The 57,671-nt window shown below is 39.3% G+C and carries 51 protein-coding genes and 1 riboswitch (2 of these 52 cut by a window edge); of the genes, 47 read left to right on the forward strand and 4 right to left on the reverse strand.

Annotated elements, in window-relative coordinates; all coding sequences use genetic code 11:
* From ACYSNO_RS09610 to ACYSNO_RS09675, 14 genes are all read left to right on the forward strand, one after another.
* Nucleotides 1-1,219: the 3' portion of a ribonuclease J gene (locus tag ACYSNO_RS09610; RefSeq protein ID WP_461730866.1), read on the forward strand. It extends 461 nt beyond the left edge of the window; the window shows 1,219 of its 1,680 coding nt (coding positions 462-1,680); its start codon lies beyond the left edge, outside the window; the stop codon is at nt 1,217-1,219.
* Between the two features lie 74 nt (nt 1,220-1,293).
* Complete coding sequence (locus tag ACYSNO_RS09615; protein ID WP_461730867.1) at nt 1,294-1,998, forward strand: glucosamine-6-phosphate deaminase; 705 nt, start codon at nt 1,294-1,296, stop codon at nt 1,996-1,998.
* A 207-nt stretch (nt 1,999-2,205) separates the two neighbouring features.
* Nucleotides 2,206-3,240, forward strand: coding sequence for a 3-deoxy-7-phosphoheptulonate synthase (locus tag ACYSNO_RS09620; protein ID WP_461730868.1), 1,035 nt, complete (start codon nt 2,206-2,208; stop codon nt 3,238-3,240).
* A gap of 291 nt (nt 3,241-3,531) precedes the next feature.
* Nucleotides 3,532-4,794 (forward strand): Abi family protein, encoded by a 1,263-nt coding sequence (locus ACYSNO_RS09625; protein WP_461730869.1) that lies wholly within the window; start codon nt 3,532-3,534, stop codon nt 4,792-4,794.
* Nucleotides 4,795-5,133: 339 nt separating this feature from the next.
* Nucleotides 5,134-5,994: a PRD domain-containing protein gene (locus ACYSNO_RS09630; protein ID WP_461730870.1), complete on the forward strand. Its 861-nt coding sequence runs from the start codon at nt 5,134-5,136 to the stop codon at nt 5,992-5,994.
* Nucleotides 5,991-7,958: an N-acetylglucosamine-specific PTS transporter subunit IIBC gene (nagE, locus tag ACYSNO_RS09635; protein ID WP_461730871.1), complete on the forward strand. Its 1,968-nt coding sequence runs from the start codon at nt 5,991-5,993 to the stop codon at nt 7,956-7,958. The genes ACYSNO_RS09630 and nagE overlap by 4 nt, the downstream gene beginning before the upstream one ends.
* A gap of 241 nt (nt 7,959-8,199) precedes the next feature.
* Complete coding sequence (locus ACYSNO_RS09640; protein WP_461730872.1) at nt 8,200-9,531, forward strand: DRTGG domain-containing protein; 1,332 nt, start codon at nt 8,200-8,202, stop codon at nt 9,529-9,531.
* 20 nt (nt 9,532-9,551) lie between these two features.
* Nucleotides 9,552-10,505: a DHH family phosphoesterase gene (locus tag ACYSNO_RS09645; protein WP_461730873.1), complete on the forward strand. Its 954-nt coding sequence runs from the start codon at nt 9,552-9,554 to the stop codon at nt 10,503-10,505.
* A gap of 142 nt (nt 10,506-10,647) precedes the next feature.
* The gene (locus ACYSNO_RS09650) at nt 10,648-10,794 is read left to right on the forward strand and encodes a hypothetical protein (protein WP_461730874.1); all 147 of its coding nucleotides are present in this window, start codon (nt 10,648-10,650) and stop codon (nt 10,792-10,794) included.
* Nucleotides 10,795-11,123: 329 nt separating this feature from the next.
* Nucleotides 11,124-12,488, forward strand: a complete 1,365-nt coding sequence (locus ACYSNO_RS09655) for a DUF438 domain-containing protein (protein WP_461730875.1) — start codon at nt 11,124-11,126, stop codon at nt 12,486-12,488.
* 207 nt (nt 12,489-12,695) lie between these two features.
* On the forward strand, nt 12,696-12,923 hold the full coding sequence (locus tag ACYSNO_RS09660) for a DUF1858 domain-containing protein (protein WP_461730876.1): 228 nt from the start codon (nt 12,696-12,698) through the stop codon (nt 12,921-12,923).
* 3 nt (nt 12,924-12,926) lie between these two features.
* Entirely contained in the window at nt 12,927-14,258 is a 1,332-nt protein-coding gene (locus tag ACYSNO_RS09665) for a DUF438 domain-containing protein (RefSeq protein ID WP_461730877.1), read from the forward strand.
* A gap of 190 nt (nt 14,259-14,448) precedes the next feature.
* Complete coding sequence (locus tag ACYSNO_RS09670; RefSeq protein ID WP_461730878.1) at nt 14,449-15,171, forward strand: metal ABC transporter ATP-binding protein; 723 nt, start codon at nt 14,449-14,451, stop codon at nt 15,169-15,171.
* Between the two features lie 4 nt (nt 15,172-15,175).
* Nucleotides 15,176-16,933 (forward strand): metal ABC transporter permease subunit, encoded by a 1,758-nt coding sequence (locus ACYSNO_RS09675; RefSeq protein WP_461730879.1) that lies wholly within the window; start codon nt 15,176-15,178, stop codon nt 16,931-16,933.
* A 40-nt stretch (nt 16,934-16,973) separates the two neighbouring features.
* Here the strand turns inward: ACYSNO_RS09675 and ACYSNO_RS09680 are convergent, their stop codons facing one another.
* Nucleotides 16,974-17,819 carry a metallophosphoesterase gene (locus ACYSNO_RS09680; RefSeq protein ID WP_461730880.1) on the reverse strand — a complete coding sequence of 282 codons (846 nt, stop codon included), beginning with the start codon at nt 17,817-17,819 and terminating at the stop codon, nt 16,974-16,976.
* 184 nt (nt 17,820-18,003) lie between these two features.
* Between ACYSNO_RS09680 and ACYSNO_RS09685 the strand changes: the two genes are divergently transcribed.
* The 4 genes from ACYSNO_RS09685 to ACYSNO_RS09700 all read left to right on the forward strand — a co-directional run bounded on the left by ACYSNO_RS09685 (nt 18,004) and on the right by ACYSNO_RS09700 (nt 21,084).
* Nucleotides 18,004-18,771, forward strand: coding sequence for a TatD family hydrolase (locus ACYSNO_RS09685; RefSeq protein ID WP_461730881.1), 768 nt, complete (start codon nt 18,004-18,006; stop codon nt 18,769-18,771).
* Nucleotides 18,771-19,337 carry a ribonuclease M5 gene (gene rnmV, locus ACYSNO_RS09690; protein WP_461730882.1) on the forward strand — a complete coding sequence of 189 codons (567 nt, stop codon included), beginning with the start codon at nt 18,771-18,773 and terminating at the stop codon, nt 19,335-19,337. Before ACYSNO_RS09685 ends, rnmV begins: the two co-directional genes overlap by 1 nt.
* Nucleotides 19,337-20,218: a 16S rRNA (adenine(1518)-N(6)/adenine(1519)-N(6))-dimethyltransferase RsmA gene (rsmA, locus tag ACYSNO_RS09695; RefSeq protein WP_461730883.1), complete on the forward strand. Its 882-nt coding sequence runs from the start codon at nt 19,337-19,339 to the stop codon at nt 20,216-20,218. The genes rnmV and rsmA overlap by 1 nt, the downstream gene beginning before the upstream one ends.
* 299 nt (nt 20,219-20,517) lie before the next feature.
* Complete coding sequence (locus tag ACYSNO_RS09700; RefSeq protein WP_461730884.1) at nt 20,518-21,084, forward strand: hypothetical protein; 567 nt, start codon at nt 20,518-20,520, stop codon at nt 21,082-21,084.
* A gap of 251 nt (nt 21,085-21,335) precedes the next feature.
* On the opposite strand, the gene ACYSNO_RS09705 is transcribed toward ACYSNO_RS09700, so the two are convergent.
* Complete coding sequence (locus ACYSNO_RS09705; protein WP_461730885.1) at nt 21,336-21,728, reverse strand: helix-turn-helix domain-containing protein; 393 nt, start codon at nt 21,726-21,728, stop codon at nt 21,336-21,338.
* A gap of 394 nt (nt 21,729-22,122) precedes the next feature.
* Here ACYSNO_RS09705 and ACYSNO_RS09710 point away from each other — a divergent pair, with 394 nt between their 5' ends.
* The 3 genes from ACYSNO_RS09710 to ACYSNO_RS09720 all read left to right on the forward strand — a co-directional run bounded on the left by ACYSNO_RS09710 (nt 22,123) and on the right by ACYSNO_RS09720 (nt 25,597).
* Nucleotides 22,123-23,529: a helix-turn-helix domain-containing protein gene (locus ACYSNO_RS09710; protein ID WP_461730886.1), complete on the forward strand. Its 1,407-nt coding sequence runs from the start codon at nt 22,123-22,125 to the stop codon at nt 23,527-23,529.
* A 104-nt stretch (nt 23,530-23,633) separates the two neighbouring features.
* Nucleotides 23,634-23,729, forward strand: a riboswitch (THF riboswitch).
* Between the two features lie 39 nt (nt 23,730-23,768).
* The gene (locus ACYSNO_RS09715) at nt 23,769-24,299 is read left to right on the forward strand and encodes a folate family ECF transporter S component (protein ID WP_461730887.1); all 531 of its coding nucleotides are present in this window, start codon (nt 23,769-23,771) and stop codon (nt 24,297-24,299) included.
* Between the two features lie 71 nt (nt 24,300-24,370).
* Nucleotides 24,371-25,597 (forward strand): glycoside hydrolase family 3 protein, encoded by a 1,227-nt coding sequence (locus ACYSNO_RS09720; protein WP_461730888.1) that lies wholly within the window; start codon nt 24,371-24,373, stop codon nt 25,595-25,597.
* Between the two features lie 57 nt (nt 25,598-25,654).
* On the opposite strand, the gene ACYSNO_RS09725 is transcribed toward ACYSNO_RS09720, so the two are convergent.
* Both ACYSNO_RS09725 and ACYSNO_RS09730 read right to left on the reverse strand, forming a co-directional pair.
* On the reverse strand, nt 25,655-27,403 hold the full coding sequence (locus tag ACYSNO_RS09725; protein WP_461730889.1) for an ABC transporter ATP-binding protein: 1,749 nt from the start codon (nt 27,401-27,403) through the stop codon (nt 25,655-25,657).
* Nucleotides 27,404-29,116, reverse strand: coding sequence for an ABC transporter ATP-binding protein (locus tag ACYSNO_RS09730; protein WP_461730890.1), 1,713 nt, complete (start codon nt 29,114-29,116; stop codon nt 27,404-27,406).
* A gap of 286 nt (nt 29,117-29,402) precedes the next feature.
* On the opposite strand from ACYSNO_RS09730, the gene ACYSNO_RS09735 reads away from it, so the two are divergent.
* From ACYSNO_RS09735 to ACYSNO_RS09860, 26 genes are all read left to right on the forward strand, one after another.
* A complete protein-coding gene (locus tag ACYSNO_RS09735; RefSeq protein WP_461730891.1) occupies nt 29,403-30,548 on the forward strand; it encodes a 3D domain-containing protein in 1,146 nt (381 codons plus the stop codon).
* Between the two features lie 387 nt (nt 30,549-30,935).
* Nucleotides 30,936-31,766 (forward strand): hypothetical protein, encoded by an 831-nt coding sequence (locus ACYSNO_RS09740; protein ID WP_461730892.1) that lies wholly within the window; start codon nt 30,936-30,938, stop codon nt 31,764-31,766.
* Between the two features lie 72 nt (nt 31,767-31,838).
* Complete coding sequence (locus tag ACYSNO_RS09745) at nt 31,839-32,621, forward strand: YveK family protein (protein ID WP_461730893.1); 783 nt, start codon at nt 31,839-31,841, stop codon at nt 32,619-32,621.
* 12 nt (nt 32,622-32,633) lie between these two features.
* Nucleotides 32,634-33,326 carry a CpsD/CapB family tyrosine-protein kinase gene (locus tag ACYSNO_RS09750; RefSeq protein WP_461730894.1) on the forward strand — a complete coding sequence of 231 codons (693 nt, stop codon included), beginning with the start codon at nt 32,634-32,636 and terminating at the stop codon, nt 33,324-33,326.
* Nucleotides 33,327-33,665: 339 nt separating this feature from the next.
* The gene (locus ACYSNO_RS09755; protein WP_461730895.1) at nt 33,666-34,460 is read left to right on the forward strand and encodes a YveK family protein; all 795 of its coding nucleotides are present in this window, start codon (nt 33,666-33,668) and stop codon (nt 34,458-34,460) included.
* Nucleotides 34,461-34,472: 12 nt separating this feature from the next.
* Entirely contained in the window at nt 34,473-35,162 is a 690-nt protein-coding gene (locus ACYSNO_RS09760; protein ID WP_461730896.1) for a CpsD/CapB family tyrosine-protein kinase, read from the forward strand.
* A gap of 34 nt (nt 35,163-35,196) precedes the next feature.
* Nucleotides 35,197-35,961, forward strand: coding sequence for a tyrosine-protein phosphatase (locus tag ACYSNO_RS09765; RefSeq protein WP_461730897.1), 765 nt, complete (start codon nt 35,197-35,199; stop codon nt 35,959-35,961).
* A gap of 11 nt (nt 35,962-35,972) precedes the next feature.
* A complete protein-coding gene (locus ACYSNO_RS09770) occupies nt 35,973-37,802 on the forward strand; it encodes a polysaccharide biosynthesis protein (RefSeq protein WP_461730898.1) in 1,830 nt (609 codons plus the stop codon).
* Nucleotides 37,799-38,413: a sugar transferase gene (locus tag ACYSNO_RS09775; RefSeq protein WP_461730899.1), complete on the forward strand. Its 615-nt coding sequence runs from the start codon at nt 37,799-37,801 to the stop codon at nt 38,411-38,413. The genes ACYSNO_RS09770 and ACYSNO_RS09775 overlap by 4 nt, the downstream gene beginning before the upstream one ends.
* A 2-nt stretch (nt 38,414-38,415) precedes the next feature.
* Nucleotides 38,416-39,276, forward strand: coding sequence for an NAD-dependent epimerase/dehydratase family protein (locus ACYSNO_RS09780; protein WP_461730900.1), 861 nt, complete (start codon nt 38,416-38,418; stop codon nt 39,274-39,276).
* Between the two features lie 3 nt (nt 39,277-39,279).
* Nucleotides 39,280-40,380, forward strand: a complete 1,101-nt coding sequence (locus tag ACYSNO_RS09785; protein WP_461730901.1) for a glycosyltransferase family 4 protein — start codon at nt 39,280-39,282, stop codon at nt 40,378-40,380.
* A 3-nt stretch (nt 40,381-40,383) separates the two neighbouring features.
* On the forward strand, nt 40,384-41,703 hold the full coding sequence (locus ACYSNO_RS09790) for a nucleotide sugar dehydrogenase (RefSeq protein WP_461730902.1): 1,320 nt from the start codon (nt 40,384-40,386) through the stop codon (nt 41,701-41,703).
* Between the two features lie 15 nt (nt 41,704-41,718).
* Entirely contained in the window at nt 41,719-42,693 is a 975-nt protein-coding gene (locus ACYSNO_RS09795) for an SDR family oxidoreductase (protein WP_461730903.1), read from the forward strand.
* A gap of 1 nt (nt 42,694) precedes the next feature.
* Entirely contained in the window at nt 42,695-43,819 is a 1,125-nt protein-coding gene (locus tag ACYSNO_RS09800; RefSeq protein WP_461730904.1) for a glycosyltransferase family 1 protein, read from the forward strand.
* A gap of 396 nt (nt 43,820-44,215) precedes the next feature.
* Nucleotides 44,216-45,067, forward strand: a complete 852-nt coding sequence (locus tag ACYSNO_RS09805; protein ID WP_461730905.1) for a glycosyltransferase family 2 protein — start codon at nt 44,216-44,218, stop codon at nt 45,065-45,067.
* A gap of 1,220 nt (nt 45,068-46,287) precedes the next feature.
* Nucleotides 46,288-47,400, forward strand: coding sequence for a glycosyltransferase (locus ACYSNO_RS09810; RefSeq protein WP_461730906.1), 1,113 nt, complete (start codon nt 46,288-46,290; stop codon nt 47,398-47,400).
* Between the two features lie 11 nt (nt 47,401-47,411).
* A complete protein-coding gene (locus ACYSNO_RS09815; protein ID WP_461730907.1) occupies nt 47,412-47,975 on the forward strand; it encodes an acyltransferase in 564 nt (187 codons plus the stop codon).
* A 237-nt stretch (nt 47,976-48,212) separates the two neighbouring features.
* Nucleotides 48,213-49,586 carry a lipopolysaccharide biosynthesis protein gene (locus ACYSNO_RS09820; protein WP_461730908.1) on the forward strand — a complete coding sequence of 458 codons (1,374 nt, stop codon included), beginning with the start codon at nt 48,213-48,215 and terminating at the stop codon, nt 49,584-49,586.
* 91 nt (nt 49,587-49,677) lie between these two features.
* Nucleotides 49,678-50,715, forward strand: coding sequence for an SDR family NAD(P)-dependent oxidoreductase (locus ACYSNO_RS09825; protein ID WP_461730909.1), 1,038 nt, complete (start codon nt 49,678-49,680; stop codon nt 50,713-50,715).
* Nucleotides 50,716-50,727: 12 nt separating this feature from the next.
* Nucleotides 50,728-51,894, forward strand: a complete 1,167-nt coding sequence (locus tag ACYSNO_RS09830) for a nucleotide sugar dehydrogenase (RefSeq protein ID WP_461730910.1) — start codon at nt 50,728-50,730, stop codon at nt 51,892-51,894.
* 21 nt (nt 51,895-51,915) lie between these two features.
* Complete coding sequence (gene galU / locus ACYSNO_RS09835) at nt 51,916-52,788, forward strand: UTP--glucose-1-phosphate uridylyltransferase GalU (protein ID WP_461730911.1); 873 nt, start codon at nt 51,916-51,918, stop codon at nt 52,786-52,788.
* A 163-nt stretch (nt 52,789-52,951) separates the two neighbouring features.
* Complete coding sequence (locus ACYSNO_RS09840; protein ID WP_461730912.1) at nt 52,952-55,030, forward strand: BglG family transcription antiterminator; 2,079 nt, start codon at nt 52,952-52,954, stop codon at nt 55,028-55,030.
* Nucleotides 55,031-55,056: 26 nt separating this feature from the next.
* Nucleotides 55,057-55,359 (forward strand): PTS sugar transporter subunit IIB, encoded by a 303-nt coding sequence (locus tag ACYSNO_RS09845; RefSeq protein ID WP_461730913.1) that lies wholly within the window; start codon nt 55,057-55,059, stop codon nt 55,357-55,359.
* Nucleotides 55,360-55,389: 30 nt separating this feature from the next.
* Complete coding sequence (locus tag ACYSNO_RS09850) at nt 55,390-56,679, forward strand: PTS sugar transporter subunit IIC (protein WP_461730914.1); 1,290 nt, start codon at nt 55,390-55,392, stop codon at nt 56,677-56,679.
* A 19-nt stretch (nt 56,680-56,698) separates the two neighbouring features.
* Nucleotides 56,699-57,085, forward strand: coding sequence for a tetratricopeptide repeat protein (locus ACYSNO_RS09855; protein WP_461730915.1), 387 nt, complete (start codon nt 56,699-56,701; stop codon nt 57,083-57,085).
* Between the two features lie 28 nt (nt 57,086-57,113).
* A protein-coding gene (locus ACYSNO_RS09860; protein ID WP_461730916.1) for a class II fructose-bisphosphate aldolase crosses the window boundary here: on the forward strand, nt 57,114-57,671 show its 5' portion. The gene runs 306 nt beyond the window's last position; 558 of the gene's 864 nt are visible here — the first part of the coding sequence; its start codon is at nt 57,114-57,116; the stop codon falls past the right edge of the window.

Genomic DNA, 57,671 nt, shown 5'->3' on the forward strand with positions numbered 1-57,671 from the left:
TATCGTGTATACGGGTGATTTTAAGTTTGACCAAACAGCGATTCCGATGTATCAAACCGACTTTGCGCGTTTAGCAGAGATTGGCTCAGCCGGTGTGTTAGCCTTGTTAAGCACGTCAAGCAATGCCGAAAATCCGATGACCGTGGCTTCAGAATTACAAATCGCAGATGAAGTCTATGACAATATTCGCTACTGGGAAGGACGGATTATCGTTGCCTGTGTAGCAAGCAACTTACAACGTCTGCAGCAAGTCTTAAATGCCGCACATCGTTCAGGCCGTAAAGTCGTTTTAACCGGTCAAGATTTTGGTCGGATCATTAAAACAGCTATGAAATTAGGCAAATTGACTTTACCAGATGAAAACTTACTGGTGACCTTAAAAGAAATGAAAAAATATGCGGATGAAGAAATTTTAATTTTAGAAACAGGGCACATGGGAGAACCGATTAAATCCTTACAAAAAATGGCCAATGGCTCGCATCGGACGATTCGTGTGAAAGCAGGAGACCTGGCTTACATTGCGACCACGCCAACCTTAGCGATGGAGACGGTTGTGGCAAAAACAGAAGACATCATTTATCGCGCAGGTGGCACGGTGAAAACCATTTCGGATAACTACCGGGTATCAGGCCATGCCAATCCAGCTGACTTACAGTTAATGATGAATTTCTTAAAACCAAAATACATTTTTCCAATTCAAGGGGAATACCGCTTACTGGCCGCCCATGCGAAACTAGCAAAAGAAGTCGGGATACCAAAAGAAAAGATTTTAATTGCTGCTCGCGGCGATATTTATGAATACTTAAATGGGGAATTTAAATTGTCCAGCGCTGTTCCAGCCGATAACGTCATGGTCGATGGTATTGGAGTGGGGGACATTGGAAACATTGTCTTAAAAGACCGAAAAGTCTTATCAGAAGATGGGATTTTTGTGGCCGTCGTGACGATTAGTCGCCGAGAAAAACGAATCATTTCCAAACCGCAAATTACAACGCGCGGCTTTGTCTATGTGAAAGCTAACCGGGATTTGTTACGAGAAGGCAGCGACATGGTGGAAGAAATCGTTGAAAAGCATTTACAAGACCCCGAATTTGAATGGGCAAAATTAAAACAAGACATTCGCGATCAATTAAGTCGTTTCCTATTTGAACAAACGAAACGTCGCCCAGTCATTTTACCGGTCATTATGGAAGGCAGTCAACGTCATCGTCGCCGTTAATGCGAAGAAGGATTGAAGAAGTAAAGGTTCAATGCTACAATGAGTTCGATAAAAAATCAAAGGAGTGTTTGAAAATGGTAAACATTATTCGTGTAAAAAACGCTGAAGAAGGCGGAAAAAAAGCTTTTGAATTAATCAAAGAAGGCATGACTCACGGAGCGAAAGTCTTTGGACTGGCGACAGGTAGCACACCTGAAACGCTATATCAAGAAATGGTGAAAAGCGACCTAGACTTTACGGACTGCATTTCAGTGAATTTGGATGAATACATTGGCCTAAGTGGCGATAACGATCAAAGTTACCGTTACTTCATGAACGCCCATTTGTTTAACCAAAAACCATTTAAAGCAACGTATGTACCTGATGGCAAAGCGAGCGATTTAGCAGAAGAATGCCGCAAATACGATGAAATTGTAGACCAAAATCCGATTGATATTCAAATTTTAGGAATTGGTGAAAATGCGCATATTGGGTTTAACGAGCCAGGAACGCCTTTTGACGCACCGACGCAAGTAGTTAAATTAACGGAATCAACGATTAACGCGAACAAACGCAACTTTGAAAAAGTAGAAGACGTGCCAACAACTGCGATTTCAATGGGAATTGGTTCTATCATGAAAGGGAAGAAAATTATCTTGATGGCTTACGGTGAAGCAAAAGCAGAAGCGATTGCCAACACAGTTAACGGCCCAATCACGGTGGATGTTCCAGCAAGTGTGTTACAAAACCATGCGGATGTAACAATTATTGTTGACGAGGCGGCAGCAAGTAAATTATAAGCAATGAAAAAAGCAAGGGACCGGTGTGAAAGCATCGTTCGCTTGTTTTTTTGTGAGGTTCTTCTTCTTTTTGGGAGAGGGCGACCCAATCAGCGAATGCTTCTGAGGAGTTTTGGATAATTATGAGTATTGCCGAAAGAAATCATGTTAATTTAGTGAAAATATGGTAAGATGGGTGAAAGATATTTTCATGGGAGGATTAGGGGAATGAGTTTTAAGGAATTAAGTAAGAAAATTAATGTGGAGAGCGTGAAATCCATTTCAAGATTAACCGATGAAGAGGCCGCAATCAAAGCCGCTCGTGATAGGGAACTAAAAGCGATTATTGAAGGGAAAGATGAGCGTTTTCTCTTAGTCATTGGCCCGTGTTCGGCAGACAACGAAGCAGCTGTTTTAGAGTATGCGAAACGTTTAGCGAAGTTGCAAGAAGAAGTCAAAGAAACCGTCTTTATTGTTCAACGAGTGTATACGAACAAACCGCGGACAAATGGCGATGGCTATAAAGGCATGATGCATCAACAAGACACGTCACCGGAAGGCGAAATTAATTTAGTCCGTGGGATGGTTGCCGTGCGAAAAATGCACAAACGCGTCTTAATTGAAACGGGATTGACCACCGCCGATGAAATGCTATACCCAGATAACTTACAATTTGTCGATGATTTGGTGAGTTACCATGCAGTCGGAGCACGTTCGGTGGAAAACCAGCAGCACCGTTTTGTGGCGAGTGGCATTGATCACCCGACTGGTTTGAAAAATCCAACCAGCGGCAATCTTCAAGTGATGTTCAACGGAATTTATGCCGCACAACAAAAACAAGAGTTAATGTATAACGGCGTCGAAGTTGAAACGAGCGGCAATCCTCTGGCTCACGTGATTTTACGAGGGGGCTTAAGAGAGTCGGGCGAAGTCGTGCCCAATTACCACTATGAAGACTTAGTCAAAGTGGTGGACATGTATCAAAAGAGCCACTTAAAAAATCCATTTATTATGGTCGATACCAACCATGACAACTCCGGGAAAAAATGCAAGGATCAAGTTCGGATTGTTCAAGAAGTCCTAACCAATCGCTCATGGAATGCCGAGTTAAAACAATGTGTTCGTGGGTTTATGATTGAAAGCTATTTAGAAGACGGCCGTCAAGAACCAGGTGGCGAAGTCTTTGGACAATCAATTACCGACCCTTGTCTAGGTTGGACGCAAACTGAAGAATTGGTCCGTTACATTGCCAGAAATGTGTAAAACGAGGCAGCGACTTTTGACGAAAAGGGCCGTATTCTTCGAGTGTCTTTCCGATACTGCGAAGGTACCTTTTGAAAGACTCTAGTTTCTACGGGTGAGATGGTGGCTCGTTGTCAATAAGGACGGATGATTAAAATTTGAAAGATATCTGTTAGAGTCGAACGACTGCTAACAGGTATCTTTTTTGTTGTTTGATTTTTATGAGTCCTTTTTCTTCAAAGTAGAATTGCCTTTTAGGTCTAATATGATTATGATGAACAGTAAGAATAATGAGATGGACGGGTGTAAAATATGGCTAGAGAAAAAGAATTCTCTACTTTAGATCGTCAAGTGGAGATACAACAAGCAAGAAATTTGAAGATTTCTGATGTAAAAAAAACAAAGAAAAATTTTGCTACCAAGAATTATTTTAACATGATTAACGGTTTTGAAACGCTCATTTTGGAAGATCAGAATCTGAATAAAATGTATTCAAATGGGAAAAATATCAAAGATTTTTATAGAGCTTACCAATTAGATAAAAAGATTTCTGAACAATTGTTTCTTCAAATCGCCAATGTTGAGACTGAGTTGAAAACAAGAATTGCTTATTTTTTCTGTACAAAATATTGTCAAAATGGTGTGAGTGATAATTTAAAATACGAGGATATTGGTTGCTACACAATTCCTAGTTCTTCAAACGGGAAACCAAAGTATACATCTTATTTCTATAATACAAGAACAAATCGTACAACAAGACGTATAGAAATAGATTCAAAAAAGACGCATAAACTTTTTTCGAAGCATGGAATCAGTATTCATACACATCAACTTCGTTTTGTAGGGGACGTTAGTCAAGACAATAGCAAACCAAATATGTATTATTTAAAAGGGGTCTTTTATGGTACTATTAAGGGACTAAAGACTAATGAATTCAAAGGGACTTTGTCGATTGATCTGAATCAGAACAGAGGGCTTAGTTTGACACCAGGAACCAATTTAACAGTCAACCTCTCCAATGTAAGCGGAAGATTTTTAAGTCTGTCTTATAGCGATTTTTGTAAAATTAAATACCCATATATTTCTAGTTACAAAAAACCACCATTTTGGGTGATTATTCATACGCTAATGTTGAATGATTTGATTGTTCTGTTTCATGGTTTAGATAATGATATTCAAAAGAACATTGTGACTAAAATGGGAAATTTTGATATAAATAATGCTGGGAAAGAGGAGTTTATATGTGCTTTGGAAATATTGATAGATCTGCGTAACTTAACCGCTCACTATGGTTTGGTTACGAGATACCGTACTCCTAGCAATTTGAGTATTGTCAATACGCTCTTACAAAGGCTTAGCTTAAAACCTAAATCAAATGATAAGGTTATTCGTTTTTACGACGTTATCAAAACGCTATCATTATTTCATTCTTTTTCTAATTTAAAAATTCGGAAAAAAATGATATATTATATTAATTTTAATCGGTTACTACTTAAAAATGATATTAATACTCGTTTTTATAAAAGAATTGGGGCACAACGAGTATTACCTTGGTTACAAATGAAAGATAGTTGATTAATTCAAATTTAAGTGGTATTATAGACATACAATAAAACGAGAGCCACGACGGCGTGTGTACTTTTAATAGAGGTGCACTAAAGTCAGGAAAGGAAGAGATGCAAATCTCTTCCTTTTTTTTATTTGTATCGCTTGACAAGTTAAGAAAATCTGCTAGAATTACCAATTGTTAACATCTTTTATTTCATGTGACTAGATCATACTAGGCATGGAAAACTTAAAACGAGGGGATACTCTACCCATTTTTAAGTTTTCCATGCCTAGTTTTTTTGTTGGCCGCAAAAAAAAGAAATCAGTTGAATGAAGAAAATTTTCTCGAGAAAAGGACTTAAGCAAATGAAAATCAAAAAAATCTTAAATCAAAACGCCGTGCTAGTTGATGATGCGGGTGAAGAAAAGGTGGCGATTGGAAAGGGAATCGGTTTTAATAAAAAACGCAATGACCGTCTTTTTCCAAGGGAAATCGAACGACTTTTTGTGTTAGAACCTGAAGGGCAAATGAAACTACAGTCCTTACTCAATCAGATTGACAGCAAGTATTTATTTGCAGCAGAAAAAATCATTGATCAAGCAGAAACTTTGTTGATGGAAAAATTGAGTGAACACTTGCTCATCGCTTTGACGGACCACCTCGCTTTTGCTGCCGAGAACCTCAAAAACGGCATTATTATTCGCAACAAATTACTCCCTGAAATTGAGGTCTTATATCCCGAAGAGTTTCGTGTCGCGCAGTGGGCGGTTGAGTATCTAACCCAAACGCTCCAAGTCCCTTACACCTATGATGAAGCCGGCTATATCGCGATACACCTCCATAGTGCGCGGGCGGGTGAACGCAACAAGCATCAAAGCATTCGCGAAGTGACAATTGTTTCAGAAATTGTCCAGTTGATTGAAAAAGATTTAGCGACAGATTTGCATACCAAAGAAATGCTCTTAAATTACACGCGTGTCGTAAATCACTTGCGTTTATTGTTGCAAAGATTCCACAAACAACAATATGCAACCTTGGATGTGGAAATCGTTCAAATGGTGAAGGAGAAATATCCCGCAAGTTTTGAAACGGCGAAAAAAATTCGCGTCTTACTATTAAAAAATTACCAATTATCAACCACATCAGAAGAATTAGGCTATTTAGCGATTCATATTGAGCGCTTACGTTTAGCCAAAAATGAAAAGCAAGAGGAGAAGAAAGAATGAAAGCATATATGCAACGCATGGGCCGTTCGCTCATGTTACCCGTCGCAACCTTACCCGTGGCGGCCTTATTTATGGGGCTGGGATACTGGATTGATCCAACCGGTTGGGGAGCCAATAACGTTGTCGCCGCTTTTTTAATTGAAGCGGGCCGTGTCGTTTTAGATAATTTAGGTTTACTATTTGCGGTTGGTTTAGCTCTGGGGATGTCAAAAGACAAAGACGGTTCTGCTGCCATGGCAGGAGTCATCGCCTTTTTAACCCCGATTACGTTAGTGAGTACCAAAGCCGTTCAATTATTTACTGGACAAGCGGAAGTCAATATCGCCTTTGAAGCGATTAACAATAAAAACGTCTTTGTTGGGATTTTAGCAGGACTGATTGCCGCAGCCATGTACAATCGTTTTTCAAATGTGAAGCTACCGATGGCCTTAGCCTTCTTTAGTGGCAAGCGTGCCGTTCCCATTATCACTTCGGCGGTAATGGCCGCAGTCTCAGCGATTTTAATTTTTGCCTGGCCACCTGTCTACACGACTTTAGTGAGTTTTGGAGAGTTGATTTCTGGCTTAGGTCCGATTGGTGCAGGTCTTTATGGGTTAACAAACCGTTTGTTAATTCCAACAGGCTTACACCACGCCTTAAACAACGTTTTTTGGTTTAACTTAGCCGGAATTGATGATATCGGAAAATTCTGGGCAAGCGAAGGCGTAAAAGGGGTAACAGGCATGTATCAAGCCGGTTTCTTCCCTGTGATGATGTTTGGGTTACCTGCCGGTGCCTTTGCAATGTATCGTTGCGCCCGTCCGGAACGGAAAAAAGAAATTGCGTCGTTAATGTTAGCGGCAGGTTTTGCCTCTTTCTTTACTGGCGTAACGGAACCACTTGAATTTGCCTTCATGTTTGTTGCCTGGCCGCTTTATGTCGTACATGCCTTCTTAACGGGTATTTCGATGTTTGTTGCAGCGACCTTCCACTGGACCGCGGGCTTTAACTTTAGCGCCGGACTCGTCGACTTTGTTTTAAGCTTACGCGTGCCAATTGCCAATCAACCTTACATGCTCTTAGTCTTAGGTCTGATCATGGCTGTTGTTTATTACTTTACTTTCATGTTTGTCATCCAAAAATTCAATTTAATGACACCCGGTCGAGAAGAATTAGTGGAAGAAGTAGACAGCGAGGTTGCAACGGGTGCGGATAAGTTTGTAGTCATGGCCAGCAAAATTTATGATGGCCTAGGTGGCATGGACAACGTGCTTGCGATTGATAATTGTACGACTCGTCTGCGTTTACAAGTCAAAGACACCGCAGCAGTCAATCAAGCGAAAATCAAAGCAACCGGTGTTCCTGGCTTGAATGTCATCGATCAAAAGAACATCCAGGTCATTGTCGGAACGGAAGTCCAATTTGTCGCGGATGAAATGAACAAATTACATGGCAATCCAGTCGCAAAACACGAGCAAACAGCAAGCGTAGAAACAGCAAATCCCTCCCCTGTAGCAGAAAAAGAACAAGACATCTATGCGGTGGCAACGGGGGAATTAATCCCGATTCATGAAGTCGCTGATGAAGTCTTTTCACAAAAAATGATGGGTGACGGTTTTGCCGTTCTTCCAACTGAAGAGCAAGTCTATGCACCAATCGCTGGAAAAATTTTAAATATTTTTCCAACGAAACATGCACTAGGCATTCAAACCGCTTCAGGCGTGGAAGTCTTGTTGCACATGGGGATTGATACCGTGAGCCTCAAAGGCGAGCCCTTCACCTTGTACGTCGAAGAAGGTCAAGAAATTCGTCGTGGACAATTAATTGCCGACGTTGACTTGGCTCTCTTAGCTGAAAAAGAACGCAAGAGTGATCTCATCGTGGTCTTTACCAACCCTGATAAAGTCGAGCAATTAACCGTGACACCAGGTGAAGTCAAAGCCAATGCCATTCGTGGAACAGTCAAAAGCCATTCAGACGAATAATTTAAAACAGCAGAAACGCAGCGAAAGGCAGCGTCTCTGCTGTTTTTTTTCTTTGTGGAAAAACCTTCTATTTGTATCTGTGAAGGATTCTGTTACAATATAGTTGTTCGACTGTACTTGTTTGCAGTCATAGAAAGTTAGACAAAGCTTGGTGTGGCAGAAACATCGAATGAAACAGATTTTTTAAAGCTGTCACTATCTTGTTGAAAAAAAGGAAAATAAAAAGTAAGGTGGGGAAAGAATGGCGACAAAACATGATTTAATTTTGGCACATATTGAAAGCTTACCCGTAGGAGAACGGATTTCTGTTCGAGGGATAGCAAAAGAGTTAGATGTCAGTGAGGGAACGGCCTACCGTGCCATTAAAGATGCGGAAACCAACGGCCTTGTTTCAACCATTCAACGTGTTGGAACCATTCGAATTGAACGGAAATTAAAGAAACATATTGAAAAATTAACCTTTGCGGAAGTTTCGAAAATTGTCGAAGGGGAAGTATTAGGCGGTTCTGCCGGACTCGAAAAAGATTTAAATAAATTCGTTATCGGGGCCATGCAAGTCGAGGCCATGGGACGCTACATTACACCCGGTTCGTTGATGATTGTTGGAAATCGAACCAACGTGCAAAAACTTGCTTTAAAAGAAGGCGCCGCTGTGCTTATTACCGGTGGTTTTGAAACACTCCCTGAAATTGAAGCTTTAGCGGATGAATTATCTTTACCAATTATTTCGACCACTTACGATACCTTTACGGTCGCAACCATGATTAACCGTGCCTTAAGCGATCAATTAATTAAAAAAGAAATCTTGCTCGTTGGTGACATCTATATGCCACTTGAAAAGACCCATTACCTACAAACCACGGATTTAGTCAAAGACTACAAATCCTTATCCGAAACGACGACGCACTCACGTTTCCCGGTAGTCAATAAAAATTTACGGGTAGTTGGGATTGTGACCGCCAAAGACGCCTTAGAAAAAACCGACCAGCAAGTCATTGAACGCATCATGACCAAAGACCCGCGGATGGCCAAAAAGAGCATGAGCGTGGCTTCCGTCAGTCACCAGATGATCTGGGAAGGATTGGAAGTCATGCCGGTTGTGGCAGATGATTTGTCCTTGCTGGGCATTGTAACGCGTCAAGACATTATGAAAGCCATGCAGCTAGTCCAACGCCAACCACAAGTTTCCGATACAATTTCCGATCAAATTACGGGTCAAATTCAAGTCGTTGAGCACGATTTTGAAGGAAATAAAATGGCGCAACCGGAATTTCGCTTTACGGTTACTCCACAAATGGTAAATGAGCTGGGGACGATTTCTTTTGGCGTCTTAAGTGAAATTATCGCGAATACAGCCAAGCACAGCTTATTGATTAATCAGCGCCGAAACACTTGGATTGAACAAGTCAATTTACATTATTTCCGCTTGATTCAATTGGAAAGTGAAATTGTCCTCCAATCAAGAATTTTAGAATTTGGGCGACGATCAGCGAAACTAGACATTGAAGTCTTGATTGAAAACTCACTTGTCGCCAAGGCCATTGTTGTCTGCCAAGTGATGGAACGACCATAGTGAGAGAAAGTAGGGAGAATATGTCGATTCAAAGTCAAATTTTACAAGCCATCAAAAGTTATCAGACCATTATCATTCATCGCCACCAGCGCCCCGATCCTGATGCCATTGGATCACAAGTTGGATTGGCTGAAATCTTGCGTCATCGCTTCCCAGAAAAGAAAATCTACCAAGTGGGTGGGCCAGTTGAAGGACTCGAATACTTGGCGACCATGGATACGATTTCTGATGAAGTCTATGAAGGGGCGCTCGTCATCGTGACAGATACCGCGAACGCTCCTCGTATTAGCGATGAGCGCTACCTTCTCGGCGAAAAATTGATTAAAATTGATCATCACCCAAATGATGAACCTTATGGCGACCTCGTTTGGGTCAATACAAAGGCCAGCAGCTGCAGTGAGATGATCGCTGATTTTTGGCAAATCTTTTCGGATGAATTACAAATGACGGAAGAAGCCGCTCGTTTGCTATACGCAGGGATTGTTGGCGATACGGGCCGTTTTCTTTATCCTGGGACGACGGCGCATACCTTACAAATAGCGGCTGACTTACGGGAGTATGATTTTGATGCCAGCCTTTTAAATCGTCAATTAGAACAAATCTCGATGAAGGTCGCACGTTTGTCGGGCTACGTCTATGAAAACATTGTTGTTGATGAAAATGGCGCTGGTAAAATGATTCTAAGTCAAGCACTGTTGCAATCTTTTGGAATTAGTGATGCCGAAACGTCGGCCATCGTTTCTTTACCTGGCACGATTGAAGACCTCTTGGCTTGGGCGATTTTTGTCGAACAACCAGAAGGCTATTACCGAGTTCGTCTGCGCTCCAAAGGTCCAATCATCAATACGATTGCCAAAGCCCACCATGGCGGCGGCCATCCCTTAGCCAGCGGTGCCAATGCCAAAGACCTTGATGAAGTAGCAGAAATCTACCAAGCGATTCAAGCAGCTTGTCAAAAGGAAAAGAAAAAATAAAATGAGCCAGCGGTCGTCTGCTAGAAACTGGAAGCAGACGACCGCTTTTTTTCTAGTCAAAATAGTTTACAAAGGAAGCCAGATTCATTATGATAGAATTATAAAGCGGTTACAAAAATAATCAAGGAAGAGGCGAAACAAGATGAAAAACAAAACCAAAGAAGAAGTTTACGCAGAGCGACAAGATGACTATAAGCAAGAAAAGGTAGCAATCTTCCGTGAGGCACGAGAAGAAGCAGCTGCAAAAGAAGAAGCAAAAAAAGAAAATGAAAAAGAGCAAAAAGCGTAATGATGACCGCACTCGTTGGAAGCAAGACCTTCCAACGAGTGTTTTTTTGTTCGGTCAAAGGCCTGTCGGTCCGCTGAATGACTGAAGGGGGCTAAGTTTTCCTCATCGATCCTCTTTTCACGAAAGAGCGCTTTTTGATATAAAAAATGTCTGAATTTCGAGGTGCACAACCACCTTTTGTGAAAAATGTGGTATAATACATAAGGTAAAAAAGAGAATGGCTACAAAAAGAGATGAACGACTTGCCATAAAAATCGGAAGCGAGAGTCTCTAGATAATGAGTGAATACCTTCTTAGATGAAAAAAGTAAACTATAGGAGTCGAGTAAATTGACAGGTAGAAGCAGAGAAGTTCGACAAAATCGAATGATTCAAATCGCGATGACACTTAGTGAAGGGGGTTCTTTTGGTGAGGCTATGCAAGCCTTCCTCGATGAATTTGAAACCCTGAATCCGGCAGAAGTAGCAGCAGTAGAGCAAGTCCTGACACGTAAAAAGGTCGCCTTAACTGATTTTCGACGGTTATGCGAGATTCATGAAGCAATCCATAACCCTTCCCATATCAAAATAGAACAAGATCAACCAGGCCATCCGATTCATACATTTAAACTGGAAAATCAAGTGATTCAATCCTTATTGAATGATGAAATTGAAGGCTTGTTCGATCAAATTGCGAGGGGCGACTGGTCTTATAACGAACGATTAATTATGACCTTGCAAGATTTAAATCAAATCGGTATCCACTACACGCGGAAAGAAAAACTGCTTTTCCCTTTCTTGGAAACGTATGAAATGTTCGAACCCGCACAAGTTATGCGCCGTGTTGATGATCGAATACGTAAACTGATTTACGAGATGATTACTTATGCAGAAAAAAGAGAAAAAGATTTTTATATCCTCTTTGAACAATGGTCCCAACTAAAAGAAGAAATTGAAGAAATGATTTATAAAGAAGAATCAATCATCTTTCCATTAGCTTTAGAACTTTTCCATTTGAAAGATTGGGAAGAAATTGCAAAAGAAAGCTATGACTGGGGCTTTGCTTATATCCCTGATCCGATCTTTTGGCAAGCAAGCACCCAGTCGTTACTGGAAGAAGAAACCTTTGAACCCTTCCATCCAATCGTCCTAGAGAAGGCAAAAGGAAACAAGGAAGAGATTTTACACGGACTTGATGGAGAGGCACCTGTTCAAAAGGACACGTCACAATGGGAAGAAATCAGTCAACCGAATGAGATTGTCTTTCCAACGGGGATGTTGACCGTCGATCAATTGATTGGTATTTTTCAAGCCTTGCCAGTTGATTTAACTTTTTTTGACACGGAAAATCGGGTCCACTTTTATTCGGAAAGAACCTTACCTATTTTTCCACGAACAAAAGCAACCATTGGACGTGAAGTCACGACCGTTTATCCACCGAAGAATATGACAATTGTCGATGCGATCTTAAATGATTTTAAAAATGGACGGAAAGAACCAGCCGAATTTTGGATGGACATGAAAGACCGTCAAATTCATATTCGTTATTTCCCGATTCGTGATCAAAAAGGAAGCTATCAAGGGTGCTTAGAAGTGGCTCAAGACGTGACAAAAATTGAAAAACAAAGCAATCAGAGAGTTTTCTTTGAAAGTTATGTCGATCGGACCCAATTAACCAAAGATTTATTTAAAAATGAACAAAAAAAGAACGACTAATCGTTAACCGTGGCATGGCATTCGTTGAAAAAATGAATGCTATGTTTTTTTGCCGTTGCAAGGAGAGGGGGAGGAATATTCCTCAATCGCGCACGAAAAAGTCTCAAGCAATGCTTCGAAAGTTTGTGAATAAAAGAACCATTCTTCCCGAAAACATGCTATACTAAAAGAGTAATTGAGAATCATTCTTAATCAGGAGGGAAACAAATGGAACTTGATTTGTCAAAATCATTATATGAACTCGTCAACCAATATCCAGTCGTGAAAGACATCATGTTGGATTTAGGTTTTAAAGATATTACCAAACCAGGCATGCTGCAGACAGCTGGGCGCTACGTCACCATTCCTAAAGGAGCCAAAATGAAAAAAATTCCTTTAGAGAAAGTTCTCACAGCCTTTGAAGAAAAAGGTTTTGTTATTATGAAGGGAGCATAAAAAATGAAAGCAAGAACCAAAGAAGATCGTCAAAATCGAATTGTTAAAATCCTATCATTACTTCACGAAGGCGGTTCTTTTGAAGAAGCGAAACGGCTTTTTAATGAAGAATTCGATGGGGTAGATGTCACCGAAATCACTTCGGCAGAACGCGCCTTAATTCAAAAAGGCTTAGACCCGGCGGAAATCCAGCGCCTCTGTAACATTCACGCTGCTGTATTTAAAGGATCGATCAACGAAATTCATCACTCAAACGAAGAACACGGACACCCGGGACACCCCATTCACACTTTGAAATTGGAAAATCAAATTATCCAATCGTTGTTAACCGATGAGATTGATAGTCTATTAGAAAAAATACAAAAAGGCGATTGGTCCTATCAAGCACGTTTAATTGCGGCTTTAACGGATTTGCAACAAATTGAAAAACATTACGCGCGCAAAGAGACACTCATCTTTAGTTACATGGAAAAATATGGCATTACCGCTCCACCGCAAGTCATGTGGGGGATAGATGATGAAGTTCGTGCGATGCTTCAAGAAACGCTGACTTATGCACAAAGCGAAAAGGTCGCCTTTAATCCACTCTTTGAGAAGTGGCAAGCGCTCAAAGAAGAAATCGAAGAAATGATCTTTAAGGAAGAAGAAATCATGGTACCAATGACGCTGGATGTCTTTAGCTTAAAAGACTGGGAACAAATTGCTGCCGATAGTTTTGAAATTGGCTTTGCCTACATCCAAGACCCCTTACCTTGGAAAGCCAGTCAAGAAGCCTTATTGAAAGAAGAAGAACGAGAACCCTTACGCCAACTTGCAATCCAAAAGGCCAAAGAAACCACCGAAGACATCGCCAAAGGTTTGGCGCAAGCGACCCCGGCGGATGAGGCGCATTACGAGTGGGAAAATCATGCCCAAGCCGATCAAATGGTCTTTCCAACAGGTGTCTTAAATGGCGCGCAATTACTAGCGATTTTTCAAACCTTACCTGTTGACTTAACCTATGTGGACGAAGAAGACCGAGTTCGTTTTTATTCAGAAGGACCGATTCGGATCTTCCCCCGGACGAGATCAGTCATTGGGCGTGAAGTCGTCAACTGTCACCCACCAAAAAGCATGCATCTGGTGGAAGAAATCTTAAATGATTTTAAGGTCGGCCTTCGAGAACACGCGGAATTTTGGATTGATATGAAGGAAAGAAAAATTTACATTCGCTATTTTGCCTTGAAAGATGTGGATGGCAACTATCTCGGTTGTTTGGAAGTCTCCCAAGACATCACCGAAATCCAAAAGATTACCGGACAAAATCGTCTTCTAGAAGGATACACGCCAGAGTAAGGCAGCTTGCTCGGGCGAATTTCCCTACGAAGTAAAGCGAAAAATAAGAAAAACAAAGAAACCTGCGCCGTGCATCGCAGGTTTTTTTGTGCAAAAAAAAAAGAAAAAGATTTGCATTTTTTTCAAACTAGGCTTATGATAAGGGTAAAGTTTTAGGTGTGCCTAAAACTTTAAGTTAGGAGGGGCGAATTTGTTTAAAGTCAATCATTTATCTGTCAGTTACAATGGCAATGAAAGAGCGGTCTCTGACGTTTCTTTTCAAGTCACAAAACCAGGAATCATCGGTATTATTGGTCCGAATGGTGCTGGAAAATCAACTTTAATAAAAGGCATGCTCAATTTAATTCCGCACGAAGGAGCCTTGACTTTTCAAGGACAGGCACTCCCTGCATTTCAAAAAGAAATTGCTTATGTCGAACAAAAAAGTGCCGTCGACTACACGTTTCCAATTACAGTGGCAGAATGTGTGTCTTTAGGTCTTTATCCAAGGAAAAAATTTTATCAGCGATTAACGAAAAAAGATTGGCAAAAAGTCGAAGAAGCCTTAACAGCCGTCTCGATGTTGGATTATCGTGAGCGACAAATTGGGGAGTTATCCGGCGGGCAGTTTCAACGCGTGCTGATTGCACGAACACTGGTCCAAGACGCAGATTTAATTTTTCTCGATGAACCCTTTGTGGGCATTGACGTGGTCAGTGAGGAAATCATTATGCATTTGTTGCAAGAGATGGCTCAAGCAGGAAAGTATATTTTTATCGTGCATCATGATTTGTCGAAAGTGGAAGAATATTTCGAGCAAATCCTCTTATTAAATCGGGAACTGATTGCTTTTGGACCCACGGATGAGGTCTTTCAACCTGAAAAATTAAGGCGCGCTTTCGGTCAGCAAGTCCTTGTGTTAGGAGGTGCTTAAGGCAATGTTACAAAATTTTATTCAAGGCTTAAGTGACTATCACTTTTTACAAAATGCCTTAATTACTTCGGTGGCAATTGGCATTGTCGCAGGAGCAATTGGTTGCTTTATTATTTTACGTGGAATGTCTTTAATGGGGGACGCCATCTCGCATGCCGTTCTTCCCGGCGTGGCCCTTTCTTATATCTTAGGAATAAATTTCTTTATAGGAGCCATTCTTTTTGGGATTTTTGCGTCCATTTTAATTACCTATATTTCCAACCATAGCGTGGTCAAAAGTGACACGGCGATTGGGATTACCTTTAGTTCATTTCTAGCATTAGGCGTGATTTTAATCGGTGTCGCCAATAGTTCAACCGATCTCTTCCATATTCTCTTTGGGAATGTCCTTGCGGTTCAAGACAGCGATAAGTGGCTAACGATTGGGATTTCTGCCCTCGTATTAGGAGTGATTGTGCTGTTCTTCCGTCCTTTGCTGATCACTTCGTTTGACCCAATGATGGCAAAAGCCTTTGGCATGAACGTCCAAGCCTATCATTATCTATTAATGTTGCTTTTAACCTTAGTCTCAGTGACTGCCATGCAAAGTGTTGGAACCGTGCTTGTTGTGGCCTTGTTAGTCACACCGGCAGCGACCGCCTTCTTGTACACGAAGAAATTAAGCCAAATGCTCCTATTTTCTGCCTCATTAGGCGGACTGTCTTCGGTCATCGGTTTATTTATTGGCTACAGCTTTAACATTGCAGCAGGATCAAGTATTGTGTTAACGGCCGCTTTTTTCTTTGTTTTAGGGTTCTTCTTTTCCCCACAACAACGTCAAAAACATGGGAAAAAAAGCTATCTAAAAGGCGGAATCGTCACGCTTCTCGTGATTGGGGGCATCGCGCTTTATCAAGGCATAAATCCAATCAACGCAGCCAATGACCATGTGAAAGTCGTGGTCACCAATTCGATTTTAGCCGACTTGACAAAGGAAATCGGCCAAGAGAAAATCGACCTGCATAGTATTGTACCAGTTGGCAAAGATCCGCATGATCATGAAGTCTTACCAGAAGATATTCGCCAAGCGACAAACGCCGACGTGATTTTTTATAACGGCTTGAATCTAGAAACCGGCGGGAATTCTTGGTTTCTCAAATTGATGGCCAATGCCAATAAAGTTGAAAATCAAGATTATTTTGCCGTGAGCCAAGGCGTAGAACCCCTGTATTTGGAAGGCAGCGGCAAGACAGACGAACAAGACCCGCACGCTTGGTTAGATATTGCTAACGGCATGCGTTATGTTGAAAATATTACCCGAACACTCAGTGAAAAAGACCCGGAAAATCAAGCATTTTATGAGGAAAATGCGGCAGCTTATTTGAAAAAATTAGCGGCACTGCATCAAAAAAGCATCGCGCAATTTGCGGAAATTCCAGTGGAGAAGAAACGAATCGTAACGAGCGAAGGGAGTTTTAAATATTTTTCAAAAGCCTATGACGTACCCGCGAGTTACATTTGGGAAATTAACACCGAAGAAGAGGGGACACCGGAACAGATGACGCAACTAGTTGACCAGTTGAAAAACTCGCAAGTGCCTGTTTTGTTTTTAGAAAGTAGCGTCAATCCAAAGCCTATGGAAAGTATTTCAAAAGATACAGGTTTGCCGATTTACAGTCGGATTTTTACCGATTCCGTCGCAGCCCCCGGAGAAGAAGGCGACAGCTACTATCGGATGATGGAATGGAATATCGAGCAAATCACCCAAGGTTTATCGCAATAAAAAAAAGACACGTTTGAAAGGAACGCATGAAGCGCATCCTTTAAGGCGTGTCTTTTTTCGGGTCGCTGTTGGCAAGATGGTAATAAAGAATGACCGGTTTCTTGCTCAAAAAACGGCGCTTTGAAAAGCCAGGGTGAATCGAGAGCAAGGTGTTTTTTCCTAGTTGGTACAAACCATGAGTGAATTTCGACGTCGAAGCATGTTCCTTTCGTTTGTTGGCTGGCGTTTCATGCCCCGTTAAGACGAGGTCGTAGTCTTTCAGGTTCGGCACTTCTTCAATATGATGCGCTTCATGTACGAGCAAGACATGCCAAGTCGCAATCTTCTTTTCATAAGTGTACTGCGGGTTTCCTACGAGAGTGTCATCGAAACCGATAAAGCGAAGCGAAACATCTTCTCGGACGGCGAAAGCTTCCTCATTGATTAAAGGTGTGAAATCGCCTTCTTTTAAGACTTCCTTCACAAAGTATTGACCGGATGCGGAATAATCTTGGTTTCCTAAAACGGCCAATTTTCCTAAGGGAGCAGTGAAGCGTTGCAGCTTATCGACCAGTAAGCCCGTTTGTCGGTGTGGCCATTGGTCATAGTTGGCAATTAAGTCGCCCGTATGAACAATCACATCAGGACGTCTTAGTAAAGTCGAACGGATGAGTGGATTGATTTTTTTGACACGTCGCTTTTTTCCGAGATGAGAATCACTGAGGTGGGCAATGACGACATGATCGGGATTGGTGTAAAGATCATGCGCTTTTGAAATATCTAACACTTGTTGTTTATTCTTGTGAATGAAATAATGAACTTCGCGCGCGCTCTTTGGTTTTAAAAAGAACCATAAGAAAAAGAGCAGACAGATCGTTAAAATAACGAAAGAAAGGATGTCAGGCATGCAGGAGGCTCCTTTATAAAATCAAATTTTATTACTCCCTTAAGAATAGTAGATTGTTGCAAAAAAAGCAATCGAACACAGGATAAAATTTAACACAGAAAAATAATGAAAAGATACGGCCTTTTCATTTCAGAAAGTTGGGAAATATGCTATTGTATACAAGAGAACGAGGAGGAAGTTTCGTATGATTTTTGATTCACATACCCATCTAAACGCCCAACAGTTTCAGGATGAAATTCCTGAAATCATTCAACGGGCCAAAGAAATGGCCGTAACCGAAATGGCGGTCGTGGGCTTTGATACCCCAACGATTGAAAAAAGTCTGGCCTTAAGTCAAGCCTATGATTTTATTTATAGCATTATCGGGTGGCATCCAACCGAAGCGGGCAGTTACACACCAGCCATTGAAAAGACTTTGCAAGAACAACTGACCCAACCGAAAGTTGTTGCGCTTGGCGAAATCGGTTTGGATTATTATTGGATGGAAGACCCCAAAGACGTCCAAGCCCGTGTTTTTAGTCGACAAATTGCCATTGCCAAAGAAATGAACTTGCCAATTAGCATCCATACACGTGACGCCATGGCTGATACGTATCAACTGTTGAAAGAAAATAAAATCCATGCGATTGGTGGCATCATGCATAGCTTTAGTGGCGATGAAGAATGGGCCAAGCGCTTTTTAGATTTAGGGATGCATTTGTCTTTCAGTGGCGTCGTCACCTTTAAAAAAGCCTTAGACGTCCAAGCAGCAGCCAAAATGGTTCCCTTTGATCGGTTATTGGTCGAAACGGATGCCCCCTATTTGGCACCAGTACCTTATCGTGGCAAACGCAACGAGCCGGGGTATACTCGTTTTGTGGTAGAAAAAATAGCAGAATTACGCGGGCAAAGCTTTGAAGAAGTCGCCCAGCAAACGACCAAAAATGCCCATGAATTGTTTGGAATTGTTTAATGGAGAAACCAATTTTTGAAGAAATTATTGTCGTCGAAGGCAAAGACGACACCAAACGCTTGCATGAAGTCATTGTGGCTGACACGATTGAAACGATTGGCTCAGCAATTAATGAAGAAATTTTAGCTCAAATTGCCCACGCCCAAGAAATTCGTGGGGTGATTGTCTTTACCGATCCGGATTTTTCCGGTGAGAAAATCCGGAAAATCATTATGGAAGCTGTCCCAGATGTCAAACATGCCTTTTTGCCCCGTGCCCAGGCACAAGGCAAAAAGAAACATCGCAGTTTAGGCGTTGAACATGCAAGTGACGAAGCCATTTTAGAAGCGCTCAACCGTGTCGTTGTCCCAGTTAGCCAAGAAATGGCCCACCCCGTCATCAGTCAACAAGAATTAATCGCACTCGGGTTGCTGGCCGGCAGTGGTTCGAAACAACGACGGGAAAAAATTGGGGATGAATTGCGCATTGGCTACACCAATGGCAAACAACTCCAAAAGCGCCTCAGCATGTTTCGCATTAGTCACGCGGAGCTCATCGCCGCCTTAGAGAAAGTAGAGGAAAAATAGTGAACGAACAACGAGAAATTGCCAATCCTTCCAGAACGAAGGAAATATTAAAAAAACATGGCTTCGTGTTTAAAAAGAGTCTTGGACAGAACTTTTTAACCGAACCGAACATCTTAAGAAAAATTGTAGCCACCGCTGAAGTGACCAAAGAAACCAACGTCATTGAAGTTGGTCCAGGAATTGGTGCGTTGACGGAACACCTCGGCCGAGCAGCCCATCAAGTGCTCGCTTTTGAAATCGACGACCGTCTGATTCCGGTACTGGCCGATACCTTAGCGCCTTATCCAAATATCAAAGTCCGCCATCAAGATGTGCTAGACGCAGACATTGCGACGCTCGTCCAAGAAGAATTTACTGCTGACTATCCAATTAAAGTCGTCGCGAATTTGCCCTATTATATTACGACCCCCATCATGATGTATTTCTTAGAGTCTGGCGTCGAAATTGCGGAAATGGTCGTGATGATGCAAAAAGAAGTCGCCGATCGCATTAGTGCCAAGCCAGGGACGAAAGCGTACGGCTCGCTTTCCATTGCCGTTCAATACTACATGGAAGCGCAACTTGCCTTTATCGTACCGAAAACCGTTTTCGTTCCTCAACCCAATGTCGATTCCGCCATTTTAAAATTAACTCGTCGGGCGACACCTGCCGTTGCGGTTACAAACGAAAAAGAATTTTTCAAATTAACGAAAGCGGCTTTCCAATTGCGCCGTAAGACTCTTTGGAACAACTTACAAAACTACTACGGAAAAACGCCTGAAATCAAAGCTTGGTTAGAAACAAGTCTGGCAAGTGCTGGCATTGATCCAAAACGCCGTGGAGAAACACTCTCCTTGGCGGAATTTGCTGCCTTGAGCAACGCCTTGGAAGCCAATCGCTAGAAACTCCTGTCTAGGAAGCAACCAACAACTAGCGCCATCAAATACCACACTCCGAATAGCCGTGAAATAGGCGGCAGGTTCGGAGTGTTTTGCTATGTCGAAAGGAGTGCGAATCAAACAGCGCAGGATTGCCTTTCTGAGGAGGGAGTTGAGAAGGGGGATTCTGTATGAAAAGTGATGAAAATACTCAATGAAAAAACAAAAGAAAATTCCAATAGGTGTCTTGACAGGTAGTGGAGAAAGAGCTAAACTAAAGGAAGTTCAGATGTGTCATGACACATCTATTGGAGGAGAAAAAAATGAGAAAAAATTCTGTACGTCAATTAACCATCTCTGCCTTATTAATCGCGATGGGCGTGATGATCCCAATGGTAATGCCAAAAATCGTCATCGGTCCGGCTTCTTTCACCTTAGCGAGCCACGTGCCCTTATTTATTGCCATGTTCTTTTCACCGAGTGTCGCGATTGCCGTTGCTTTAGGAACCACCTTCGGCTTTTTTGTCAACGGCCTGCCAATTGTCATTGGACTCAGAGCCCTTTCGCATCTCGTCTTTGCAGTGATTGGTTCACTCTACTTACAAAAACATCCAGAAATTACCTTAAGTGGGAAGAAGTTTCAAATCTATAACTTTTTCATTGGGTTGATTCATTCGGTATTTGAATTAGTCGTTGTCGCAGCCTTTTTATTCGGTGGACAAATGCAAGTGGAAGGCAGCATCTTTTACTTCCTTTTTGTTTTAGTTGGCCTCGGCGGACTCGTCCACAGCATGATCGACTACAACATCGCTTTCTTCGTTGTCCGTTCCTTAAGTCGTGGCTTTGAAATTCCAGTCATTCGTAAGGCGAAGGAAGAAGCCCTTTCATAGAAGCATAGGCAACAAAAAAGGTTGTATCATATTTGGTGTTGATGGAAAAATCTCTATAAGATTTTCCTTCAGCACCTTTTTCATTTTTTTAAACAAAAAACGATAGAGAAATCATTCCTCTACCGCTTCCGACGATTATTTTTACTCATTTGGTCCATCAACACGATTTGACGAACAACCATAAAAAAGAGGAAATCAATTGATTTCCTCTTTTTTATGGTGCCTTTAGGTGAGTGACACAAGCCCTTTCATTATCCTGATTGACCAAATTCTTGTTTGAGCTGTTCCATTAAAGAAAAGTGTCCTGAGAGAATGTCATTAAAAAATTTTTTTTCTGCTTCTGAAAGGTGGTATTGTTCGGCGTATTTAAGTTGTACTTTTGAGTTGAGGAGCGCTTCTAAGTCGTATGGAATATTTTTCATCGTCTCTAAAGGATAATCATTTAAACCAAGCAAGTAATCGGAAGTGACACCAAAAATATTGGTAAGTGTGATGAGTTCATCAGCGGTAATCTTGCGAGTACCGCTCTCAATTTTACTCATCGTAGACTTACTAATACCCATTTTTTTGGCTAATTTTGTTTGGGACCAGTCTTTTTTTTCTCTTAAATTAATAATTCGATGGTGAATAATACTTCTTTCCAATTGTATCAATCCTTTTATCCAATCTAGAGTTAATTTTACCATCGATTCTAAAAAAGAAACGAATTGTTAATGTAATGGATACGACGGCTATTGACGTTAACAAAATAGAAACTTATAATAAAGTTTAATGTTTCTAAAAAAGAAACAAAATCAACAAACTGTTTCTTAAAAAGAGAACAGTGAATATAAAACTTGTTTTTAAAGGTAGAAAATCAATTGGTACACAAGGATATCAATTGACGATTTTTAAATAACCAAAATAAAAAACGATATTTATTTTTCTGGGGAAGAAGAAGAAGAGGGGGGAGAAGATAGTTTCTAAAACAGAAACAAAAATAAGAGCCATAAAAAAGAGTGAAGGAAACTTTTGCTGGATTCACCTAGGAAAAGGTGAGTGGAAAGGAGTGTCGTCTTGTTAGGATTGCCGAAAGAAGGATTATTAAAAAAAGAACTCGTCTTGTTTTTGGATCAACAAAGGCAAGAACGAACAACAGAAGAATTAACTGCCCAGTTTGCACCCCTTACTGGACAAACAATTTTGAAACATCTAAAAGAACTCGATGAAATGATTCAGACACTTTACGCCCCGGAACAATTAACTTTAAGCATTCAGCCAAGGATTGGTATTCGACTCTATCGTGAAAAAGTGAATTTGAACCGATTATACGAAGCAATCGATTGTCGAAGTCTGACCTATGCAATCTATCGTGACTTGTTTTTACATCGAGCCTTTTTAACGGACGATTTTTGTGAAAAAATGCAAGTGAGTTTTTCAACCATTCGACGCTTAATTAAAACAATTAATCAAGAAATACAAATCTATGATGTTTTTATTAAAGTTGGAAAAAGAGTTCGAATCACAGGGGATGAAAGCCAAATTCGTTTGCTTTTTTTTCTCTTTTTTTATGGGGTTCACCGCGAACTCTCAGCGATTCCTTGGATGGAAAAAGAAGAAGCATTTGCCGTAGCGAATCAGGTTTGTGAAGTGTTTTATGAGCAGCCCTCACAATTGAAAGTAGACGTCTTAGCCCTTTGGTTGGCGATTCATCAACAAGCAAACAGGCAAGGGGAAAAAATGACACAAAATCCTTTTTCAGAAAAATATCCCGAAAGCATCCTCTTAAACCGAACGCTTTCAGAATCAACCTGGAATTATTTGTTGCTTGTGATGGATGCCTTAGACTTAATCCCCTTTGAACCACGCTTAACGTTTGAAAGTCTCTATCAAAATCCGTTCTCGCAAGCAGTCAAGAGTTGGCTGGGCTTATTTGAAAGGCAAATTCAACGCGTGTCAAAGCAAGAAAAAAAGGACTTTTATCGACAAATGTATCGCTTGTCGGTTTTAAATCAACTGACAAGAAATCAAAAGGACATTGACGTCATTTTTCGTCACTTACCGGAGAGAGGACCTGACTCGTTTCCTTATTTTCAAATGAAATTTGATCAGACTTGGCAGCAATTTCAAAGCGAGCAGCCAGAAAAGTCCCAACAAATCGATCGGGAATTTCTAAGAAACTGGAGCTACCAAGTGGCTAGGGATGAGACACTGTTGCCAACGATTCCTTGTTATTGGCACTCTTCTTTAACAAATCAAACGCAAAAGAAATTGGCCAAAGAATTGCAATGGCGATTGAAAAACGAGGTGAATTTTTGCTTTACCTCAGATGCCCAGCAGGCCGTCTTGCAATTGTCGACGGAATCACAAGCAAAGGGGTTGCCAATTGCAACGCCCTTGTCGGAACATGACGTTGAGCAGGTACGACAAGCTGTTTATGACCTGATAAAAAATGGCAGCGTGTAAAAGATACTGGAAGAGGAAGAAAATCATGCCTACCTAAGAGGTATTTACTTGTCGGCAAGCTGCTTCTGTGGTACATTCTATCCACGGCTTGCATGCCGAAAAAAAACAGAGTAGAAAGCAAAGCGTTAAGTGTCAAAAAATGGAATGTCGTTTTTGGACGAAAGGCCTTAGCCTGCGGTTTTGTTTTCGCATTCGCTGGAACATCGAATGTTGCAACTCGAAAAAGGAGATGCTTCAACATGCACAAAAAATTGGATGCTTACAAGATAAGCATGATGGGGTTATTGATCGCAATCATGGTCATCCTCTCTCGAATCTTAGGGTTCGAATGGCAATTTATCAAAATCTCGTTTGATTTTGTGCCAAAAATCATCATGGCCATGCTGTTTGGCCCACTATGGACGGGTGTCGGGGCAGTAGTCGCCGATCTTATTGGCATGATGCTTTTTGCCAAAGCGGCATTTTTTCCAGGCTTTACTTTAAATGCCTTCTTAGGTGGCGCTATTTATGGTTATTTCTTCTATAAAAAAGAAGTGACCATCAAAAATGCCTTCTTATGTACCTTGGTGAACACCTTGCTCATCGGGTTTGTCTTAACCCCGCTTTGGTTAGCCATCATGTACAATCAGCCACTCACCAGTTGGGTCATTTGGGGACCACGCTTAGTGAAAGGAATCTTAATGTTACCGATTCAAACGATCTTAACCTATGTCGTCGGTCGGGCGATTCCGATGAAACAATTAATGAAAAGAAGTCGTTATTCTTTTTAAAATAGTCAAATCGTTGCAAGTTTTCTCCTTTCCATGTACTCTGAAATTGAGTTTGGAAGGGAGATTTTTTTATGAATAAAAAGAAATGGGCTTGGTTATTTTCTCTGGTCATCGTCTTTTTTGCGATTGGCGGTGGTCTTTGGTGGCTTCAAGTGCAACCGTCCACTTCAAGTGAACCGGAAAGGTCGACCACAAGCACGAGTGACACTCAGTCAAATACCTCGACTACGACAAGGAGTAATTCCTCGTCTTCAAGTGAATCCAGTACCTTACCGAGTAGTAGCGAGTCGCGGGATCGTCTGTCTGAGCGGTTGGAGGCGATGACGCTGGAAGAAAAAGTCGGCCAATTATTTCTCGCCCGTTATCCCGGAGCATCCGCGCTGGATGATTTAGCCCAATATGCGCTCGGAGGCTATTTATTTTTTGGGCAAGATTTTGAAGCGGAAAGTGCGGAAAGTGTCCGTCAGCGCGTCAAGCAACTGCAAGCCGAGCAAAAAATTCCCTTGTTTCTAGGAGCGGATGAAGAAGGCGGCACGGTGACGCGTTTGAGCTGGAATGCGACTTTGGTCGATCAGCCCTTTCAAGCGCCGCAAGTCGTCTATCAACAAGGCGGTTGGGAGGCGATTGCTGCCGACACAAGAGCCAAGGCAGCCGTTTTACAAGCGTATGGCTTGCAACTCGGGTTGTTTCCGGTTGCAGATGTCGCTACCGATCCAAATGCCTTCATCTATGATCGAACGATTGGCCTCGACGCGCAAGGAACGAGCGTTTTTGTGGAAACCGTGGTCGAAGCACTCAAAGGCAGCGGCGTGGCTTCGACTTTAAAACACTTCCCAGGCTATGGCAACAATCGCGATTCACATGTGGAAATCGTACATGACACGCGTGCTTTGGAGGAGTTGCAAACCAACGACTTTCTGCCTTTTGAAGCCGGCATTAAGGCTGGTGTGGATAGCATTTTGGTCTCGCATAACATTGTGACGAGTATCGATGATCGACGTCCAGCTTCGATTTCGCCACAAGTGATTGCGGTCTTACGCCAATCGCTTGGTTTTGAGGGAGTCATCATGACCGACGACATGGACATGCTGGGCTTAGCTGATTTTATTCCACAAGAACAAGCCGCACTTGCCGCCTTGCAAGCAGGCAACGATTTGATTCTATCTTCTAGCTATCAAAGACAAATTCCAGTCGTGATTGCGGCGGTAGAAGCCGGCGACTATGCGGAGGCTGATTTGGATGCTTCCGTCCGTCGTGTCTTACGTTTGAAGGAAAAACTAGGGATGTTTCCAGATTAAAGTGTAATCAAAAAAGAGGAGCCAAGGACAGGTGATCGTCCTTGTGCTCCTCTTTGACTATGCTTGAAATTGGGCATGGTACAAATCATGGTAGGTCCCCTCGGCCGCAAGCAAGCTTTCGTGCGTCCCCTGTTCAATGATTTGCCCTTGATCCATGACCAGGATGTGATCGGCCGCTTGAATGGTCGCCAAGCGATGCGCAATCACAAAACTTGTTTTGCCCGTCATTAAGGCTAAAAAGGCTTCTTGGATTTTCTTTTCCGTTAAGGGGTCCACGGAACTGGTCGCTTCATCTAAAATCAACATCGGCGGATTGGCAATCATCGTTCGGGCAATCGTTAAGAGTTGTCGTTGCCCTTCGGAAAGTTTGACGCCATAATGACCAATTTTCGTATCGAGCTGCTCAGGCAGGCCCTGAACGTATTCGAGCATTTCCGTTTTTTCGAGTGCTTCATAAATCCATTCGTCTGTTGCGTTTGGGCGACCATAGGTGAGGTTGTCTCTTAAGGAGGCATCAAATAGCCAAGTGTCTTGTAAAACCATCCCGAATTGTTGGCGCAACTGACTTCGCGGAATGGTTTGAATGTTGCGACCATCTAGAGTAATCGCCCCCGCTTGAATCTCATAAAAACGCATCAATAAGTTCACGAGAGTTGATTTTCCAGCACCGGTTTTTCCGACAATGGCGATGGTTTCCCCCGCCTTGGCAGTAAAACAAAAATCTGAAATTAGGGGGCGATCCTCCACGTAAGAAAAAGCCACGTCTTCAAAGGTAATTTCGCCTTTGATTGGCGCAAGTGCAATCGGCGCTTCGTTCGGTTCCATGGGTGAATCTAGGAGTTCAAAGGCCCGCGCCAACCCAGCAAAAGCCCCTTGGATTTGAGTCATTAACCCGGAAATCTCAATAAAAGGTTTTGAAAATTGGGTCGAATAAATGGTGAAACTTGCAATGATCCCAACAGTAACGCTCGAAGAACCGCTGAGAATCAGCGCCGCCCCGACAAACCCGACCGCCACATAGGCCAAGTGGTCGACAAAGCGTGAAACAGGATTCGTTAAAGAAGACGAAAACTGTGCGCGTTGGCCTTTGACATACAAGTCTTGGTTCATTGGTGCAAACTGCTTTTCGTTGGCTTCTTCTTGTTGAAAAGCTTTCACCAGACTCTGATTGCCAACGCGTTCATTAATAAAACCCGTCATCTCGCCTAAAATTTGTTGCTGCTGGCGAAAATCATCTTGAGAACGTTTGGCCACCCAATAACTAACAAAAAAGATAAAAGGGGTTGAAAGTAAGACTACCAAGGTCAGCAAGGGACTTAAACGCAGCATCAAGAAGAGCGCAAGTAAAATAACGGTGATTCCAGTAAAGAGTTGTTGGTAGACGGCCGCCACCGCCACCGACACTTGGTCCAGGTCGTTCGTGAAGCGGCTCATCAAACTTCCGTGCGGCGTTTGGTCGTAGGTTTGCAAAGGCAACTGATTCAAATGAGCGAAAGTATCCTGACGCAGCCGATTGACGCTTTGATAGGCTACGCGATTTCCCAAACGCTGAATGAGCCATTGACTCAAGGCAGTAACGACAATCACTCCAAAGAGACGGAGGAGGAGTTGTTGCAAAACAGGGAAATGCACTTGTCCGGCCCCAATTAGCTGGTCGATGCTTTGACCGATTAAAAAGGTTAAGTAGACCGAAGTCCCACCTGCTAAAATACCAAAAAACAGGGCAAAGACATTTTCCTTTAAGTAGGCAGTTAAATAAGGTAGAAAACGTTGAAACGTTTGCCAATCAATGGTTTTTTTACGCAATTAATTTGCCTCCCTTTGGGTCGTGACCATCGCCTGGTAATAAGCCGAAGTCTGTAACAAAGCTTCGTGCGTTCCAAGCGCCGTCATTCGCCCTTTTTCTAACACTAAAATTTGTTGCGCATCTTGAATCGAAGCCACCCGCTGAGAAATCAAGACCACCGTCATCGCTAAGCTTTTTAAGGCTTGTCGCAATAAGAAGTCGGTTTGATAATCAAGCGCGCTTAAGGAATCATCTAAGACGAGTATTTTCGGTTGCTTCATCAAAGCGCGCGCAATCGCCAAACGTTGAACCTGGCCGCCGGAAAAGTTCTTCCCGCCTTCGACAATCAAGGTATCCAATTGTTTGGGCAGCTGACGAACAAATTCGGAGCCTTGCGCCAGATCCAAGGCGCGCCAACACGCCTCGTCGCTAGCTTCAGCCAAGCCCCATTGTAAGTTTTCGCGAATCGTGCCACGTAGTAAAATCGATTTTTGCGGCACGTAGGCAATTTGTGCCCGTAAGGTGTCGAGGTCCCACGCTTTCACGTTTTGCCCGTCAATGCAAAGTTCGCCCTGACTGACATCGTAAAAACGCCCTAAAAGTTGAGTCAAGGTCGATTTTCCCGCGCCAGTTGGTCCGGTAATCCCTAAAACCTGTCCGGCAGGTACGTTGAAATTCAAGTCTTTTAACACGCGGCCGTAATTTTCGCCATAACGAAAAGCTACTTGATGAAAGGCAATTGCTCCTTGTAAGTCTCGTGGGGTTTGTGTCGTTTCCTTTTCGATGAGTGTCACAGGACAATCAAAAACTTCATTAATTCGACGAGCAGAAGCTTCAGAACGAGTAAAAATCACCACTAGGTTCGAAACGACAATTAAGGCTAGTAACATTTGGTTCATGTAATTCACCAAGGCCAAAATTTGCCCTTGTTGCAAACCGCCGAGTTCGACTTTCCACCCACCCAAGGCGAAAATCCCAAGAATTCCTAAATTCAAGAGAAAGGTCGTAAAGGGAGAAAGAATGGTCGAAAGCTGGGCAACACGTAAATAACTCCGAGTCAGGTCTTCACTTTGCTGGTCGAAGGTCTCGACTTCTTTTTTTTGCCGATCGAAGGCACGAATGATCCGCACCCCGCTTAAATTTTGGGCGACAAATTGATTCAGTTGATCCAATTGCTGTTGCACCACGCGATACATTGGCACGGAGGCACGAATTAAGAAAAATAAGAGCAAAGAAAAAAGAGGCAAGAGGATCAAAAAAATCAAACCGATTTGCCAATCGATGTAAAAAGACATGGCCAAAGCCCCAATACTTAAAAAAGGGGCGCGCACGACTAAACGAATCAACATGGCGAGGGCCAACTGCATTTGGTTGACGTCGTTGGTCATTCGGGTAATCAGCGTGTCTGCGCCAAAGTAATTCAGCTCATGGTGACTCAATTGATTGATTTTTTGTAATAATTGCTGGCGTAATTCCGTTCCCAATCCTTGGGAGGCGACGGAAGCATAGTACTGGCAGACAACCGCGCAGAGGAGGCCGGTAATTGAAAAGAAGACCATCCAGCCGGTCATTTCCCAGACCTTCCCCCAATTTTCTTGCAAGATGCCTTGATCGATTAATAGGGCCATTAATAAGGGAAGAATCAGTTCGAAAATGGCTTCAGAAAATTTAAAAACTGGACCTAAAATCATTTCCTTCCGATAATCTTTTGCGTATTTTAGTAAATGAATCATTCGTTCAACATCGCTCCTTTTCCATTTCCTACTATCATAACGAAAAAAGCAGCAAATGAAAAGAAATGAAAGAGATGTTACGCTTATGTAACGAATGTGACAGAAAAGAAAAAGCTTTCATTAAAGGGTTTGTCCTTATTGTTCAATAAAATACAAAGAAATGTGTAAAAAACAAGTCAGAATGTAACAAACTGTAAAAGAAATGCAACAAAGAAAGCGCCGAAATCAAGTATACTACCAAAAGAACATTCATTTTAGATTCGAATGGAAAGGTGTGACACGTCCTTTGAAGGGGAAAAAAATTATCGCACTGGGGTTACTCATGCTACAAATCCTAGCGCCAATCGCAGTTTCAGCAGATACCATGGATTCGCTGAATAAAGAAGAAGTGCGTTTACAACAAGAAAGCCAAGCGATCAGTCAAGAAGTACAGAACGCTTTAACCAAAGTCAATCAGACTTATCAAGCAGTCGAAAGCTTAAAAGGGGACATTGCAGAAAATGAAGCCCTATTAGTGACGACGCAAGAAGAAATCAAAACAACCGAAGAAGCAATCGAACGGCGCAAAGCCAATGTTGCAGAGCGTTTGCGTCACTTACAAGTCAATCGCGTCAACGAAAACAAATTGTTGAAGCTACTCGATTCTTCCAGCTTGCAAGAGTTAGTCAACGGCATTTACGCCATTACGATTTTACAAAACGCGGAAAAAGAAGTCGTAGAAGGTTTAGAAGCCGAAACCGAAAAATTAAAAAAACTAGAAACGACCGTGAGCGAAACGAAAACCAGCCTCGTCGCGAATCAAGCAGCGCTCGAAGAAGAAGCCAATACGCTCGATGTGCGCGTCAAAGATTTACAAGCGGAACTCGCGAATAACCAAACAGCGCTAAGTGCCGTTGCCAACAGTAAAGCCGTGGAATTGGCACGAATAGAAGCCGAAGAAGCGCGTAAAAAAGAAGCAGCCGCACAAAAGAAAGCGGAAGAAAAAGCGCAAGCAGAAGCAAAAAAACAAGAATCAACCAATCAGGGCCCATCGACCACGACACCTGAAACGTCGCAGCCGAGCCAGCCGAAACCAGAACAACCAAAACCAGAAACACCAAGCACACCCAACCCACCTGTGACAGAAAACCAGCCGTCAAGTGGCAAGAAAGTGCTTTACATGGAATCGACGGCCTACTCTTATAAAGAAGCTGGATCCAGTTTCTACACGGCAATGGGGATTGATTTACGTGAAAATCCACAAGTCGTAGCGGTCGATCCAAGTGTCATTCCATTAGGGACGATAGTCGAAGTTGAAGGTTATGGCGTGGCCATCGCAGCGGATACCGGTGGTGCAATCAAGGGCAACATTTTAGACGTCCACCTCACCAGCGTCGAAGCTTGTCATGCGTGGGGACGTAAATTCAACGTGAAAGTCACGATTTTAGATTAAGACTTTTCGCTAATAAAAGAAAAAACCGAACAATCAAACGAGCGAAAACCATCAAGGAGAAATCACTTGGTGGTTTTTTTGTTTAAAAAACAAGTGAACAATCGTGTGGAAATGAACATGGCGCCAATGCGCGAATCATGCAATAATTGAGTAATTAGCAAGGCCTTTTTTTATTGACTCTGCCAATTTTTTTTAAATATTCGTCGCTTTTTTTTAAAAATCGTTCGCAAAAAAGTCAAAAAAGCGAAAATTAGAATGAAAATACGATTGGATTTCAGCAAATATTCTTAGAAAAGTCATAAAAGGTTTGCTAAAAGAGGCATTTTTTATATAATGGAAACAGTCAGGAAAAAATCAATCGAATTTAGAGGAGGTCGTCATCGGATAATGAACAACAAGTGGATCAAAGGATTCAGTGTATTGCTTGTTGCAGTCTTCGCAATTGGCGTGAATATTTTTGGATATATGAAAATGAAAGACAGACAGCAAACGCAGCAGGTGGAACAAGCGGTACTAACCATTAATAGTCAAAAAAACCACTTAGAAACACTGCAAAAAAACATCAATCAAGCTTATGCAGATGCCAATCAGGATTTCTTAAGAAACAATCTGACGGCAGAAGATATCCGGAAAATGGAAAATGAACTCAATCGCTTGAAGGTAACGGCCGATGATTTTGCACTCGCACCAAAAGATTTACCGCAAGAAGTCGAACAATTAAGCCAAGCGAAAAGCGCCTTACAAAAAGACTTGCAAACAGTGAGTGAAAAAATGACACTACAAACCAAGGTCAAAGACTTCTTTACGAATGAAACCTTGGATTGGCAAATGGTCACCAATGATGTCGTCATCAAAAAAGAAACCACAGTGAAAAAAGTCAACGACCTGCGCGACAAGCTCAACCAACAACCTGCGAGTCCGTGGCAAGATCAGCTAAACGAATACCTCGATTTTGCGGCAGCCCAAGCAACCAGAATTGCAGAGCTAACAGCAGACTTGGATGAAATGTTGCAAGAAGGTGTCATTACCGAGGCGGCGACCTATGAACGTTACTTAGGATTGACCGAGAGTATCGCTCAAGTCCGCAACTTAGAAATGAAAGAAACTTTTCAAACACAAACCAATCAAATTAGTGAACAACTAGGCCTTGGAACGACCTATTATTCCAATCAAAATCCTACCACCGACCAAGCCTCCGAAGAAGAAATCGATAACTAAGGTCCGGTAGTGGCATCTGAAAAGTAGTTAGAAAATAATGATTCGTCATTCAAAAGAGAAAGTAGAGAAAACATGGAAGAAACAATTAGCTTAAAAGAAATTTTTGACATATTACGTAAGCATACAGCGACGATTCTAATGAGTACCTTCATTGGATTAGCCATGGCGGGTGTCCTGACCTTTTTTGTCATCACTCCACAATATAGCTCGCGTGCCCAGTTAATCGTCTCGATGCCACAATCAGAAACGAGCAACGTCAACGACATTAACTTTAATTTACAAATGTTAAATACTTATAAAGATATCATCTTACAAGGAGACGCCCAAGCAGAAGAAGTGCAACGTCGTTTAGAAGCCGATCAAGGCGTGAAAATGACCATGGGAGAAATCAAAGCGGCTTTACAAGTCGTGCAAGCGCAAAACTCGCAAATGTTCTCCATCCAAGCAACGGATGCCAAAGCAACCAATGCCGAAGCGATTGCTAATACAACCGCGGAAGTCTTCCAAGAAACGGTCAAAGACATCCTAACCAATGTCGAAGAAATTACCATCGTTTCACGTGCGGTTGCAAGCCCACGACCAATTTCACCGAACAATAAGTTAAATTTAGCCATTGGTCTAGTCTTAGGCATGATGATTGGTGTGGGTCTATCCTTCTTGTTCGAATTACTTGATCGCACCGTCAAAGACCAACGCTTTATCACAGAAACGCTTGAATTAACTGTTTTAGGTACCGTGCCACAAATGACTAGCAAAGAACTAAACGCAAAAGGCACACAAAAAATGATGAAACCAGCTGTACAAAAAAAGACAACGACTTCCGACTTGTCTCGCCGCAGCCGTTCGAAAGTATAGAAGGAGAAGCCGATGTCTAAAAAGAATCTCAAAGAATCACAAACAAAAGCGGTGGGATTAATTACCTTAACTGATCCAACGTCACCGATTTCCGAGCAATACCGGACCATCCGAACCAACATTCAATTTGCATCTTCCGTAGATCGTCGTTTGCAAACGATGGTTGTCACTTCTTCTGGACCAGGAGAAGGGAAATCCACGACGTCAGCCAACTTAGCGGTTGTCTTTGCAAAATCGGGTCAAAAAGTCTTACTCGTGGATGCAGATATGCGGAAACCAACCGTCTACAAAACCTTTCAATTAAATAATGCAAGAGGTTTAAGCACAACATTAAGTACCAATCAAGACGTCTTAGAAGTTTGTCAAACGACCGCGATTGAGAATCTCAGTGTTCTAACCAGTGGTCCTAAGCCACCGAATCCGTCTGAACTCTTAGGTTCCAAACGCATGAACCAAATCATTGCCGAATTACGTGCAGCATACGACATCATCATTTTTGATATGCCACCCGTGATTACCGTCACGGATGCTCAAATTATGGCTTCAAAAGTTGATGGCACTTTATTAGTTATTCGTGAAAATGTGACCAATAAAGAATCAGTCATCAAAGCTAAAGAAGCATTGACCTTGGTGAAGGCGCACATTTTAGGCACCGTTTATAATGGCGCAGCCCATGCAAAAGATCAAGGTTATTACTATTACTAAGCAATCACCAAAAAAACTGACAACCAGTCAGCTCTCTAAAAAATCTTCGCTCGAAATCAAAAGTTCGTGAAGCAATAAATGTCCTTTTATGACGCCATTTGTAGCAGAAAACGAGCATGGATATCGACTTTTAGTCGTGATATTATGAGTTTGATTAAAGTTTTTGTGAAAGATTCCTTTAACAAAAAATCCTGCTTGATCACTGGAGTGCATCCAGTGATTCGAAGCCGATCATTTGTGAAAGCATCTTTCTTTTCAAAAAACAAATCATGAATCACGATAAAAATGAATGCCTTCAAAGTAAAGTGGAAGCTTTCATGAAGAAAAGAGAGTAGATAAATGGAAGAGACAGTCAGTCTAAAAGAAATTTTTGGTGTGTTTCGCCGACACCTTGCCATCCTTTTGATGAGCACCTTCGTTGGCCTTGCACTTGCTGGTGGATGGACCTTTTATTTGGTGACACCACAATATCAGTCACGCGCACAGTTAATCGTTTCTTTACCCGCCTCTGAAACAGGCAATCTAAACGACATTAACTTTAACTTACAGATGTTAAATACCTACAAGGATATCATCTTACAAGGCGACGCCCAAGCAACAGAAGTGAAAGAACGTCTGGAAGAAAAACAGGGCCTCGTTCGAACGACGGGTGAGATTAAAGCCGCTTTGCAAGTCTTGCAGGCGCAAAACTCACAGCTATTTGCGATTCAAGCCACGGCAAACAATCCGCAAGAAGCAGCGTGGCTTGCCAATACCACTGCAGAAGTCTTTCAAGAGACCGTCAAGACCATCTTGATGAATGTGGAAGAGATTACCATCGTTTCTCGTGGCGTGGCCAATCCACGTCCGATTGCACCCAATCACCAATTAAACTTAGCGATTGGGCTTGTGCTGGGCTTGCTGTGTGGTGTTTTTCTGAGTTTCTTATTGGAACTCTTTGACCGAACCGTTAAAGATGAAAACTATGCATCCGATGTACTCGACTTGCCCCTTCTAGGCGTGGTTCCACAAATGTCAGCTAGAACGGCAAGTGTGAAAAAGACCCAAGAAATCTTACATCCGACCCCTGATAAAAAGAACCAGAAACCGAAGCGAACGAGGAAAAAAACACGTCAGCAACGGTCGAAAGTTTAAGGGGGAAAGAAGATGGCAAAAAAACAAAAACAAGCCCCAGCACCAGCAGTCGGCTTGATTACATTAACCGAACCAGAAGCGATGATTTCAGAACAATACCGTACGCTACGGACGAACTTACAATTTATCAAAAAAGAAGAGGCACCGTTGCAAACACTCGTGATTACTTCTGCCTTACCGGGAGAAGGCAAGTCAACCACTGCTGCCAATTTAGCGGTGGTACTTGCACAAGCCGGGCAAAAGACCTTATTGGTGGACGCCGATTTACGGAAGCCGACCTTTGCAACGATTTTTGGACTGCCTAGCATGCGTGGCTTAAGTACGAGTTTGGCTCAAGGAGATGCAGTCTTAGAAGCTTGTCAAACAACAGAAATTCCACAACTAAGCGTGCTAACAAGCGGTCCCAAACCACCCAATCCCTCGGAATTACTCGATTCCAAGCGGATGGAGGCAATCATCCAAGAATTAAAACAGGCCTTTGATGTCATTTTGTTTGACGTTCCACCAGTCATGGCGGTAACCGACGCCCAAATCATGGCTGCCAAAGCAGACGGCACCCTCCTGGTGATTCGTGAAAAAGTTGCGAACAAAGAAGCGTTGAAAAAAACCAAGAGTGCCTTAGCGCTCGTTGATGCAACCATTTTAGGCGCGGTTTACAATGGAACCACACAAACAGAAAAACAAGGATACTATTACGAATAGTTCGTACAAAAAATAAAAAAAGGAGTGAACCCCAATGATTGATTTACACTGTCATATTCTTCCCGGTCTCGACGACGGAGCAGAAAACATTGAAGCGAGCCTTGCCATGGCCGAATCTGCCATTCAACAAGGCATTACCCACCTCTTATGCACGCCTCACCATAATAACGGCCGCTACGAGAATGAAAAAGCAGCAATCATTGCAGCGGTTGACTCCCTTCAAACCACGCTTGACGAACGCCACCTCCCTTTGACCTTACTTGAAGGTCAAGAGGTGCGTGTCACAGGTGACCTCATCGAAGACCTCGAACAAGATCGTCTTTTATTTACCGACATCACCGATACGTATTTATTACTAGAGTTTCCAACGATGGATGTCCCAGCGTTTAGTGAAACTTTATTTTTTGAATTAAGGGGACGAGGAATCATTCCCGTCATCGTCCACCCAGAACGGAACGCGAAGTTCATGGAAGACCCGAATTTATTAGTGCCTTACCTGGAGATGGGATGTTTGGCCCAATTAACGGCACCGAGTATCGTGGGCGTTTTTGGTAAGAAAATTCAAAAAGCCGCCAAAATCATGGTCCGTCACAATCTCGTCCAGATGGTCGCATCTGATGCCCATGGCGTCAAGAAACGAGCCTTCTATTTAAAAGAAGCATATGCCGAAATCGAAAAAGAATTCGGCCAAGAAAAAGTGCAACAGATGCAACAAGTCGCCAAAGACCTCGTCAATGGCGATCCCGTTGACTATCCGGCGCATCAAGAAATGAAAAAGAAAAAATTTGGGTTGTTTTAGGGGGCGCAACAATGTTTGTTTTAACACGAAAACGAAAAATTGCGATTATTGTAGCAGTCGATCTCTTGATCTTGCTCTTCGCCAATTTTTCGGCTTATTTTTTTATGAAAGCTTTTATACCAATAGGGTTTCATTTTATGCAATCGTTCGTCTTCGCAACGACGGTTTCTTATTTTGTCTTCGGAAGTCTGTTTAAAGTCTTCACACGCATGAATCGCTACACCAATTTAAAAGAAATGATCGCCATCTTACTTTCAACCATCAGTATGTCCGTTACAACGATTGTATTTATTTGGTTGAGGTATGGAACTTTCAGTAAACGCATGATGACCTTCACCTTCTTGCTGACAACCTTACTGATTATTATGAGCCGTTTAACATGGCGTTTGTACATTGAACGAAAAAACGGTTGGTTAAAGGGCAAAGGAATCAAAGCGCAACGGACCTTAATTATTGGAGCTGGCGAAGGTGGACGCGTGCTCATGACGAGCATCTTGCGTTCACAAACCGCAGAAGAGATTCAAATTGTCGGACTTGTCGATGATGATCCCAATAAGCAACGCGTTTATATGGAAGGCATTCGCGTATTAGGTACGACGCAAGAGTTACCCGCTTTGATTAAAGCGCATCAAATTGAGATGGTGACGATTGCAATCCCTTCGCTACCGCAAGGGAAACTAAAAGAAATTGTTGAAAGTTTAAAGCCAACAAAAGTGAAAGTGAATACTATGCCTTCCATTGAAGAAATTGCTTCAGGGAAAATCAGCATCTCACGCTTGAAAAACATTGACGTGGTAGATTTACTCGGTCGCGAAGAAGTTCAGTTAGACATCGACCGCATCAAAGACCAATTAACCGATCAAGTCATCTTAGTGACTGGGGCAGGTGGATCGATTGGCTCTGAGATTTGTCGACAATTAATGCAATTCACGCCAAAAAAACTCTTGTTAGTTGGCCATGGAGAAAACTCGATTTACTTAATCGAGCGAGAACTAAGAAACACCTTTTCGAAAAAAAGCACCAAAATTATTCCAATTATTGCCGACGTCCAGGACCGAGCGCGCATGATGGAAATCATGCAAACATACCATCCGCAAATTGTCTATCATGCAGCCGCGCATAAACACGTGCCACTGATGGAAGCCAATCCAAGAGAATCGGTGAAAAACAATGTTTACGGCACGAAAAACGTTGCCGAAGCAGCCAAAGCAGCCGGTGTCGCTCAATTTGTCATGGTCTCAACCGACAAAGCCAATAACCCACCAAACGTCATGGGAGCGACCAAACGCATTGCAGAACTCATCGTCACCGGATTAAATGAACATAGCGCCACAAAATTTTCCGCGGTTCGTTTTGGAAATGTCTTAGGCTCAAGAGGCAGCGTCATTCCCGTTTTCCGGGAACAAATTGCCAAAGGCGGCCCGATTACCGTCACCGATTTTCGCATGACCCGTTACTTTATGACCATTCCAGAAGCCAGCCGCTTGGTCATTCAATCCGGCGCTTTAGCCAAAGGGGGCGAAATCTTCATCTTAGACATGGGCGAACCCGTGAAGATTGTTGATCTAGCAAAAAACATGATCCACCTCAGCGGTTATAGCGAAGAGGAAATCGGTATCGTCGAAAGCGGCATTCGCCCAGGTGAAAAACTATACGAAGAATTATTGCTAGATAGCGAACGAAATGACGAACAAGTCTTTGAAAAAATCTTTGTCGGCAATATCAAAGGACCGAAACTAGAAGAAGTCATGGCCTTCGTCAAACAATTACCAGAAGAAAATGAAGCATTAGCAAAAGAAGTGGTTGCGTATGCGAACCAAGGAAAGGATACGAAAGCATGAATTATTTAGCCATCAAACGAATCATTGATTTCGTATTAGCACTAATCGGATTAATTATTTTATCACCCGTTTTTTTAGTCTTAATTCTAGCAATTAAGCTAGATTCAAAAGGGCCTGTATTTTTCAAACAAAAACGCTTTGGAAAAGAGAAAGTCTTCTTCAATATCTTAAAATTTCGTACCATGCGGATTGATACTCCAAAAGATACACCGACTCACTTATTAACCAATCCAGACCAATGGATTACCAAGGTTGGGAAGTTTTTAAGAAAAACCAGTCTAGATGAACTGCCGCAAATCATTAATATTTTAACAGGTGAAATGAGTATCATTGGACCACGACCGGCTTTGTGGAATCAAGTCGACTTAATCGAAGAGCGAGAGAAATATGGTGCAAATGATATTCCTGTGGGACTTACCGGTTGGGCGCAAATCAATGGGAGAGATGAACTTCCAATTGAAGTAAAAGCAAAACTTGATGGTGAGTATGCTGAAAAAATTAGTTTCCCAATGGATGTAAAATGTTTCTTTGGTACGATTGTCTCTGTAGCGAAACACGATGGCGTTGTTGAAGGTGGGACAGGCGTTAAGAAGGATGAGGAGCGTGAATAATCATGAAAAAAATCCTTATTACTGGGAAAAATAGTTATATTGGAACAAGCTTTCAAAAATGGATGGCACAATACCCAGAAGCGTACCAAGTCGATGCGATTAGTGTTCGAGGAGAAGACTGGAAAGAGAAGGATTTTTCGGAGTATGATTCTATTTTACACCTTGCGGGTATTGCCCATGTCTCACGCAATCCCAAAATGGAAGAATTATATTATCAAGTGAATCGTGATTTAACAATCGAAATTGCCATGAAAGCGAAAGCAGAAGGGGTAAAACAATTTGTTTTTATGAGTAGTATCATTGTTTACGGAGAGAGTACAGCGAGTCAAAGGGTTATCACAGCTGAAACCATCCCAAACCCAAGTAATTTTTATGGTAAGAGTAAACTCGAGGCAGAAGAAGGAATCCAGCTTTTAGAGACACAAGAGTTTAAAGTTGCAATTGTTCGTCCTCCAATGATTTATGGGAAAGATTCAAAAGGGAATTATCCAAAACTTGCCAAATTAGCTCGATACACACCGGTTTTCCCTGACTACCCAAATCAGAGAAGTATGTTGCATATTGATAATTTATGTGAGTTCCTGAAACAATTAATTGCAGCACAAGAATCAGGTTTGTATTTTCCTCAAAATAGAGAATATGTTAAGACGAGTGAATTGGTGCGTGAAATTGGAGCTGTTTATGGGAAGAAAATTTATTTGTTTAAATTTCTAAATCCAATCATCAGACTTTTAATTAAGCAATCGATAGTGAATAAGATTTTTGGGAATTTGGTGTATGAAACTACAATGAGTAAGTATAAACATAATATCTATCAAGTTCGAGATTTTAAAAACTCTATCCAGTGTACTGAGGGAGTTTAATAGATGAAAAAGAAAATACTATTTTTGGTAAATCATGATATCGTTATTTATAATTTCAGAAAAGAAATTGTAATAAACCTATTAGAAAAAGGATATGAGGTAATTATTTCGTCTCCAAATGGTGAAAGAATTAGTTACTTGAAAGAAATGGGATGTATTCATGTGCCAATAACAATCGAGAGGCACGGTACAAATCCAATCACTGATTTTCGATTGATTTTGGAATATTCAAAACTAATTAAAAATATTAAACCTGATATAATATTAACTTTTACTATTAAACCGAATATTTATGGAGGAATTGCAGCCAAAAGATTTCATGTTCCTTATATTGCTAATATTACTGGATTGGGACAAGGAATACAGAAAGAAGGTATTACACAAAAATTAATAACGTTGTTGTATAGAAAGTCTTTCTCAAAAGTAAATAAAGTTTTTTTTCAAAATACAGAAAACATGAATTTTTTCTCTAAGCACAATATTGCATCGGGTAGATATCAGTTGCTTCCTGGTTCAGGAGTAAATTTAGAAGAATTTCAAATTCAAGAGTACCCTACTGGTGAAACTATTCATTTTGCTTACATATCTCGAATAATGGAGCAAAAAGGGATAAATGAATATTTATCTGCAATCAAAATAGTAAAAGAAAAATATCCATTGACTCAGTTCCATGTATGTGGTTTTTGTGAGGAGGAATACGAAGAACAGTTAAAAAAACTTCATGAAGAAGGAGAGATAATTTATCATGGAATGATAACCAATGTGAAAGAGATTTACTCTTTTATTCATTGTCTAGTACACCCATCTTATCATGAAGGCATGTCGAATGTTATACTGGAAGCATCTGCATCCGGGGTACCCACAATAGCTTCAGACATTCCAGGATGTCGTGAGGCCGTTGTTAATGATATTACAGGGTATACTTTTGAAGTTAAGAATGCAGAAAAACTAGCAGAACGAATACTCCATTTTATCGAGTTACCATACGATAAGAGGAAAAGAATGGGAATTTCAGCTAGAGAAAAAATGAAGAATGAATTTGACCGTCAAATTGTTGTTGATAAATATTTAGAAGTGATACAGAAAACATTAGGGGATGTGTGATTAATGCTCTTATATGAAAAAATTAAAAATAGAGAAGTGAAAATATCTTTAGTGGGTTTGGGTTATGTAGGTATGCCGATTGCGGTAGCCTTTGCGAAAAAAGTGGACGTTATTGGATTCGATATCAGCAAAGAAAAAATTAGTCAGTATATTCAAGGGATTGACCCAACCAAAGAAGTTGGCGATGAAGTTATCCAAAATACAACTGTAGAATTCACTTCTAGTGAGGAAAAGTTAAAAGAGGCGAAATTTCATATTGTTGCCGTGCCGACACCAGTAAAACCGGATCATACTCCTGATCTGACACCACTCCAATCAGCTAGCCGTACAGTAGGACGTAATTTAACCAAAGGAACAATCGTTGTGTTTGAATCAACTGTTTATCCTGGAGTAACAGAGGAAGTCTGTATCCCGATTCTTGAGAAGGAGTCTGGACTAATTCATGGGGTTGATTTCAAAGTTGGCTACTCACCGGAACGTATCAATCCAGGCGATAAAGTGCATCGCTTAGAAACGATTGTCAAGGTAGTTGCTGGCATGGATGAGGAATCATTAGAAACAATTGCTAAAGTGTATGAACTTGTAGTGGATGCAGGGGTATATCGTGCGGAGTCAATCAAAGTAGCAGAAGCGGCAAAGGTAATTGAAAATTCTCAACGCGATATTAATATTGCGTTTATGAATGAATTATCAATTATTTTTAATCGTCTAGGAATAGACACAAAAGCTGTATTAGAGGCTGCGGGAACAAAATGGAACTTTTTAAACTTTTCTCCAGGTCTGGTCGGTGGACATTGTATCGGCGTTGATCCCTATTATTTAACATACAAAGCTGAGCAAGTGGGTTATCATTCACAAATTATTCTATCTGGCCGTCGAGTGAATGACGATATGGGGAAATATGTTGTAGAAAACCTCGTTAAAAATTTAATTAAAGCGGATGTCCCAGTAAAAAATGCAAAAGTAGCGATTTTAGGCTTTACGTTTAAAGAAAACTGTCCTGATACAAGAAATACACGTGTGATTGATATTGTCAAAGAGCTAAAAGAATATGGTATCACACCTATGATCGCTGATCCAGAAGCAGATATTGAGGAAGCGAAAGAAGAATATGGGATTGAGTTTAGTACCCTGGAAGATGTGAAAGAGATGGATGCCATAGTAGTTGCAGTAGGGCATGATCAGTTCTTAAAATTAAATCAAACAGACTTTAATCAAATGTTTAAACAATCAAGTAACAAAGAAAAAGTATTAGTTGATATTAAAGGGCTTCTAAATAGAAAAGAGTACGAAACAGCAGGATACCAATACTGGCGTTTATAAGAAAGAAGGAAAAAAATGGGATACAAAGAGATTGAATTTGATAAAGACAGTGTGTTTCTTGTAACTGGTGGTGCAGGTTTTGTAGGTTCAAATTTATGTGAGGCATTGCTAGATAAGGGCTACCAAGTCCGTTGTTTGGATGATCTATCAACAGGTTTGAAACAAAATGTTGACGAATTTATTGGAAATGATCATTACACTTTTATTGAAGGGGATATTCGTGATTTAGATACTTGCTTAAATGCTTGCGAGGGTGTCGATTATGTTTTGCATCAAGCAGCTTGGGGAAGTGTGCCAAGAAGTATTAAAATGCCTTTGTTGTACGAAGATATTAATATTCGCGGTACCTTGAATATGATGGAAGCTGCGAAGGAAAAGGGTGTGAAGAAATTTGTGTATGCGTCAAGTTCTTCTGTGTATGGTGATGAGCCAACATTGCCTAAAAAAGAGGGGAGAGAAGGGAACGTCCTCTCTCCATATGCTCTAACTAAAAAAGTAGCTGAAGAATATGGCAAACTGTATGCTAAATTATATGGGCTAGATACATATGGATTGCGCTATTTTAATGTCTTTGGGAGAAGGCAAAATCCAGAAGGTGCTTATGCGGCCGTGTTACCTAAGTTTATTAAACAACTTATAAATGATGAACAACCAACGATTAATGGCGATGGCAAGCAGAGTCGCGACTTTACATACATTGATAATGTAATTGAAGCAAATTTAAGAGCGTGCCAAGCATCTTCTGAGTACGCGGGAGAAGCATTTAACATAGCTTTTGGTGGAAGAGAATACTTGATTGATATTTATTATAATCTATGTAGTGCATTGGGTAAGGAGATTGACCCGGCATTTGGGCCTGATCGTGCAGGTGATATTAAGCACAGTAATGCGGACATTAGTAAAGCAAAAGAAATGTTAGGTTATAATCCTGAATGGTCTTTTGAAAAGGGAATCAATGAAGCGATAGAATGGTATAAGGGGAATTTGTAAAATGTCTGAGCCTATAAGAATACTTCATGTTTTTGGGGAAATGAATCGTGGTGGCGCAGAAACGATGATTATGAATATTTATCGGAATATTGATAGAAGTAAGATTCAGTTTGATTTCGTGGTGCATACTGATGAAGAATGTGCGTTCGATAAGGAAATAGAAGAATTAGGTGGAACGATATATCGAGTTCCTAGATACACTGGTAAGAATCATGGGAAGTATAAAAAAGCTTGGTTGAATTTTTTTGAGATTAATTCAAATCATCAAATCATTCATGGACATATACGTAGTACGGCGGCAATATATTTAAAAATAGCAAAAAAATATAGGCTGAAAACAATAATTCATAGCCACAGTACAGCATCAGGAACAGGTTTTTCTGCTATGGTAAAGGATTTGTATCAATATCCAATTAGATTTATTGCTGAGAATTTTTTGGCTTGTTCCACTGATGCTGGACGATGGTTATTTGGTAAAAAAAAAATAGAACAATGTCAGTTTTGCATTATTAGAAATGCAATAGAAAGTGATAAATTTCGCTATAATGAATCATTGAGAGATTACATGAGAAAAGAATTTCAAATAGATAATAAATTTGTAATAGGGCACGTAGGACGCTTTGTTCATGCCAAAAACCATACTTTTTTAATTGAAATATTTAAAGAAATCAGTGATATTAATTCATCTGCAGTTTTATTGTTAGTAGGAGAAGGAGAGGAAAAAAAGAATATTGAAAAAAAAGTAAGAGATTTAGGATTAACATCTAGAGTTATATTTACAGGTGTTAGAGATGACATACCTAATATCTTGCAAGCATTGGATGTATTTTTATTTCCATCACTATTTGAAGGGTTGGGGCTAGCTGTTATTGAAGCCCAGGCAAGTGGACTACCAAGTATAATATCAGATAATATTCCTTTAGAAGTTGAAATTACAAACCTTGTTAAATTTATTTCATTGAAGGCAGAAAAAACTGCGTGGGCAAAAGAAGTGTTAGCTTTTGATAATTATCATAAGGATAGAGGAAAAGTAGATAACAAAGAACATTTTAAAAATAGCGGCTATGAGTTAGAAGATACTGTAAGTTTTATTGAAGAATATTATTACAGTTTATTGCTAAAATAGCAATGGGGAAATAACACAATCAAGGTAGTTATTCACAATGATAAAGGATTATATGTCTTTATTGTATTGTAAATAGCAGTATTAATATCGATTACTGAATATGATTGGTTCGATATGTTTAAATAGAGGTTAAAGGGGTTTCCTTGAAAGGTGTTCATTAATTAATAACTGAGTCCTTTTTATTGGAAAGGAAAAGTTAATATAGTTTCAAACTGGTTCTTTCTTTTTTTTATATAAATCAAAATTTATAAAAAAATATATACCGAAGTGTCTATATATATATTGCGATGTAGATAGTAAGAATAAAATTCTTTAGATGAATAGAGCTTTAAATTTTTTGTCATAGTGATTCAATAAAAGAAAGTGAAAACTAGTAGATACATAAGGAGGATGAATATGTCGAGAAAAAATTATGAAGAAGATATAAAGGTAACTATCATTATGTCAGTATTTAACAATGAATTGTATCTAGAAGATGCTATAAAAAGTGTGTTAAACCAATCATATTCTAATTTTGAGTTTTTAATAACAGATGATGCATCTTCAGACCGTAGCAGATATATATTGGAAAAGTATAAAAGAAAAGATAAGCGAATAAAGTTATTTTTTAATCATAAAAATCTAGGTTTGACAAAAAATTTAAATAATATGATAGATATAGCTCAAGGAGAACTGATTGCTCGTATGGATGGTGACGATATTTGTTTTCTTGATCGGTTAAAAAAACAAGTTGATATCCTTAAAAAGGAAGATGTAGATATCGTATTTTCTGGCACTATGTTAATCGATCATGAAGGAAAAGAATTATGTGAAGGGTGGAGACCAAAAAAACTAAAAAAAATATTAAAAATAATTGAAATTCATAATTACATACCGCATCCGACTGTTATGATGAAAAAAGATATAATGATAAAAAATAAGTATAATGAAAATTACATAACTGGGCAAGATAAAGAATTATGGGGTAGATTAGTAGAAGATAAATATATTTTCCATTATATAAAAGAACCATTATTATATTATCGGATAAATCCGAACAGTGTGAGAGTGAAAAGAAAGAAATCTAATGATTATAGACTTGCAAGTATATATATTTCAAATAGACATAAATTACTAGTCTTTTCAACATTTAACAAATTAAGTTTAAGAGAAAAAGTATTAATTTCATGTAAATTATTATTACCATACCAATCAATATATTTGGTAGAATTTATTCTATTAAAATACAGGCAAGTGAATAAAATATGATTAATTATTTTATTATATATATATATATATTTATTAATTTTTATTTCCCAACAATTTTCAACCTACCTATAGATGCATTGATTAATTTATTGTTAATTTTGATTATGTATTCGGAAAAAACTGTAAATACTCATATTAGAATTAACAAAAAATATCTATCCTTTTTCTTAGTCTTTACATTATTAATAGGTGTTAATGGACTGTTAAACTTAACATTTTACTATACATATCAATTAATTAGAAATAGTCTCTTTGTTTTGGTGACAGCGACACTGTTTAAAAAAATTTGTATAGATAAAATATTTAGAACTCTATATTTTGGTTTATGGTTAAATAATATTATTATTATTTTGCAAATGCTTGATGTAAAAATAATAGAACGATTGCTTTTTAATATTCACTATTATTTCGGTATCACAAATAGAATGGATTATAGAATGAATGGGATAGCGGATGGTCCCCTAAAAGCTGGTCTTATTACAGTATATTTAACGTACTATACTTTATTTTACTTAAATAATAAAAAAATAAAATTGATTCTTACCATATTATTATTTTTGTTCTCAGTGATACAGTCCAGGACTGCAGTGATACTAATTGCAGTGATAATCATCATATACTTATTAAGCAAAGTATCGTTGGAAGATTTTAGTATAAGAAAACTAGGGTCGATAATAAGCTCGATTGTAATACTCGGAGTAACGGTGAATATATCAATTAGATTTTTAATACAGAATCTACCAAACTTTTTTAATACAATTAATTGGCAAATTAGAGAAATTACAAATATAAGTGAATCAAAAACAATGAATATACTAACAAATGATGGTATTGCTGAGGTATCGAGATATTTTAACAAAGAGTCTTTGTTTTACAATTTATTGGGAAATGGAGAGACTAACTGGAGAGGAGTAGAATCAATTCGAACTGATAATGGTTACTTTACCTTATTAATAGGAATTGGAATAGTAGGATTATTAATATTGATGATATTTTATCTAACTCTTTTTTTTGATTTGTTAAAAGAAAGTAATATGAAAGAGATATTGTATATTGGAAATTTGTTAGTGCTATTCATTATCTTATTTTTAATGAATTATAAGAGTACTAGCTTTATGGGATACCATTATTTTAATCTATTTATTACTTCATATTTTTTGTTGTGTTATAAATACAATATATTGAAGAGAGTATCGTGTTAGAAAAACAGGAGAAATGATATGAAAAACAAGAAAAAAATTTTATTTTATATGTATAATCTATCTGGCGGTGGAGCAGAAAGAACAATCGTTAATATAATTAATCATATGGATCGAAACTCTTTCTCCATAATATTGGTTTTGGGTACCGAAAAAAATAACGATTATCTTCACTTAGTAAATAAAGATATAAAAATTATTAACTTGAAAAAAAATAAAAGAAGAGAAACAGTGATAGGATTAAAAAAAGTAATTCTTGAAGAAGTACCGGATTTATTATTTAGTACTCTAAATAATAACAACATAATTCTTATTTTATCAAAGATTTTAACCTTTAAAAAAATACCACTAATAATAAGAGAAACCAATAATCGAACAGAAGCAGGCAGTGTATCTAGGATTAACAAATTAACTACTTATTTTCTATACAACTTTTTTTCTACTAAAATTATAGCGTTATCTAAAGGTGTACAGAATGATTTGATAGAAAATTTTAAAATTAAACAAAAAAAAATTGATGTGATTTATAACCCTATAAATTTAAGCCATATTGATAAATTGAAAAAAGAAAAAATAGAAGAAACTTATCGGTTTGGAACAGAGAAGATTATTATTGGGATAGGAAGATTAGCAGAGCAAAAAGATTTTGATACATTAATTAAAGCTTTTGCCAAAGTAACCGAAATTACTTCTTCGAAATTATTAATTTTAGGAAAAGGCCCAGAAGAGCCAAAATTAAAATTATTGTGTAAAAACCTAGGAATCGAGGATAAGGTATTATTTCTAGGATTTAAAAATAATCCATATAAGTATATACATGATTCTGATGTATTCGTTTTGAGTTCTAAATGGGAAGGTTTTGGTCATGTAATTGTTGAGGCGATGGCTAGCGGAACGCCTGTAATTGCAACTGATTGTAAATCAGGCCCCGCAGAAATTCTAGAAGACAATAAATATGGAGTTCTTATTCCTGTTTCTAACCACAATATACTAGCTGAGAAGCTGATACTTCTTCTGGAAAATCAAGAGTTATTAAATAAATATATAGAATTAGGCGCTATTAGAAAGGAAAAGTATGATGTACAAAAAATTACATCTCAGTACGAACAAGTTTTTTTAAGTTTAATAAACTAGGAGGCACAATTTTGAAGTTTTTTTTGAGATTAATATATTATAAGTTAATGTCTTTTATTATAAGTAGTGAACGGTATGCCCAAACATATGCTGTTGAAATTGTAAAAAATAAAGGAGCGAAGGTTGGAAAACAATGTAGATTTTATTCTACTAAATTTTCATCAGAACCTTACTTAATTGAAATTGGTAATCATGTAACCCTAGCAGAAGGTGTGAAGTTGATAACACATGATGGAGGAATGTGGGTGCTAAGAGGAATAGATTCAAAGTACGAAAATGCTAATATCGTTGGTAAAATTAAAATCGGGAATAATGTTTTTGTGGGGGTAGATTCGATAATTCTCCCTGGAGTTAGTATAGGAGATAATACAACAATCGCAGCAGGAAGTGTTGTTACAAAAAGTTTTAGTGGAAATGTGGTTATAGGAGGAGTTCCAGCACGAGTAATTAAATCATTAGATTCATATATTGAGTCGAGTCTCAGTTATATAGTGAATACAAAGGGATTAAATAGTCATGAAAAGAAGAGATTTATTTTAGAAGATATTGATAAAGAAAAATATCGAACTAGGTAGAATTCAAATTTTTTATTAGGATAATGGGCAATTATTTTAGTATAGTAGTTAGGAAAAAATATATAAATGCAATGTCTATTATTTTAATAAAGTATCCTGATTATTCTAGAATATTCTATGTAGAAGCTAGTCGAGGTGCATGAATTAAGAACAAGAATAGATTGAAAAATATAAATAAACTTTCTATCTATTTGGTTATTCAAAAATATATATGACTATAAAGGGGTGAGAGAATCTATGAATAAACGATTGATGAAGACAACGGGAATATATTTTATAGGGAATTTATCATCTAAGATAATGTCCGCATTATTAATACCAATTTATGCATTCTATGTAACGACTGAAGATTTTGGTTATTATGATTTTACACAAACAATAATGAATATATTAAATCCAATAATTCTATTAGCCATATGGGAAGCTATTTTAAAATTTGTATTACTAGAAGAGAAAAAGGGAAAAAAAGAACGGATAATATCTACATCAACTATATTTACATTATTTATGTTAGTGTTATTTGTGTTTGGAGCATCAATTTTTTCAATCGTATCTAACAAAGAGATGCCACACTTAGCACTAGTAGTATTTATGATGGTCATAAATAGTATTGTTACTGTATGGCAATATTATGCTCGATCTTTATCGAATAAATTATATGTTATTTCAGGTGTTTCATCAACAATTATAAATTTCATATTTACTATAATTCTTATAGTTTTTTTAAAAACATCTTTAACTGGCTTGTTTATATCATATATATTAGGGCAAATATCAATATTTTTAATTATTGAAAGCAAATTAAGAATTCTTAAAAGAACAAAATTCAGTAATTTTGATATTAAGTTATTAACAGAGATGTTGGTCTTCTCATCACCATTAGTATTAAATTTAGTTTCTGCGTGGTTTATGTCAGGCTTTGCTCGAAGTATTGTTACAGTTAATCTTGGAGTAAAAGCAAATGGGTTATATTCATTTGCCAATAAATTCTCACTAATTATTACGATGTTAGGTTCTGTTGTAACTATGGCTATTATTGAAGAAGCAATCTTGTCTGTAAAAAATAAAAAAATTCAAGAATCGTTTAATAAAACTCTTGAAAACTTATTTGTTATATTCCAGACACTTGCGATATTATCTATACCTGCAATATCTATTTTTTATAAGTTTATTGCTGATACAGAATATTATCATTCATTTAAATTAGCGCCATGGTTAATTCTGTACTCGCTATTTAATATTATGGCGTCACATGTCGGGTCAGTCTTTCAAGCAATTGACAAGACTAAATATCAATTTACCACAACAATGTTAGGAGCCGTAGCAACAGTAGTTATCTCTACTAGTTTAATAGGAGTAATGGGTGTGTCAGCGGTTGTATCGGGGCAAGTCATCGGAGCATTATTAATGTTGACGTCTAGATATGTTTTGGTGAGGAGGTTTACAGATATTCGAGTAGATTGGACACCTTCAGTTATAAGAATAATAATATTTGTATTGGTTGCAATAATTAGTTTAAAGGCACCGATCTATATAGTTTTTATTGTAGAAATTCTTATGATGATTTTCTTTGTGTATAAGTATAAAACTATTATAAAAAAAGTTAAGTAAGTGGCTTTAAGGACATAATTTTTTTAAATTTAAATTTGATAAAAACAATACAATGATAATATATTGAAAATATTTAAAGTGAGGGAAGACATTGGAAGACACTAATAAAGAACGCATATGTCTTATTACAGGAGCAGCAGGTTTCATAGGATCATTCCTAACAGAAAGGCTTTTAAACAAAGGATACACAGTGGTTGGGATAGATAATCTAAATGAATATTATGATGTAAACCTTAAAAAATCTAGATTAAGAATCAATAAAAAAAATAATAACTTTATATTTATTAAAGCAGATATATCGAATAAAAATGAAATGATGAATGTTTTTGATGAATATCATCCTGAATTAGTAGTTAACCTAGCTGCACAAGCAGGAGTACGTTACTCTATAGAAAATCCAGATGTCTATATAGAGAGCAATATTACAGGCTTCTTTAACATTCTTGAAGCTTGTAGACGATACCCAGTAAAACATCTGATTTATGCGTCTTCAAGTTCAGTATATGGATCAAATAAAAAAGTTCCTTTTGAAGAAAGTGATTTTGTCGATCATCCAGTTTCTTTATATGCAGCTACTAAGAAATCAAATGAATTAATGGCTCATACATATAGTCATTTGTACGGAATCCCTGCAACGGGTCTACGTTTCTTTACAGTCTATGGTCCAATGGGTAGACCGGATATGGCTTATTTTGGTTTTACAGAAAAATATTTTAAAGATGAAACGATACAGATCTTTAATAATGGTGATTTTGAAAATGATTTGTATCGTGATTTTACGTATATTGATGATATTGTAGAGGGGATAGCAAGATTAATAGAATGCCCGCCATCTAGTTTGGAAAAAGGAATCGAGTCAGTCCCACATAAAGTCTTTAATATAGGTAATAATAATCCGGAAAAATTGATGACATTTATTACTACATTAGAACACTGCCTAAGTAAATCACTTGGAAGAAAAGTTGAGTTTAAGAAAAAATTTGAACCACTTAAAGCAGGGGACGTACCAGCAACATATGCCTCAACGGACAAATTACAAGAAATGATAGGATTCAAACCAGAGACATCAATCGAAGAAGGGTTGCAAAGATTTACTGATTGGTATGTAGAGTATTATAAGAAAAAGTAGGGAAGTGCAAACATGAAAATCACAGTCGCCGGTACAGGATATGTAGGTCTTTCTAATGCGGTTCTGTTGGCTCAGAACAATGAAGTTACTGCCTTGGATATTATCCAAGAAAAAGTAGATATGATAAATAATCGTCAGTCGCCTATTCAAGATGAGAAGATTGAAGAATATTTTTTGGAAAAGGAATTAAATTTAGTTGCGACAACGGATAACTATAAAGCATTTAAAGATGCTGAATACGTGATTATCTCAACACCAACGAATTATGATTCTGAATTAAATTATTTTAATACTCGTACAGTTGAAGCAGTCATTGCAAATGTCTTATCGATTAATCCAGAGGCAACGATGGTTATTAAATCAACCGTACCAGTAGGGTACACCGAGAAGATAAAAGAGATGTTTGATACAGATAATATTATCTTTTCTCCAGAGTTCCTACGAGAAGGAAAAGCTTTATATGATAATTTATATCCTTCACGGATCGTTGTTGGTGAACAATCAAAAAGGGCGGAAGTTTTTGCCAATCTCTTAGCTGAAGGTGCTGAGAAGGAAGAAATTGAAATTCTTTATACTGATTCAACGGAAGCTGAAGCAATTAAATTGTTTGCTAATACTTACCTTGCGATGCGTGTGGCTTACTTTAACGAATTGGACTCCTATGCTGAAATCAGAGGACTGGATAGCAAACAAATTATCGAAGGAATTGGTTTAGATCCAAGGATTGGTAATCATTATAATAATCCTTCCTTTGGGTATGGAGGATATTGTTTGCCAAAAGATACCAAACAATTGTTGGCGAATTATGCAGATGTTCCTCAAAATATCATGTCTGCAATTGTTGATGCGAACCGTACAAGAAAAGACCATATTTCAGATATGATTTTAAAGAGATCGCCTAAGGTAGTCGGTGTTTATCGCCTAACGATGAAGGCTGATTCGGATAACTTCCGACAATCTGCAATTCAAGGAATCATGAAAAGGATTAAAGCAAAAGGAATTGAAGTCGTTGTATTTGAACCTTCTTTAAAAGAACCTGATTTTTACAATTCTAGAGTAATGACTGATTTTGAAGAATTTAAAGCAATTTCAGATGTAATTATTTCCAATCGTTTTGAAAAAGAGTTGTTTGATGTTCAAGAGAAAGTTTATACGCGCGATGTATTCGGAGAAAATTAATTTAGAATGGAGTTCATTTCATTGACCAAAGTACGTAAAGCAGTCATCCCAGCAGCAGGTCTGGGGACAAGATTTTTACCTGCAACCAAGGCAATCGCAAAGGAAATGTTGCCGATTATTGATAAACCAACGATTCAATTTATCGTAGAAGAAGCGATTGAGTCGGGGATTGAAGACATTATTATCGTAACAGGCAAGGCGAAACGTCCGATTGAGGATCACTTTGATGCGAATTTGGAGCTTGAGCAAAACCTTTCGTCTAAAGGCAAGGATGAGTTGTTGGCCTTAGTTGAAGAAACGACAGGCATTAACATTCACTTTATTCGTCAAAAACGACCTTTAGGGCTAGGGCATGCGGTCTTGCAAGCGAAAGCTTTTGTCGGAAATGAGCCGTTCGTTGTTATGCTAGGCGATGATATTATGGAAGATGAAGTGCCTTTAACCAAGCAACTGATCGATACTTACGATCAAACCAAGGCTTCGGCACTTGCTGTCATGGAAATCCCGCATGAAGAGACGGATAAGTATGGCGTGATTGCGCCAAATGAAGAGGTGGCGGAAGGTTTATACGATGTGAATCACTTCGTTGAAAAACCAAAACCTGCCGATGCGCCAAGTAACTTAGCCATCATCGGTCGTTACTTGTTAAAACCGGAAATCTTTGAGATTTTAGCTAATCAAGAACCCGGTCTAGGTGGCGAGATTCAACTAACCGATGCGATTGATACCTTAAACAAAACCCAACGCGTCTTCGCGCATGAGTTTAAAGGCAAGCGTTACGACGTGGGGAATAAGATGGGGATGTTGGAAGCCAACATCGAATATGGGTTGACGCATCCTGAAATTAAAGAAGAGTTGAAAGACTACTTGAAAGCGTTGATCGAAAAGTTATAAAATAGATAAAATGTCTAATTCTTATGATAGAGTTAGGCATTTTATCTATTTTTATATACATTTATGAAGCGCTTACTTTATTGCGTGAAGATTGTGCAACAAACGGTACTTTCATAAAAGGAAGCGGAATCATATACTAAGGTCAGAAGTGAGGGACAGAAACATGAAAACTCGAACAATCGAATTATTAAGAAAACTTGTCTCAAGGCGTTATCCAATTTCAATCAAACAGTTAGCCAGTACGTTTGACGTGAGTCCTCGAACGATTAATAACGATATTGTTGAAGCCAATGAGTTTCTATTACACAAAGGGCTATCTGAAATCGTAACGGTTCATCAAAAAGGAATCGTCTTGGACCTTTCAGATGAAGAACGAACGAATTTAATTGAAGCGTTAAAACAGTTAGAAATGACTTATTTAACCCGTGAAGAGAGGAGTTTTGATCTGTTATTAGCCTTGGCCTTTTCGGGCAAGCCAATCTACCTTTATCAACAAGAAGAAGTCTATCTAATTTCAAAAAGTACCATGGATGAGGACATGCGACGCTTACGGGCGGAGGTTCAAGAGTATGGCATTGAACTGATTAGCATTCGTAAACAAGGGCTTGTATTGAAAGGGTTGGAACGTTCGATTCGAACGATGCTTTATGACTGGATTAATCGACAAGTGGGAGTGATTGATGGTAGTGAGGGAAGAGATGAGCAACTTTCGATTTCGAAAAAGATTTTATATCGTTACCTCCCGAAGCAAGAGTTTGAAAGTGTCGACGCCATTTATCAACAAAAATTGAGGCATTTTGATGATAACTTCTATAAGAATCAAATTGTTTTATTCACACTCATTTGGATTCATCGCCTTCAATTAAATGAAAGCCTTTTATTTTCGAATATAACGCAACAAGAAACTGAGGATCAAATGCTTGGTCATTTTATTGATAGGATCGCAGAAGCTTTTCAGTTACAACCATCGATTGCCGAACGTGATTATATTGCTTCGACAATTGAAACATTTAATGGCAAGGATATTAACAATTCACTGGAGTGGGTTCAAGCACAACTTCTTTCCATTCAATTAGTTCAATTTGTAGAAGCAGAAACAAAAATTCCTTTCAGTCAAAAGGAATGGACGCTTTACGAGGCACTCTACAAGCATTTAGCTGGTTTGATCAATCGCTTGAAGAACAACATTCAAATCACAAATCCCTTAATGACAAATATTAAGAAGAATTACGGAGCGATTTATCAAGCGGTTTGTCAATACATTCCAGTGATTGAAGAAGTCGTTGGAAAGAAAATCTCAGAAGATGAGGTGGCTTTTCTCGTCATTCATTTCTCAACGATTGCGAGCTCGTTAAAGCAAGACATTCAGTTGATTTATAAGTGTGTCGTGATTTGTAATCATGGTTTTGCGACTGGAAATCTATTGGCTGAAAATTTGAAAGAAAAATATCCAGAAATTCAAATTGTCGCTGTTTTAAGTTCAAAAGACCTTGAAGTGATCGATCGTCTAGATGTGGATTTAGTTTTTTCAACTTATAGTTTGGTGATGCACGCCAAGCCAACACTAGTGACGAGCCCGATTATCAATAAGGAAAATCAAGGAATGATTCGCCACTTCTTAGATACAAACAGTCAGTACCAACGATTGGAAATTAAAAAGAAGGATCAAACGAGTCTTTTTAACGATGTTTTACAAATGATTGACAAAAGTGGTGGAAAGGTTAGTCGTGCCATCTATCAAGAATTAGAAGAAAGTTTTGAAGCACATCAATTAACGATAAATAAAAGGGAGATTCAGCCGATGTTAAAAGACTTATTATTTGATAATCATATTTTGATTAACAAAAACGCAAGTGATTGGAAAGAAGCGATTGAATCGGTCGCATTACCATTGTTGAAGGAGGAGGCGATTGAAGAGAAATATGTCGATGCGATGATTGGTGCCGTCAATGAATTCGGTCCTTATATTGTGATTGGAAAACATCTCGCTTTGGCTCATGCCAGGCCAGAAGATGGTGTAAATAAATTAGGAATTAGTGTGGCAACGATGGAACAACCCGTCAACTTTGGTAACGAGGAACTTGATCCCGTGAAAATTATTTTTTGTCTAGCAGCGACGGACTCGTACGCGCATTTAAATATTATGAAGGAACTTGTTGAATTGATTCATGATGAAGAGAAATTGACACGTTTAATTGCAAGTCCGAATGTGGAAGCGTTTAAAACAATCTTGTTTAAATAAGAAAAGAAAAATGAGGAGGCTATAAAATGAAAAAATTAACGATTTTATTTGTGTGTGGTGCAGGATTGGGAAGTAGCTTTGCGGCCCAGATGTCGGCAGAGGATGTGTTAAATAAATTAGGGGTGTCTGCGAAGTTAGATCATGTGGATATCTCGTCAGCGGCTTCGATGCGAGCGGACTTAATCATTACGGCTGAGAATTTCCGTACGCAATTTGAGAAGTTTCATTTAGACCCACAAACAGCGATTATCTACTTAAAGAATATTGTTTCAAAAGCGGAAATCGAAGAAAAAATCACACCAGTTTTACAGGGGAAAGGCGTTATCTAAATTTAGGATAAAAGGAAAGAGGGGAATAAAATGGGCGTTATCAACTTTATTATTGAAAACATTTTAACACAAGCATCGATTACTATTGCTTTGATTGCCATGTTAGGACTGATGTTACAAAAGAAATCAGTCGGGCAAGTGATTTCAGGTTCGTTGAAAACATTGTTGGGGTTCCAAGTCTTAAGTGCCGGTTCAAGTATTATTGTTGGTAGTTTAATTTATTTTGGTGAAATTTTTACGGAAGGCTTCAATATGCAGGGAGTGATTCCGTCGATTGAGTCAATCAACGGACAAGCGATGAATGATCTTGGTTTAGGTCGAGACATTGCTTTAACCTTCTTAGCGATTTTTATTTTTAATATTTTAATTGCTCGATTTACGCGTTGGAAGTATATCTTCTTAACAGGACAAGCGATTTTATGGATGGCAACGATGACGACGGTTTTTGGTTATTTCGCTGGTTTAAGAGGCGTGATACTCATTTTAGTTGGTGGATTTGTTGGGGCTGTTTTTGCGGTAGCGATGCCTGCAATTGCTCAACCGATTATTCGGAAAGTCACTGGTTCAGACGACATTGCCTTAGGTCACTTTTGTACAATTGGGTACATGTTTGAAGCGGGAGTGGCATGGTTGTTTGGTGAACGTGGTGAAAACAAGAAATCAATTGAAGAGATTAAATTACCCGCAGCGTTTGAGTTCTTACAAGATACCTATTTATCTGTGATGGTTGTAATGGTTCCACTTTATATCATTACGGCATTATTTGCCGGAGAAGCTTTTGCCGGTCCGCTCTCAGGTGGGCAAAACTATGTCATGTTTGCTTTTTTACAAGCAATCCAATTTGTTGTTGGAGTGTATGTTTTATTAGCAGGGGTTCGTCTGTTATTGGGTGAAATTGTACCAGCGTTTAGAGGAATTGCGATGAAGCTTGTCCCTGATGCAAAACCTGCGCTTGATTGTCCGGTGTTTTTCCCTTATAGCCCGAATGCAGTAATTTTAGGCTTCATTACAACAACGATTGGTACGGTCATTGCTATGTTTGTCTTACCAACATTTGGCTTTGCAATGATTTTGCCAGGTATGTTAACGAACTTCTTTGCAGGAGGAACAGCAGGAATTTTTGGAAATGCAGTCGGCGGTCGTAGAGGAGCGATTATCGGTGGGATTGCGCATGGCTTCTTTATTACTCTCTTACCGGCGTTATTAATCGGTATCTTTAATCAAATGGGCTTTGTCAATGCAACGGCTACAGATGTCGATACGGTTGTTGCAGCATTCTTATACGCATGGATCTTAAGCCCTATCTTGAAAATGTTCTAAGAGTAAGGAGTGAAGAAAATTGTTTCATTTTTTTAAGAAAAAAGAAAAGAAAAAGGTTTTACCTGTCGTTGAAGAATTGTCGCAAGAGGAACGGTTGAAGCTCAAAGAGGAGATTGCTGTTTTAGAGGCAGCCATCATGGTGGAAGAACCACTTGCAAGTACCTATGAATCATTAGGGCTAAAACAAGCAGAATTAGGTGAAATAGATGCTGCAATTATTTCATTAGAACAAAGCCTTTCCTTAAAAAAATCAATTGGTACAGGATATAAAAAATTAATGCAGCTCTATAATCTCAAACGTGCCGAATCTGCTCGTAACGGAGAGGATGCGGGAATTGATTATTATATGGGGAAAATGGATGAGATGCGACAAATTGCTAAAGAAATGGTTATTAGTGGTCAATAAAAATGAGAAATGAATGGATGGTAAAATCATGTATACAACATTAAAAGAAGTGACAAAACAAGCAGAAGAACTGAATTTTACGGTGGGTGCCTTTAACACACATAACCTAGAAATGTTGCCGGATATGCTACGGGCAGCGAAAGAAATGGGTGCGCCGATTATTATCCAAACAAGCGTAGACACTGCCCGTTATATTGGTTTTCGAGTCCTCGTCAACGTCATGAAAGCTATTGCGGATGAGGAAATGGTTGATGCGGTACTGCATTTAGATCATGCGAGAGATTTTGATGATATTAAAGAAGCCATTGATAGTGGTTTTACTTCAGTTATGTATGACGGTTCGCATTTACCTTTTAAAGAAAATATTTTAAAAACAAAAGCAGTTGTTAAGTATGCACATGCACGTGGTGTTTCCGTTGAAGGTGAGCTAGGAACGATTGGCGGAACGGAAGAGGGCATTCATGTAGCAGAGGATGATAAGGTTTATACACGACCAGAAGATGCAGTGGAGTTTGTCAAAGAAACCGGAATTGATGCCTTGGCTATCGCGATTGGTACGAATCATGGACAATTTAAATCAAAAACA

Source organism: Enterococcus sp. LJL98 (assembly GCF_054871745.1).

Excerpts from the sequence above, each read along its gene's own strand:
- ACYSNO_RS09615 (WP_461730867.1), top strand. The coding sequence starts at position 1,294 with ATGGTAAACATTATTCGTGTAAAAAACGCTGAAGAAGGCGGAAAAAAA.
- ACYSNO_RS09620 (WP_461730868.1), top strand. The coding sequence starts at position 2,206 with ATGAGTTTTAAGGAATTAAGTAAGAAAATTAATGTGGAGAGCGTGAAA.
- ACYSNO_RS09625 (WP_461730869.1), top strand. The coding sequence starts at position 3,532 with ATGGCTAGAGAAAAAGAATTCTCTACTTTAGATCGTCAAGTGGAGATA.
- ACYSNO_RS09630 (WP_461730870.1), top strand. The coding sequence starts at position 5,134 with ATGAAAATCAAAAAAATCTTAAATCAAAACGCCGTGCTAGTTGATGAT.
- nagE (WP_461730871.1), top strand. The coding sequence starts at position 5,991 with ATGAAAGCATATATGCAACGCATGGGCCGTTCGCTCATGTTACCCGTC.
- ACYSNO_RS09640 (WP_461730872.1), top strand. The coding sequence starts at position 8,200 with ATGGCGACAAAACATGATTTAATTTTGGCACATATTGAAAGCTTACCC.
- ACYSNO_RS09645 (WP_461730873.1), top strand. The coding sequence starts at position 9,552 with ATGTCGATTCAAAGTCAAATTTTACAAGCCATCAAAAGTTATCAGACC.
- ACYSNO_RS09650 (WP_461730874.1), top strand. The coding sequence starts at position 10,648 with ATGAAAAACAAAACCAAAGAAGAAGTTTACGCAGAGCGACAAGATGAC.
- ACYSNO_RS09660 (WP_461730876.1), top strand. The coding sequence starts at position 12,696 with ATGGAACTTGATTTGTCAAAATCATTATATGAACTCGTCAACCAATAT.
- ACYSNO_RS09665 (WP_461730877.1), top strand. The coding sequence starts at position 12,927 with ATGAAAGCAAGAACCAAAGAAGATCGTCAAAATCGAATTGTTAAAATC.
- ACYSNO_RS09675 (WP_461730879.1), top strand. The coding sequence starts at position 15,176 with ATGTTACAAAATTTTATTCAAGGCTTAAGTGACTATCACTTTTTACAA.
- ACYSNO_RS09680 (WP_461730880.1), bottom strand. The coding sequence starts at position 17,819 with ATGCCTGACATCCTTTCTTTCGTTATTTTAACGATCTGTCTGCTCTTT.
- ACYSNO_RS09685 (WP_461730881.1), top strand. The coding sequence starts at position 18,004 with ATGATTTTTGATTCACATACCCATCTAAACGCCCAACAGTTTCAGGAT.
- rnmV (WP_461730882.1), top strand. The coding sequence starts at position 18,771 with ATGGAGAAACCAATTTTTGAAGAAATTATTGTCGTCGAAGGCAAAGAC.
- ACYSNO_RS09700 (WP_461730884.1), top strand. The coding sequence starts at position 20,518 with ATGAGAAAAAATTCTGTACGTCAATTAACCATCTCTGCCTTATTAATC.
- ACYSNO_RS09715 (WP_461730887.1), top strand. The coding sequence starts at position 23,769 with ATGCACAAAAAATTGGATGCTTACAAGATAAGCATGATGGGGTTATTG.
- ACYSNO_RS09720 (WP_461730888.1), top strand. The coding sequence starts at position 24,371 with ATGAATAAAAAGAAATGGGCTTGGTTATTTTCTCTGGTCATCGTCTTT.
- ACYSNO_RS09730 (WP_461730890.1), bottom strand. The coding sequence starts at position 29,116 with ATGATTCATTTACTAAAATACGCAAAAGATTATCGGAAGGAAATGATT.
- ACYSNO_RS09740 (WP_461730892.1), top strand. The coding sequence starts at position 30,936 with ATGAACAACAAGTGGATCAAAGGATTCAGTGTATTGCTTGTTGCAGTC.
- ACYSNO_RS09745 (WP_461730893.1), top strand. The coding sequence starts at position 31,839 with ATGGAAGAAACAATTAGCTTAAAAGAAATTTTTGACATATTACGTAAG.
- ACYSNO_RS09750 (WP_461730894.1), top strand. The coding sequence starts at position 32,634 with ATGTCTAAAAAGAATCTCAAAGAATCACAAACAAAAGCGGTGGGATTA.
- ACYSNO_RS09755 (WP_461730895.1), top strand. The coding sequence starts at position 33,666 with ATGGAAGAGACAGTCAGTCTAAAAGAAATTTTTGGTGTGTTTCGCCGA.
- ACYSNO_RS09760 (WP_461730896.1), top strand. The coding sequence starts at position 34,473 with ATGGCAAAAAAACAAAAACAAGCCCCAGCACCAGCAGTCGGCTTGATT.
- ACYSNO_RS09765 (WP_461730897.1), top strand. The coding sequence starts at position 35,197 with ATGATTGATTTACACTGTCATATTCTTCCCGGTCTCGACGACGGAGCA.
- ACYSNO_RS09770 (WP_461730898.1), top strand. The coding sequence starts at position 35,973 with ATGTTTGTTTTAACACGAAAACGAAAAATTGCGATTATTGTAGCAGTC.
- ACYSNO_RS09775 (WP_461730899.1), top strand. The coding sequence starts at position 37,799 with ATGAATTATTTAGCCATCAAACGAATCATTGATTTCGTATTAGCACTA.
- ACYSNO_RS09780 (WP_461730900.1), top strand. The coding sequence starts at position 38,416 with ATGAAAAAAATCCTTATTACTGGGAAAAATAGTTATATTGGAACAAGC.
- ACYSNO_RS09785 (WP_461730901.1), top strand. The coding sequence starts at position 39,280 with ATGAAAAAGAAAATACTATTTTTGGTAAATCATGATATCGTTATTTAT.
- ACYSNO_RS09790 (WP_461730902.1), top strand. The coding sequence starts at position 40,384 with ATGCTCTTATATGAAAAAATTAAAAATAGAGAAGTGAAAATATCTTTA.
- ACYSNO_RS09795 (WP_461730903.1), top strand. The coding sequence starts at position 41,719 with ATGGGATACAAAGAGATTGAATTTGATAAAGACAGTGTGTTTCTTGTA.
- ACYSNO_RS09800 (WP_461730904.1), top strand. The coding sequence starts at position 42,695 with ATGTCTGAGCCTATAAGAATACTTCATGTTTTTGGGGAAATGAATCGT.
- ACYSNO_RS09805 (WP_461730905.1), top strand. The coding sequence starts at position 44,216 with ATGTCGAGAAAAAATTATGAAGAAGATATAAAGGTAACTATCATTATG.
- ACYSNO_RS09810 (WP_461730906.1), top strand. The coding sequence starts at position 46,288 with ATGAAAAACAAGAAAAAAATTTTATTTTATATGTATAATCTATCTGGC.
- ACYSNO_RS09820 (WP_461730908.1), top strand. The coding sequence starts at position 48,213 with ATGAATAAACGATTGATGAAGACAACGGGAATATATTTTATAGGGAAT.
- ACYSNO_RS09830 (WP_461730910.1), top strand. The coding sequence starts at position 50,728 with ATGAAAATCACAGTCGCCGGTACAGGATATGTAGGTCTTTCTAATGCG.
- ACYSNO_RS09840 (WP_461730912.1), top strand. The coding sequence starts at position 52,952 with ATGAAAACTCGAACAATCGAATTATTAAGAAAACTTGTCTCAAGGCGT.
- ACYSNO_RS09845 (WP_461730913.1), top strand. The coding sequence starts at position 55,057 with ATGAAAAAATTAACGATTTTATTTGTGTGTGGTGCAGGATTGGGAAGT.
- ACYSNO_RS09850 (WP_461730914.1), top strand. The coding sequence starts at position 55,390 with ATGGGCGTTATCAACTTTATTATTGAAAACATTTTAACACAAGCATCG.